A 47,047-nucleotide genomic window follows, 5' to 3' on the forward strand; every position below is an offset into this window, starting at 1 on the left:
GCCCACGAGCATGAGCACGCCCGAGATGGTGCACTTCCTCGTTTCCGGGGTCACCTTTCCTGCGCTGATCGCCGTGTGTTTCGCGTTCGGCCGGCGGTTCGCGGCGGCCGAACGCCGCGGCTGGGCTGCCTTCAGTATGGTGACCGGCGCGCTCTTCCTGGTGGCCTGGATCTCGATCTTCGCGATGCAGGGGTCCCAGGTGGCTGATGTCGCCTTCGCCCTCGCCATCGCGCTCGTCCTGGCCTGGACACACCCGACTACCCTGTTCTGTCCCATGAGGCCGGGTACGCGGCCGGCGGGTGAGGGGCCGCCGAGTGCGATGTGTGCTCGGTGCTGATGCCCAGGCTGGTGAAGTGGGTGTGGGCGCGGTGCCAGAAGGCGGCGGTCTGTTCGATCCCGTCGAGCAGGATTTCGGTGCAGGCCAGGCGGCGTGGATATTCGGCGAGTTTGTCCGATCTCCAGGTGTGCCACACAGGCGATCTACAGCCTTGAAGGCTGACTTGTCAGATAGGGAAGGTTTTGTCGGAATGCGCACTTTGCGAGCGACCCTTCTTATTCTCACTGCGGTCCTGACCTGCGCATGCGGGCCGAAGGGTCAGCCGGTGCGCGGTACCCCGTCGGCCGCGGCTTCCAGTGCTCCATCCTCGGCGCCGCCCTCCACCCCAGCCGCGACAGGGGGGAGATATGTGAGCGAGGGCATGGCCGGTTTCTACATCGCCACCCCCTTCAGAATCGAGGTGCAGGCCATCGATCGGCACGCCAAGCTGACCGTGTTACGCATGGAGATCATGACCACGGCGACCACCAACACCGCTGGCGACTTCGGCTACGGCACTCTGCCGACCTCCTTCGCCAGGTTCAGGTTGTTCGACCCGATCGGCAAGAAGACATACTTCACCCTGCGCGAGAACGACAGCAACGGCGACGCCTTCGGCACCAGGAACCGCAAAGCCGCTTTCGACTATCCCGAGGACTTCGTGCCAGGCGTGCGCTACCCGGTCGAGGTCTACTTCCCGCCGCTTCCCGCCACCGCCAAGACGATGTCGATCGTGCCCGACCTGCCGATGGGCCCGATGACCGGCATCCCGGTCACCGACGGCGACGCTGAGCCGACCGCCCGTGAGCGCAGCTCCTCTGACCTGCCGAAGACCGGCGACTCGTTCCAGTGGCCCGTCGTCGTGCCGAACGGGGAGATCTGGTCAAGCGTTTCCGACCTGAACGAACTGGTGGAGACACCGGTGATGACCACCACGCAGGCGGGCGACACGGAGACGATCGGCCTGCGCACCGACGTACTGTTCGCCTTCGACAAAGCGCGTCTGAGCACGAAGGCGGCGGCCGTACTCGATGACGTGGTCGAGGAGACCAGACGACGGGCCGACCCCGCCAAACCGCCCATCACGATCACCGGTCACACTGACAACAAGGGCGACGACGGTTACAACCAGACGCTGTCGGTCAAGCGGGCCGAGGCGGTGCAGAAGTATCTGGCCGCCAGGCTCGGCAGCGACTACCAGTACAGACCGGAAGGCAGGGGTGAGAGCGACCCGATCGCCAAGAACGAGAAGCAGGACGGCAGCGACGATCCCGCAGGGCGGGCCAGGAACCGCCGCGTAGAGATTTCCTATTCCATCAAGCAACAGGGCCCGGACGTGACCATCACCACGAGCCCCTCCGCCGGCCAAGTACGCGGCTCCACCGTGGCGCCGGCCCCCTTCCGTGCCGATCCAGGAGCGCGGGTGGCCGGTTTCACCTGGTCGCTCCGCAGCCGGCTGGACCAGCTCAAGGTGGACGTGCTGCCGCTCTATCGTGACGGCGCCTACGTGGTGGCCTCCTTCGACATAACCAAGGCCAACGACGGCACGTTCGTCCCGTTCCCCGCCCCCTTCTCCGGGTGGGACCACCCGTTCTCCGCCGGCTCCGATTTCGGCGCGTTCATCCTCGTCGATCCGGCCACCAAGGCGCGCTACCACCCGCTCAAGATGTACACGGAGTTCGTCGAGAACTTTGTGCCCGCCCTGGATGCAGGCGAGACCAGCAGGGCCTACGTCTACTATCCCGCCCCGCCCGACGACCGCACGAGCATCACGCTGGAGGTGGCCAACGGAGGCGTCTACCCGGGAGTCCCCATCGAACGCTGACCGGCCGACAGCTCACCAGGACGCTTCCGGACACGGCGGCACAGACGCCAGTTCACGCTGTTGAAGGTGATCAGCATGACAGGAAACGCTCGGACGGATCGGGCGTATCCGTGGCGCGGGCCGGACGACGCCTCAGCTCCAGCAGCAGCCGATCGTCATACTCCACCGGGTCATAAACCCCGTCGGTATCGGCCGGCAGAGCGCCCGACAGCGCGCACAACTCCAGCAGCTGATACCAGTCTCTCCCCGATCGCGCCAGGCGCGACATGTCGATGCCCAGCACCAGCCCGACGTGCCCCAAGGTGATCTCGGCTACCAGCCGCTGAAACCCCGCACGGCCTACCGCGCTCGCTGCGGACTCGCCCAGATCATCGTCGATCACCATCACCCGATAGGCCCGCCCACCCGCTCGACTACCTCGGCCGGCCGCAACAGCCCTTCACGGCCGATCATCGGTGTCGAGCCGGACTCGACCATCGGGCACCCCCGCCGAGGATGGACGCCATCCGGTAGGCGGCGTAGGAGTCCGGTTTGCGGCGGCCGCGGTTGTAGCGCTGGGTGGTGCCGGAGAAGCCGCGGTCGATGTAGATCCGGTCCGGCTTCGACGCCAAGGGCGCACAGTTGCTCGGTCTGCACGATGACGTCCTGCCCGTTGGTGGAGCAGCGGGCGTAGCCGACCCGTCGTTGGCCGTCCATGGCCGGTGATTGTCCCGCATGGCCCTCCGTCACCGGGACGGCGCCCGGAACACCACTGAAAGTTGCTGTGAGCTAGATCACGGTTGAGGTTGACCTTGGGTCAGGGTGGAAGCTCGTCGCAGCGGCACGACGCCGACCGGACATAACAGATTCGAAGGAGCAAACCACCATGTCCATCACCCTTTCCGACCAGGACAAGAGCACCCTGCGGACCGCCGCATACGGCGCGGTCTCGTTGGTTGCCGCTGCCGGTGCCGCCGGCGGCATGCCGCAAAAGATCGCCACCGACGGCAGCATTGCCCTGGCGTCGGCGACCGGCCTGATCGGGCACGTGCTCGGCGACAGGTCAAAGAGCATCAAACTGGACAGCAAGTCCGTCGCCGCACTCGCCGACCAGGTGCTACCGACCCTGACCGCAGCGGTGACCCTGCTCGAGAAACAGGCTCCGGCAGAGGCCGACAACTTCCGCAGCATCGTCCTGCTCGCCATCGAACCCGCCCAGATCCGTCATGGCCACCCCAGCCCCGCCATGGCCGAGATGGCCCGCAAGATCACCGCCGCCCTCGATGCCGCCGGGGTGGCCACCGCGGACAGCGGGGCTGTGCCGGCGGCTGCTGCCAGGCAGGATCGCCCGGAGCTGCAGAAGGCGCTCGAGGAGATCGTCGATGACGGTTTCGTCGGGGTGTCGCTGCGCGTGCACGATGCGCGGGGCGAGTGGGTCGGCAGCGCCGGGGCGGCCGAGCTGGGTGGGGCCGCGAAGCCGCCGACGAACGGGCATGTCCGGATCGGCAGCAACACCAAGACCTTCACCTCGACCCTGGTGCTGCAACTGGTGGCCGAGGGCAAGGTCGAGCTGGACACCCCGGCGGCGGACTACCTGCCCGAGTTCGGGCTGGACGAGCGGATCACGGTGCGAATGCTGTTGCAGCACACCAGCGGGGTGTTCAACTTCAGCGGCGAGGTCTACGACGACGGGACGGTCGTGCTGGGGATCCCCATGCCCTACGGCCCCGCGGGCGCAGAGTGGCTGGACAACCGGTTGAAGACCTACCGGCCGCAGGAGCTGGTGGAGCTGGCGTTGTCCAAGCCGGCGCGGTTCGAGCCGGGGACGGGCTGGAGCTATTCCAACACCAACTACGTGCTGGCCCGGCTGCTGATCGAGAAGGTCACCGGCCGCACCTACGCCGAGGAGATGCGGCGGCTGATCCTGGGGCCGCTCGGGCTGTCGGGCACTGTGGTGCCGGACGCCTCGCCGGAGATCCCCGAACCGCACGCCCACGCCTACTATCGCCACGAGGACGGCGGGGAGCAGAAGACGATCGACATCACCCGCCAGAACCCCTCCTGGATCTCCAGCGGCGGTGACATGATCTCGACCACTCAGGACCTTCACACCTTCCTCTCCGCGCTGCTGGGCGGCAAGCTCCTGCCGGCCTCGCTGCTGGCCGAGATGTGCACCCCGCACCCGACGGGCATCCCGAACATGGACTACGGCCTGGGAGTGTTCGTGCTGACCACGGACGGCGGCGGCACCCTCATCTCCCACAACGGAGCCGCCGTGGGCCACGCGGCGCTGATGTACAGCACACCCGACGGCAGCAAGACCCTGACCGCCGCGCTGAACTGCGTGGACGACGCCGACTTGTCCATCGCAGCAGCGTTCCAGAGGGCCCAGCAAAGGCTCCTTGACGAGGTGTTCTGCGGCGGGCAGGCCGATCCGGCTCAGCCGACGGACTGAGCACCTGTGACCCGCACGCTTCGAGGGGCGGCCCCCTTCCGGTCGTGCATCAGGGAGAACGCGAACCGGGGCCACGCCGAGCTGGGCGAACTCGGCCTGGCCCGTCCATGCGCTCGGCTATGGTCTGCCTGGTCGCCAGGTTCGAGCACAAGGCAGGATTGTGCAGATGAACGGAGTCACGATCGGGCAGGCGGCGGCATTCGTCGGCGTCACGGTGAAGACGGTGCGGCATTACCACAAGCTTGGCCTGGTGAAGGAGCCGGAACGCGACAGCTCCGGCTACCGGCGGTACGGATCGGCCGATCTGCTGCGGCTGGTGCAAGTCCGGACGCTGGCCGCCGCCGGGGTGCCGCTGGCCGAGATCGGACCCTTGCTCGACGCCGATGCCGTGCTGTTCGCCGCCGCGCTCGCCGACGTCGAGCGGCAGCTCACCGAACGGATCGAGGAGTTGATCGCGCGGCGTGACACGCTGCACCGGCTCGCTGACGGCGACCGGGCTCTGCTGGGCGACCGCGCTGTGGCGCTGCTGGAGCGGATGTCCGGCCTCGGATTCCCCGCAGAGGAGGTGGCGGCCACCAGAGAGGGCTGGGTGCTGGCCAGAGCCCTGGTCCCCGAGGGCTTCGACGACTACCTCACCCATATCGAGCACGCCCTCGAAGACACCCGGTTCGTCGCCTTGATCAAGCGCGCAACCGAAGCCGCGTCCTGGGAACCGGACGACCCCCGCATCGCCGAGCTCGCCACCGCCATGGCCAACCACTTCCTCGCCAACCCCGAACAGCTGAAGATCGTGACCGGTCTGCAAGCCCGCACCGAGGCCGCGACCCGATACACGCTGATCGCCCTCCACGGCGAAGAGCAGGGATCGGCCGCGGCCCGGGGGGTCACGCTCGTCGAGACCAAGCTCCGCGCCGCCGGCATCCATATCCCCAGACCAGACACCCGCTGACCGCGCCGTGCCCCGGTCCATCGGGGGCCCGGTAGCAACCGGCCCTCCTGGCGTTCTCCCGTCATGACTACGGCTTTTCGACGAGCGTGGTGTTCGTGGTTCGAGCCCGTCTGCGGGGCCGACCCCCCAAACGCGGCCGAGCCGGTGAGCTCTTGCGGCGGAAGGAGGCCCCGTGGATCGCTGGGGTCGCGAACGTTGACTTTGTCGCAACCAATGACGCATCCTATTGCTACAAAGCTTGCGACAAAGGAGGCGCTGTGACCCGCGAACCGCTACCGGACACCGGCCCGCCGACGCGCACGACCGATCTGCGCATGGCGGGCGAGTGGCTGGCCCGGCACGACCTGGCCGACACCCACCCGACCCCGCTGCTCGCCAGCCGGCTGGCGGTCCGCAGACGCGCCCGCCTGGCCACTTACGTCATCCTGGCCGCGCTGATCATCGTGAGCGCCCTCGCCGCCACTTCCGCTTTCGGCGGCCTCCAGTCGCGTCGCCCGCTGCCGCTGCTGGCCCTGGCCGCGTCGGTGGCCGGGCTGCTGCTGGCACAGTCGCTGCTCGACCGGTGGGTGCGACGCGTCGACCAGCGGGCGGGCGCGACGCTGTCGCGCAGGGCCGCCCATACGATCCAGCCCGGCTGGCAGGCCGTGCTCGGCCGGCCGTACGCCGTTTTCGCCGTCGCCACGTTCGCCGGTGCGCTGGTGCTGGCCGCAAGCGCCCTGGCCGTTCCCGACCCCACCGTGCGGCAACCGGCCGTCGTCGTGCTGATCGGCCTGCTCGGCGCGACGGCCATCACCGCCCTGCAGCTGCGCCACCCGCTCAGTTTCCCAGTCGTGGCGGAGGACGAGGAATCGCTGGCCGCCGACGTCATCATGCGCGTCGAGGACGCCCGCGAGCTCACCACGCCGAACGTGCAGTGGTCGCTGCCGGTGGTGCTGGTCGGCACCGCGCCCGGCTGGTGGAATGCCGCCGCGGTCGCCTACCTGCTCCTGAGCCTGGCCGCGTGCGTCGCGCTCCATGCCAGGACGCCGTCGTGCGCGACGGTGGCCCGGCGGGCCATGAGCGTCCGATGATCGTCATCGATGCGGCCTCGCCGGTACCGCCGTTCGAGCAGCTGCGGGCCCAGCTCGCCCGGCAGATCCAGGACCGCACGCTGGCCGTGGGCGCCCGGCTGCCGACCATCCGCCACCTGGCGGCCGACCTCGGCCTGGCCGTCAACACGGTCGGCCGGGCCTACCGGGAGCTGGAGGAGGCGGGGCTGATCGAGACGCGCGGGCGGGCGGGCTCGTTCGTGTCGGCCGCCGGCCAGGAAGGCCGGGAGCGGGCCCGCCGGGCCGCCGCCGACTACGCCGCCGTGATCGCCAGCGTCGGCCTCGACGCGGCCGAAGCGCTCCGCATCGTGCAGGCGGCTCTGGCGGCCGGCGCGGCGGCACCGGCCTCGCCATGACCGCGACCCGGCCGCGGGGACCAGGCCTTCCCGGGAGTTCCTCGTGTCCGTGTGAACGGAGGCGTATGTACACGCGAGAAGGGTCTGCCGCGGCAACAGCAGACCCCTCGCAACCCTTGATCCGTGCCTGGTCAGGACAGAAGCGACATCAAAGGGGCTCACCAAAGCGAGCGCTCGACAAGCTTCCCCACGCGTGTGGGGATGCCTTGCTTGGACGTAAGCATGCAGGCTCGCCGGCCCTCGGTGAAGCCACCTGACGGCCGTTTGAGCATCTTTGAACTGCCCTGAACTTCTTCGAACAGCACCGAACACCTGTGAACGCCACCGAACGACGACGGACGGTGAAGGGCACGTGGAGGGCGGGCGGGCCGGATTTATGGCTATTCGTCTGAATTCAGACTTCGATCTCAAGGGGGGACCGTTGCGCCATCATTGCTCTATGGGGTCCCGGCAGCAATGGCGGAAAATCCAACGAAACTGGCATTGACCTGTGGTTTCTTCGCAGCAGGCCGGACGGCCCAAGCTGAATCATCTTCCTGTACACGCAGGTCAGGCCCTACTTCGTTGGATTCACGGCCGAAACTACGAGGACCCCTCCCGGGGGCTGGAACGCGTTTTCCGGCCCTCGGCCCGTGCGCCCGTCGAGAGCGTTATACACGCCATACGTCCGAAATATGGGGATTTGCAGGGTTCCCCGCCCCTCATGTCGATGTCACCGTTGGGGCAGCCCTGGCCGGCCACGGCTCCTTGCGCTTGCGGACAAGGAGTCATCGCGTATGAACCTCAAAACCACGCTGGGAGCGTTCGCTCTCATGACGGTCGTCGCCATGGGCGCGACGGCGCCGGCGAGCGGCGCGGAGACCACGAGCACGGTGCCCCGGCTCGCCACGGCACACAGTACGGGCACGGACGGGAGCCTCTCCTCCGGCCAGGTGCTCCTGGGCTCAGGCAACAGTCACTTCAACGGCAACCCGGTGACCATCCAGACCACGAACTCCGGGAGCCTGTACTCCCTGAACGACCCCACCCGCCCCGGTCTGAGCTGCGGCCCTCTCAACGGCCCCGTCTTCACCAAGACGACCGACACCTGGGGCAACGGAACCGGCACCAGCCTGGAGACCGCCTGCGTCGACGTCATGTTCGCCGCGCAGAAACACTGGGACATGCTGCGCGACTGGCTGGGACGCAACGGCGTCGACGGAGCCGGCCGCTTCTACCCGGCGTCCGTCGGCCTGAACAACGTCAACGCCTACTGGGACGGCACCCGCGCCGTCTTCGGCCACAACAGCGCCCACACCAAGCAGCTCACCTCACTCGACGTGGTCGGCTATCAGTACGGCCTCGCCGTCTATGAGATGTCCGGTTCCGATGACGGGAACGGCGCGGAGGCGCGGGATCTCAACAAGTCGGCGGCCGACATCTTCGGCACCCTGACCGAGCACTACGTCAACCACCCCCTCGCCCTGGACGAGCCCGACTATCTGATCGGCGAGGAGGTGAACACGGTGGGCACGGGACCGCTCATCCACATGTACAACCCCTCGCTGACGGGGCAGCAGAACTGCTACGGCTCTCTCCTGCCGCCCTACTACGGGGGACCGCAGGACCACTGGTTCTACCTGCTCGCGGAGGGCACCAACCCGCCGGGCAAACCCGCCAGCCCGGTCTGCGCCGGCCCGTCTTCGCTGACCGGCATCGGCATCCAGAAAGCCGCCCGGATCTTCTATCTGGGGCTCCAGCGCAAGTCCCTTGGCTGGTCATACGGCAGGGCACGCGTGGCCACCATGCAGGCCGCCAAAAACCTCTACGGCTGTCCCGAGATGAACGCGACCAAGGCCGCGTGGACTGCCATCCGCGTCCCCGGCCAGGTCGGCGAGCCGACCTGCTCGATGCCCACTCCCACTCCTTCCGGCGCTCCCAGTCCTACCAGCCCTTCCGGTCCGTCCTCCTCTCCCAGCGGGATCACGGTCGACCCGCCCTCGGCCAGGGTCGGCCCCGGTGGATCCACCACCGTCCAGATCAAGCTGTCGCCCGGCACACCCCGGCAGGTGCCCCTGTCCGCCAGCGGCAGCCCTGCGGGGACGGCCGTCAGCATCATCCGGGACGATCAATCCACCACGGCGATCATCAACGTCTCGGCCGGCACCCCCCAGGGCACCTATACCATCACCTTCGTCGCGACCTCCGAAGACTCCGCCAAGACGACCCATTTCACCCTCATAGTCGCGGGGGACGACGACTAGCCGTCTTTTCGAGCCGGGTGCCCGAACACCAGACGCTTCCACACGCCCGTCACCACGTCGGCATCGACGAACCGCATCGGCAGCAGCGTCGCTGAATGATCTTTCGGCTTGTGGGCCAGGGCCTTCGGCAGCGCCTGCATCGCGGCCAGGATCTTCTCGCCCTCGAGGTTGGCGCCGAACTCGATCACCTCGGTCAGCACCTTCACGAATCCCGAGACCGTCGGGTACCGCGAGGCCATCTCCGCGCGCCAGCCGCCATCATCGTCGGCGCCCGGCGGCGGCACCAGCTCGTTCACGGTCTCCACCGCCTCGCGCAGCTCCCGGCGCGGGATCCGGGCTTCGATCATCGCCCACACCTCGAACAGAGCGACCTCGTCCCCGATCTCGGCCGCCTCCAGCAACACCTCGACCGCCAGGGCCAGCCGGGCCGAGGCCTTGGCCAACTTCGGGTGCCGCCTGACCTTTTGCTTGTCGGCCTCCCGCTGCGCCTTGCCCAGCAACTCGGTTACCATCAGCAGATCCAGCGCGTCGTCGATCGTCTTGGTCTCCAACCGCCGCACCGATGCCACCAGCGTGGCGATCTGCCGCTGCTGCGGGTGTCGCTTCAGCTGCGCCGACCGCGCGCCCAGCTCGTACTTGGCCAAGTCCAGCAGCCGCCGCTGTGGCACCGACGGATCAAGCTCCAACCGGCCCAGTCCTGAGGCGAGGATTTCTTCCACCAGCGACAACGCCTTCACCAGGCCAGGTCCGGACGCCTTGGACGGGCCGGTCCGCCACCGCCACCGCCACCGCTCCCACTCCGACACCTTCTTGCCCGGTGGGACCTCCAGCAGATTCTCCATGCCGACGACCTGCTCGGCCGTCGGCCCCGCGGCCAGGGTGTCGTACAGACGCTGCGTCCCCGCGTCACCAAGCGCGTCAACGTCGTCACCCCCGGCAGCAGCACGTCGTTCTCCCGCAGCCAGCGCACCGACCACTGGAACAGCGCCGTCGGACCATCCCCGGAGTTCCACGCGTGCGCCGCCAACGACGCCACGAACTCGTCCTCGCAGTCCGCGAAGTCCTTCAACCCGAAGGGCTTTTGGATCTGGCCTGCGTGCTCGCGATGCGTCTCCTCCCGCTGCGCGTACCTCTTCAGGCAGGACGCGTCCTGAATCCCCAGCTGCTCAGCCAGGCAGTCGATCACCTCGGTCGGCACTCCATCCAGTTGAACGGCATAGCCGAGCCGGTTGTGTGGACCCCGGCACCTCTTGACCAGCCTGCGATCCGCGTCATCGAGGAAGAACACCTTCTCCAGCTCCGCCCGCGACGGCGGCCCACAAAACCGCCCATACCGCGCCGCTTCGCCGTCGCTCAAGAAGTCCACAGGCATATACGGAAAGTAGAACCCATCCGGACATATCGTTAACAAAGTGATCGAACACTTACAAGACGATCGCGCAAGGTTCGCAGAGACAGTCCCGCGCAGTCCATCCCGCCGAGTGCGGCGGAACGGAAACGTACGCCAGAACCGCTTCGCCGCCCGCGTTGAACCATCACTGCTGACCTGGGGAATGGGCTTAGCGTACGTTTTCGTTCCGCCACACTCTGACCCCCGACGCTGACCAGCGATCCGGCCTACGAGCCCGGGTGGATCCGCTACCGGTTGGCCTGCTGGCGCAGCGAGGACGGAACCTCGGCGCCGTCGCTCGCCCACGGCCGCACCGAGCGCCGGGCCGCCGAGGCCGCCGCCCTGGCCGCCACCCGCACCGAGCGCGAGCAGGCCGTGGTCACCCGCGCCGATGCCGCCACCGCCGCCGAGGCCGCCCGCGCCCACCTCGCCGCCGCCAGCCCGAAGGCGTGCGAGGCGATGCGCCGCCAGCACCTGCAGCAGCAGGCCCGCCGCCGCTCCACCGCCGTGTTCCAGAACGCCGAGGAGGTCCCGCTGACCCCTGCGACCGAACCGCAGGACGTCTTCGAGCGCGAGGTCCTGGCCCGCCACACCCTGCCCGCCACGACCTGGTCGAGCGAGCCCAAGGCCGACTACGGCAGCGATGACGCGGCCGCCCTCGCCGCCGAGCGCGCCTGGCTGGTGCAGATGATGACCACCGATCCCAAGAGGAACCGATGACCCCACCCACCAGCGCCATAGCGCCCCCGGCGCGTTTCGTCGCCCGAGCTCGGCGCGTGGCCACCACGACGCAACTTCGACCGGTTGCGTCGTGCGCCAGCGCCCGCCGTGGTGGGCGACGAAACGGTGGTGGCGGGCGATGAGCGAGGCCTCCGTCTGCCCGGTGTGCTCAGCGCCGATCGCCGCGGCCCGCACCGGCCGACCCGCCCGCTACTGCGGAACGCCGTGCCGTCAGGCCGCGCACCGGGCCTGCCTGATCGGCTATGGAGCCGTGACCAGAAGCTTCTATTTCGCCCTCGAAGGAACACTCGAAGGAACATCGGTACAGGGGTGCCGCTCAGAAGCCGTGATGGACGATCCCGGCTTTGGTGACGGCGCCGTGCTCCAGGCCCTGAGCAGCGAGGATGTCTCCGTACTCACCGCTGGCGATCAGCTTGTCGAGGGCCTTCATGAGTGCGTCGCGCAGAGCGGTATCCGAGCTGTCCACGGCCATGCCGAGGGGGATGTCATCGGTCAGGTCGACATTCGGCAGGTGGAGCTCGCCGTCGGAGTCTCGCGCTTCCCTGACGGCGAACGGGAGCTCGGTGATGCGCCCATGCAGTGTGTCCGTGCGGAGAGCCTCGTCGATCGGGTGTGGCCCGCACAGCTCGGTGGAGGTCTTCTTGACCGCCTCCTCGACGAAGCCGTGGTTCAGGAAAGAGAAGTTCTTGCCGCAGAGGTCGGCCTTCGACCGGATGTCCTGGGCTGTCTCCCACGGGGCGACGACGGCGTACCCGACGTCGAAGTAGTGGATGAGGGCCAAGTCCTGCTCGCCCCCGTCGAAGGCGTCCGGGAGGCCCGGCATGGCCACGTCAAACGTTTCGGCGGGAGGACCCGGGTCCTCCCGGTTCAAGAGGCCGTCGATCATGGCACTGGGGCCTTCGACGGCGAAGAGCTCCACTTTCAAGCCGAGTTGATCACCGAGTGCGCGGGCCAGATCGGGGCCGATGGTGGGGGTGTCGCCGTCAGACGGGGATACCGTGCCGTCGTTCACCGCGACCTTGAGGGTTCCCGGTTCCCACAGGCCGAGTTTGTTCGTTCGGGCGCTGCTGCGGCTCGGGTTCGCCGACCCTTCCGCGTCATCGAACGGGCCTTTGAAGAGGTAGACCGTCGTTGCCGTCAGCGCCACGGCCAGCGCCGCCGACCCCACGGTCAGCCAGGTCCGCCGGCGTCGGGACGAGGGGGAGGGCGACGAAGAGGGCGGTGCGGCAGACGGGGGGTCGGGTTCGGCCGCCGGGGCAGTGGTCCTGGCGGTCGGGGCGGGCGGGCCGGCATTCGGGAGCCGCACGGTCGGCCCCGTGCCTTCCGCGACGGCGGTCAGCATCGCGTCGAGCCGTTCGGCCGAGGGCCGTTGCGCCGGATCGACGACGAGGAGTTCCGTCAACACGGGGGCCAGAGCCCCGGCCCGGACAGGCGGTGGTACCTCGCCGTCAAGGACGGCGGCCATGGTGGCAAGCGCGGTCGGCCGTCGCATGGGGCTGTGGCCCTCGATGGAGACATACAGCATGATGCCCAGCGACCAGAGGTCCGAGGCGGGGTCGTCGTCCTTGCCCCTGATGCGCTCGGGTGCGATGTACTCGGGCGTGCCGATAAGCTCACCGGTCGCGGTCAGCGTCGTGGATGCGCCCGTGGCGAGGGCCGGGTCGGTCCGCTGGAGGGCGGCGATGCCGAAGTCGGTGAGCACCGCGTTGCCGTCCGGGCGCAGCAGCACGTTGGCGGGTTTCACATCGCGGTGGCAGATGCCAGCGGCGTGTGCGGTGCGCAGTGCGGCCAGTACCTGCCGACCGATGCGAGCGCCCTCCCGCGGCTCCAGCTGCGTCCCTTGGTCCAGGAGATCCGCCAGGCTGCCACCCGGCACCAACTCCATCACGAGCCAGGGGAAGGAGCCCTCGGTGCCTTCCACGACATGATGGATCGTCACCACGTGCGGGTTGCTGATCCGAGCCAGGGCACGGGCCTCACGCAGTACGCGTTCGCGCAGCACGCCGGTGGCCCCGGCGTGCTCGGGAGCGAGATCCGGAGCCGGTGGGGTGACCTGCTTGACGGCGACCTCGCGGTGCAGTACCAGATCACGCGCCCGCCACACGGTGCCCATCCCGCCGCTGCCCAGCCGCTCCACCAACTCGAAGCGCCCGTCTAGGACTTCACCGCTCCGGCCCTCGATCATGTGTGCAGCGTAGCGGGCCGTCCGTGCCCCGGCCCCACATCGGCCACACGTACCGCAAAGCGTCTCAGATCAGCTTAGTGATCCACACCACGAGTGAGCCGTGCCCTCGACGCTCCGACTGCCCGGACAGGACGACCCCCAAGGCCCGACGCTTGGGTAGCTGCGATGAGCCCCAAGGTAGCGCTGAGTAACGCGGTTGCGGCGTCCTCCTCCCGAGCGTGGCCCCAGCCGCCAGGTAGTCCCGACCACTCAGAATCCCTGTTCTGTCCGATTCCTGGAATGGCTTAGCCGCAGGTCAGCGCGTCAGAGATGCTCTCGATGCGGATTCGGGCGCATCCCAGCGCCACCCTCCGGTGCCGAAACCTCGGCCTTCGCGCTATCCGGCGCGGACCCCCACGCGACCTGTAACGATCGGTCTACTTGACGGTGGGGGCCCACGCTCGGGAGGAGGACGCCGATTCGGGATGCTCGACAGCCGACGTGCGGGACTTGGTCGTCAGCTGTCGAGTTTGGCCGCCTGCATGGCGCCGAGCCGCCGCACGAACTGGGCGGTGACGATCGCCGTCGGTACGACCAACACGTGCAGGACCAGGCTGGCCCAGGCGCCTGGCGTGAACTCGTACCTCAGGCTATGGGTGCTGTAGTCGTAGTCTGTGGTGAGGAGTGTCGTCCACTCGATCCAGAAGAGGGGCCAGGTCAGGAAAGTGACCAGCCACAGGGCCCACCATGTGTGCAGGAGACCGGCCGGGGCTGTCGTGCCGCCGCGTCCAGGGGGGCTGGAGGCGTGCCAGATGTCGTCGGCGATCTGCTTGGGCAGCCATAGGTTGCCGATCGGGATGAACCAGCCGTATACGGCCATGGAGGGGCGGTAGCGCAGCCGGCCGGGCGCGAGCCGTTCGGCGACGACTCGTACCCGGAAGAACCAGAGCAGCCAGCACGCCGTCAGTCCCAGGCCGGAGACGATCTGGGCCACCAACATGATTTTGCTGGCCGCCTCATCGAAATTGGGGAGGCCGTCGTAGCTCCCTGTCTGGTACCACCGTCCTGCATCGTTGGCAACATTGAGCTGGTGAATCACTGTGCTCACGGAGACCAGGGTGAAGAGGGCAAGCAGCACAGAGCCGGCGATCTCGTAGCCGGTGGCAGAGTGCAGCAGGTCACGGCCGCGCATATGGCGGCGTTCGTTGACCAGCAAGGGCTGGGGGGCCCGCGACGGATTTGCGTGGCCGGACGGTGGCGGTGCCATCGTTCGGGGGCCGCCACCGTCGGTCGCGGTGGCCGGGTCGTGAAGGGCGGTCAGCGCCAGGGTCCGGCGGTCGGCGATGACCTGGGTGAGCGCCTCAGGAAGCCACCGCCCCTGGTCGGGCGAAGCGAGCGCGGTGAGCTGGTTCAGCACCTGCTCCAGGCTTGGCCGGGCGGCGGGGTCCTTGGCCAGGCAGGCCGCCACCAGAGCGGCCAGGGGGGCGGGCACTTCCTGAAGATCAGGGTCGGCGTGCACCACACGGAAGACGACCGCGTGAACGGGCCCCGTCCCAAAGGGGCTGCGGCCGGTCACGGTGAAGGCGAGCAGGCAGCCGAGCGAGAACACGTCCGAGGGCGGCCCGACCTTCTGGGCCATGGCCTGTTCGGGGGACATGAACGCGGCGGTGCCCAGCACGGTGGAGGTCTGGGTGTGGCTGGTGGCATCCAGGGCGCGGGCGATGCCGAAGTCGATCAGACGAGGCCCGTCCTCAGCAAGGATGACGTTGCCGGGTTTGAGGTCGCGGTGCACCATCCCACAGGCGTGCACGGCGGCGAGTCCTTCGGCCAGCCCTGCGCCGAGCACCGCGGCCGACTCCAGAGGGAGCGGCCCGTGCTCGTCGACGGCTTGGTGCAGGGAGCGGCCGGGGATGTAGGCGGTGGCCAGCCACGGCCGGACGGCGTCGGTGTCGGCGTCCACGACCTGGGCGGTATAGAACCCGCCGACCTTGCGGGCGGCGTCCACCTCGGAAGCGAAGCGGCGCCGGAAGTCGCTGTTGCCGGCCAGCTCCGGGCGCACCACTTTGACGGCGACCAGGCGCCCGCCCGGAGAGCGGCCCAGGAACACCTCCCCCATCCCGCCCCCGCCAAGCCTTGCGTGTAGCCGGTAGGAGCCGATGTGAGCCGGGTCGCCGTCGCGTAGGGGGTCGGTCATGGTGACTCATCCTCGTCGAGATCTTCGCCGGCCGGTGTCGATGATTCCAAAAGAGATGTCACCGGAATATGGCAGAAATGGGCCGAGCCGGGGCGCTGACCGGACAGAACCTCAACTCTGTGCGGCCTCCGGAATCGCATCACCGCAGGTCACCACTCTCACGTCGGTTCCCGGGCCTGCGACAGCGCTCTACTTTGGGGCTCACCGCACGGACCCGAGCGGAGAGCCCACAACACCGAGGTGATCGAGCGCCTCGCCGCCCGCGTCGAGGAGACCAGAGCCCGGCGTGAGCAACGGGAAGTCCAGCAGAGGCAAGCAGCGGCCGAGGCCCCGGCCTGATTCGTCGTCCACCACGGCAGCCGCCGACGAACGACGGAACCTGGGCCGGGGTTGCGTCGCGGCGGCCGCGGGCCAAGCTCCGGCGACGAAAGACGGCGCGGGATCGCCGCCGAGGTTGCTGGGGACGGCGAGCGCCTGGACGTCGTCGGCGGCCCTGAGTATGGCCGTCGCTCCCCGGCCCCCAAGGCCGCATCCTTCGCTGCGCTCGGCTGCGCCTTGACCGCCGGATTCGACGACGGCCCCCAGGGCCCTTACGACGACGCCCGGTCGCGTCGGCACCCGAGCGGAAGTGTCCGTTCCGACGGAACTCTGCCGGCAGCCAGTACGTCAAGCGGCAGGAAGCAGAGTAGGTCTGAACAACGGCGGACGAAATCGTTCGGACTCACCCTGCCGCTTCGGCGCGTAGGATCTGCGGCCCCGGCTGCGGCCGTAGCTGGCCAACGCCGAGCACCGGGAGAATGCCGGCGGCCAGCCGAACGCGCCCACCTGATACCTTCCTGGCTCATACTCGTGCGCACGGCCGTTGCCCAGATCCCGATCTCCTGGAACATCCCCGGCAACCTGAGCGAGATCACGCGAGTGGTCGAAGCCTGCGCCGATAACGACCTGATGGTCTTCCCCGAAGGAGCCCTGTCCGGCTACGGCGCCGACCTGACTCCGCTTTCCCGGCTGAATCCGGCCGAGTTGGAGGCGGCCATCACCGAACTCGCCGAGGTGGCCGCGCGAACCGGTGTCCACGTGATCTGCGGATCACTGATCCCCGACGCCGGGCAGTGGTGGAACGCTTCCCTCGTCTTCGCCCCCGAAGGTGAGCGACACACCTATCGGAAGATCAACCTGGCGATGAACGAGCGCGGTGTGCTGGCCGCTGGCTCCGCCCTTCCCGTGCACCGGCTCGCGCTTCCCGCGGGAGAGGTCACCGTCGGGACGCAGATCTGCCGGGAGATCCGCTTCCCCGAGCAGTGGCAGCACCTCGCCCGCTGCGGCGCGCAGATGCTCATGTATCTGACGAATGCCGCCAACCCCGCCGAGCCGTATGGGGTATGGCGCAGCCACCTGATCAGCCGGGCGGCCGAGAACCAGCGATGGGTGCTGTCGGCCAACGTCGCCGATCCGGCCACCCACTGCCCGACGATGATCGTCTCCCCGAGAGGCGAGGTCGTCGCCGAGACGGCCGGCGGGGAACCCGCCGTGCTGCGCGCGGTGATCGATACCGGCGGCGCCGGTGACTGGTATCTCGGCCAGCGCCGCCACGACGTCATCGACGCCCGTTACCTCGGTTCGGTCTGACAAGCCGCGTCCAGGCACGGGCTGCGCTGCTTCCCTTTGCATTCCGGTGATGCACCACAGTCACGTTGGCAGGGTGCATGCGAACGTGGCAGGCGTGTTGGCAACCTGGTTCCGGAATCGGCAGTGTTCACCCGAACAGGACAAGAGGAACCCCGGTCTCCGGCGCGGGGGCCGGTTTCAGCATCAGCAAGATATATGGTCCGGCGCCGGATCGGTTTGCAGGCTTTCGCCCTGTTGATCTTCTCTCCTATCGTCGGAGAGGAGATGTCCCGCCAGGGGGCGGGTTGCTTCGCTGAGGGAACCTCATTGTCGGCTGTGGCCGGGAATGCGGCATGATCGACTTGGATGAGGTATTCGGTGGTGATCGGGTCTTTCGGTTGGCAGGCTTGAGCCATGAACTCTCAGATCACTGACGTGCCGAGCCCTCGTGGCTCGGTGCTCCGATCGATTCCCGCTTCCTGTTCGCGCCTGAGCAGGCCGCGCTGATGGCCACGTTGCGCGGCCTGGCGCCCGCCGACTGGGACCAGGAGGCGGTGCCGGGGCTGGACGGTGCGGGATCTCGCCGCGCACGTCCTGGGCGACTTCTACGGGCGCCTGGCCCGGGACCGCGACGGCCACCGGGACGGGCCTGGCTTCGCGCCGGGCGAGAGCTTGGAGGCGTTCATCCACCGCATCAACCAGGAATGGGTCGAGGCCCACCGCCGGGTGAGCCCGGCCGCGCTCAGCGACACGCTCGATGTGGTGGGCGGACAGGTCGTCCGGTTCTTCGAGGCCACCGACCCCAACAGCCTGTCGCTGGGGGTGTCCTGGGCCGGTATTGATCCGGCGCCGATGTGGCTGGACAGCGCCCGCGACTTCACCGAGTTCTGGACCCACCGCCAGCAGATCCGCCACGCAGCAGGCCAGGACACCGACCCCGATCCGCGATTCCTGTCCGTGGTCCTGGACACCTTCATGCGGGCCCTGCCGCACACCCTGCGCGAGGTCGCCGCGCCGTCCGGCACACAGATCCAGGTGCGGATCGACGGCCCGGCCGGGGGCACCTGGACCGTGACGGCCACCGGACCCCGCTGATCCCTCGCCCAACCGGACTCCGCACGCCCTGCCGCGGCCGTCCGCCTGGACACGGAGACCGCCTGGCGGCTGTGCACCCGTGGCATCCAGCCGGACACCGCCCTGGCCCGTGTCCGCATCGACGGCGACCGTGAACTGGGCGAAGCCGCCTGTCAGATCGTGTCGATCGTCTACTGACCGCAGCCGCGACACGCCAGGCCGGGCCATGGCATCCGGTAATCGTCATCCGCGCAGTTACAGGGGGTCTCCGTAGCAACGGCGCAGGAAACAACGGACATGTAGGTCAGCGGCCTATCTTCCTACCGATGGATGCGGCGGCGCCAACGCCGGAAGCGGGCCCGGCAGGCGTCCGAGCAGCACACCGCATCCGCCCGCCGCCCCTCCAGCAGCCGACGGCATGTCAGGCAGCGGCGCCGCTCGTCCCCCACCCTTCGAGCATCGCACCGGGCGGCCCGATGCGTCCATGTGGGTCGACGCTGACCTACAGCGACGCAGCAAGATAGGCGATCAGGGCACCTGATCGCCTATCGCGCCGACAGCGCGTGTGCGATGACGAGCTCGTCCTGGTGCTCGCCGTCGACCACATCACTGCGCCGTCACGGCCGGCTCGGCTCGCCCGACTGACCGGGAGGGGGATCGGATCACTGTGGGGTGGGGTGACGAACGCGCAGGGGGAGCCCACGGGGAGCGTGACAGGTTTTCGACTCCGTTTTCCCTGCGCGGCTGCACCCCTCACGTCGCGTCCAGCGGCCTGACGTCCTCCCGGAGGTGAACTGGGCACAGTGGGCGTTCTCGCAGGTCGGGGCGTTTTTGATCAGGGAATGGGAGACCCCGCGCAGCCGCTCCCGTTTTCTACTACCGGGACCCTAATCCCGACACCCGCGTGAGGCGCGCCGCGACAAGATCAAGACGTGCTTTGGGCTGGGGCCAGCTTCGGGAGCAGAAGGCCGCTTGGGTGGGTTCAGGCTTTGCTGGAACTGCACGCCTACCCAAGATCCACAAGTGGGGCCAGAATGCGCGCGCATGGGGCCAGTTGTCGCTGGTCAGATCACCCTGACCATAGGTCGTGGCGGTCCCTCGCTTGCGGTGCGGCCGGGGCTTGGTGAGTCCCGGCCGCTGTGCTGTGGTCGTTGGCGGGTCAGGTGGTCCGCTGGGGGTTGGTCAGCAGGTGGCGAGGATGATGGAGATGACGTGGCAGGTCTTGGTGGCGGTGTCGTTGGCGGTGTTGGGGTCGGTGGGGGCGCTGGTGGCGCGGACGGCGGTGACGGTCACGTGGCCGAGGGAGAGCAGGTGGAGGGGGACGCGAAAAGTCTTGCCGGTGCTGGCTCCGTTGGCGATGGTGCCGTAGGTGCAGGTCAAGGTGGTGGCGGCGGTGGTGCAGCCGGCGGCGAGGTTGGTGGCGGTCGCGCCAGGCGGGAGGGTGGCGGTGAGGGTGGCCGAGGTGACGGCATCGGGGCCGGTGTTGTGGGCGGTGAGGGTGTAGGACAGGTAGGGGACGAGGATGCCGAGGTGCGGCTGGGCGGTCAGGTCGACGTCGATGTCGGCTTCGGGTTCGGGGAGGTAGGTGTACTGGTCGGCGTTGCCGGTGGCGCTGGTGCCGGCCTGGGTGGTGACCGTGACGTGCACGGTGCCTGGGGGGTGGGCCGGGGCGGTCGCGGTGATGGTGGTGGCGTTGACCACGGTCACGTTGGTGGCCGGGGTGCCGCCGAACTTCACCGCGCTGGTGCTGTAAAGGTGGCTGCCGGTGATCGTGACGGTGTTGCCGCCGGCGGCGGGTCCGCTGCCGGGGCTGAGGCCGGTCACGATGGGCCGGGCGGGTGAGACGTCGACGTTGTACGGGGTGTCGCCGACGCCGATGGTGGCGGTGACGGCGTTGGTGGTCAGGTCGATGACCGAGACGTCGTCGGTGGCGGTGTTGGTGACGTAGGCGGTGCCGTCGGCGGGGTTGACGCGGATGCCCGCGGGCTGGATTCCCACCGGGATGGTGGTGGTGACGGCGCTGGTGGCGGTGTCGATGACCGCGACGGCGTTGGCGCTGGCGGTGGTCACGTAGAGGTGGGCGCCGTCCGGGCTGATCGACACGTCCTGCGGACCGGAGGCGACGGGGACGGTGCCCGTGATCGTGTTGGTGGCCAGATCGATGACGGAGACGTTGTTGCTGTTGTAGTTGGCCGTGTAGGCGTGTGTCCCGTCGGGGCTGATCACCACGCCGGCCGGGGTCTGGGCGCTGGGACTGGTGATGGTCGCGGTGACGGTGTTGGTGGCGGTGTCGATGACCGAGACCGTGCTGCCGACGAAGCCGGCGACGATCGCCTTGCCGCCGTCGGGGGTCACCGCGATATCGAAGGGCTGGCCGGTGACGGTGACGGTTGCGGTGACCGTGTGGGTGGCGGTGTCGATGACCCTGACTCCCTGAGCTCCTCCGCCGAGGCTGACGCCCACGTAGGCGTGCGCGCCGTCCGGCGCGAACGCCACGGGATTGGGGAACTGGGAGGCCGGGATGGTCGCCGACACCGTGTTCGTGGCGGCGTCGATCACCGAGATGTTGTTGGAACCCTGGTTGGTGACGTAGACCTCGGCTCCGTCCGGAGAGACGGCCACCCCGGACGGGAAGGTGCCGACCGGAACGGTCGCGGTCACCGTGCCGGTCGTGGCGTCGATGACCGAGACCGAGTTGCCTCGCAGGTTCGTGACGTAGGCCGTGGTGCCAGGTGCCGCCGCGTGCGCGGGAGTAGACAGTGCCGTCAGGCCGGTGGCGGCCAGGGCGAACGCGGCGACCAGGGCGGTGAGACGTTTGCGCGGTCCGCGGCGGGGACGGGTGGTGGGGGGCAAGGGGAGAGCTCCTCTCGGCTTGCGTACCGCCTCCGGTGGGCTCCGATCGGGCCCATGGCAACCGTGGGCGGTGCGGTCGATCCCGGACGTGCGAGGCCGCCGGCGCGATGAAGACGAGGGCCGGTTACTCGGGCAGCACGTTCTGTGCGAAGGCGCCTTGGAGATTGCCGCGCTCTTCGAAGACGAACACGATGTAGGTCTCGAAGTACTCGCCGCTTTGCCCGGCGGCGCGGGCGATGCCGACCTTGGTGCTGGCCTTCCACACCAGCTGAGTGAAGTGGCCGGTCTCCGAGGAGTACTGGGCGGCGGCGAAGTCGTAGGCGGAGATCTCCTAGTACCAGTTGTTGACCGCTATCGAGCCGGGCAGGGCCTCGGAGCCGGCGCCCCAGAAGATGTTCTCGCCGGTCTGCGCGTGCAGGCCCTCGTGCCCGGCCTCCAGCTCTTCCTGCTCCGATCGGGAGGTCGCCCGCTCCTGGGCGTAGGCGTTGAGCTCGGCGTCCAAGACCAGCGGCGGCGCGTGGTGCCTGGCCCGCAGGGCATTGGCTTCGGCGAGCGCCTCGGCCTGGAATTCGGGGGTGGTGGCGTTGGGCAGAGCGGGGCGCGTTCCGGCCATGACAGATCCTTGTCCAACCTGAATGGGGTCCCTGCCGGATGCTGCTCACCGCATCCCCTGACCCGGCGGGAGGCGGCTGAGTGCCGCTTACCGCTCATCTTCCGTTATTTGCTGACATGCGCCAGACCTACATACTGTCCGGAAGCGGACACTCGGCGTAGTGGCCAGGGTGTGCCGTGGAGGGGTCCCAGTAGCAACGAAGAAATTTCCAACGGATATGCAGGTCGAAGTCCCCGTAGGACCCTTCAAGCACCACCTGACGACGGACGCTGACCTGCATATCCGTCGCTTCCTGCGCCATTACTACCGGGACCCCATCACAGCTACTGCTGCGTTCCTCAAAGCAGGTAGACGAACTTGTGGCGCAGGGCTCGGGGCTGCGGGGGTGTTCGCCCCCAGATCCAGGGATGGGCATGGGTGTTGAGCTGGGTGGTGGCGATGGCGACCGCGTAGGCGATCTCGGTGGCGTCGGCGAAGGTCTGCCCGGCGAACGCGGCCTTGCGCAGCAGCCGCCACCAGCCCTCGGCCAGGTTCAGCCAGCAGGCCTTGACCGGGATGAACACCTGACGGATCCGCGGATGACGCAGCAGCCACTGGCGGACCTTCCAGCTGGAATGGCTGGAGAGGTTGTCGGTGATGACCACGATCGGGCCGCGCCGGTTGGACCTGGCGATCTGCTGAAGCAGCCCGATCCAGCCGTCACTGTTGCGCGCGGGCGCGCAGAAAGTGAGCTCGATGCCGTCGCGGATGCGCAGGCCACCGTACACCCAGGTCTTATCCAGGCCGCGAGAATACTCCAACGGTGCTTTGATCCGGTGTCCGTCGACCGACCAGCCGGGCGCCGGCGGGAAGGTGCGCGGGGTCACCGGCCCCAGCTCGTCGGCGCAGATCACCGTGGTACCCGGCGGCGGGTCGGTGTAGAGGCCGACGACCTCGGCCCTTTTGGGGCGAAGTCCGGATCGGTCGAGGTGGTCCAGGAACGGGCGTGCCGCCAGGGGACCTTTTCTTTGAGCAGGATCCGGCGGACCTGGCTGCGCGCGATGACGATCCCCTGCGCGCGGGCGGCGGCGGTCAGGCTGTCCAGCGTCCACTCGGCGGGGCCGGCCTCCTCCTCTGCGACCAGGTCCCCGGCCTCGTCGTGGACCGGTCGCCCGGGCGGAGTCGAGCGCGCCAGCGCGATGAGCCGCCCGCGTTCGAGCTCGGTGATGCGTGGTTTGCGGCCTGCCCCGGGCCGGTCGCCCAGTCCGGCCAGGCCCTCGGCGTTGAAGCGCTCGATCCGCTCGCGCACGGTCTGCATGTGACAGCCCAGCTTGGCCGCGATGGCGCTGGTGCGCAGCCCTTGCCAGCTGAACGCGATGATCTGCGCTCTCATGATCCAGTCGGCCGGGGCATGACGAGCCCCGGCCAGCTTGCGGATCTGTCGTTTCTCTTCGGCGTCCATCGGTGGACGCGCATGCAGCAGTTTAGGCATGACAATCCCCCTGAGACCATCATCGCCCCAGGTCAGCAGGGATGCACGCCTCTATTCAGGAACGCAGCACTAGTACGGCGCGACCCCGACGACCCCGCCGCGGTCGGCCTGGTGGAGGCTCCCGTCGTGCTCATCGAGTACGCCGACTTCACCTGCAAGTACTGCGCCGCCTTCGCCGAGCAGACCCTGCCCGCCCTCCTGGCGCAGTACGTCGAGCAGGGCAAACTCCGCATCGAATGGCGGGATGCGCCCGTGCTCAGCCAGCACCCGGTCAACACCGCGATCGCCGCCCGCGCGGCCGCCCGGCAGAACCTGTTCTGGCAGTACTACGAGGCCCTGTATGCGCGCACCTTCGCCGGAAACTCCGACTGGAGCCGCAAGGAGCTCATCGACATCGCCGCCTCCATCGACAAGCTGGACGTGCCCGCGTTCACCAAGGCGCTCGACGACCCCGCCATCGTGCAGTTCGTGCAGAAGGAGGCGCGAACCTCCGCCGCGCTCGGTGTGACCGGCACTCCCATGTTCGTGCTCGGGGAGGAAGTCGTCAACGGCGCGCAGCCTATCGAGGTGTTCCGCCAACTCATCGACGCCCAACTGGCCGAGGCAGGGAAGGGCTGAGATGGACATCGGCTACCTCGGCGCGTTTCTCGGCGGCCTGCTGAGCCTGCTGTCACCGTGCTCGGCCATGCTGCTGCCGGCCTTCTTCGCCTACGCCTTCTCCCGGCCCGCGCTCCTGGTGGCCCGCACCGGCGTGTTCTACCTCGGGCTCGTCACCACGCTCGTGCCGCTCGGCGTGTCCGCCGCGACCGCGGGGGCGTTCCTGTCCCAGCAACGCGGCACCCTGCTCACCGCCGTCGCCATCGTGGTGATCGTCTTCGGCCTCGTCCAGGTGCTCAGCATGCCTGTGCCCGCGTTCGGCCGCACGGGGCAGCGCGAGCCCGGCACCGCCTGGACGGTGTTCCTGCCCGGCGCCGCCTACGGCGTCGCCGGCGTGTGCACCGGCCCGATCCTCGGATCCGTGCTGATGATCGCAGCCGCCGGCGCCAACCCCGTCTACGGAGCCATCCTGCTGGCCATCTACGCCGCCGGGATGGCGCTGCCGCTGCTACTGCTCGCCCTGGCCTGGAAACGCTGGTCCGGCTCCCTGCGGACCTGGCTCCGGCATCGCATGCTCCGCCTCGGCCGCTGGACGAACAGCTGGCACGCCATCATCTCCGGGACACTGTCACTCGTACTCGGCGCTCTCCTGCTCATCACCGCACACGATCCCGAAGCGACCGGGCTGCTGCCCATCGGCACCCAATACGCCCTCGAAACCGGCATCGCCCGGCTCGGCGCCGACATCTCCAACGTCGCCGTCGTCATCGCCGCCGTGCTCATCGCGCTCGCCGGCACTTTCTGGCTGCTACGCCGTCACCGCTCCCGCACCGGTCCCACCGCCGGGACCGACGCCCCCGCCGTGGATTCACCCGCCACCCCGCCGCAGCGCACCGGGCAGCCATAACGTCGCATCACCTTCGGCAGACGCCTCACCTGAGGTGAGGTGAGGTCTTCCTCCGGCCGTTCCCTCATGGGGCGCGGCCGGTCTCGCCTCGTCATGGACTTCCCTCGGCGACACACTCCGTCGACGGAGCCGAGTGCACGGCCGAAGCCTGGACGGTCCGCGCCGGTGGGGCCTGGTAGGCGGCACTGATGGTCTCGGCGCCGTCGACCAGGGCGGTGGTCTCCTCCATGGCACCGGCCGGGGACGGTCCGGGGACAGGCATCACGTGCCCTCGCCAAGTCAGGCTCTGAGGTCGGTGCCTGCCCACAACATGCGATTAACCGCCAGGTAGCTGATCGCAGGTCCTCGGTCGTTGCCAGTCACTCTGATTCCGGGGACGTCGTGGGAGTGGAGGTCCTTGGCTTGGTTAGGGGTGGAGCTGCCGGGGCTTCTTGTTATCGGGGGTGGAGCCGTAGCCCGTCGAGGATGATGTGGGCGATGTGTGCGGAGCGTTCGCGGTTGGTGTCCGCGTCGGCATGTCGGATCGCGGCGAAGGCGCCGGCGACGATTGCCATCACCTCGTCGACTGTCACGTCATGGCGTACGACGCCGGCTCGATGGGCGCGATCGAGCAGGTGTGCGACCTGGTGCGTCAGGTCGGCAGCGGCGTCCGGAGCGGCGTTGCGCAGGTCGAACTCGGCGGCCGTGAGCGCGCTCTTCACCGCTGCGTTCTCCGCGCCTGAGGCCATCATCCGGGACAGCAGCGTGAACAGGGCGGCTGGATCGTCGGTACCGGTGAGCGCTTCTCCCTCGGCGACCAACTGCCTGATTTGGTCGATCGCGACGGCGAGGTACAGCGCTTCCTTGGTGGGGAAGTGCCGGTGGACGGTGCCGGGACCGACACCCGCGCGGCGGGCGATCTCGTCGAGCGAGATGCCGAGGCCTCGTGAGGCGAACAACTGCTGCGCGGTCCGCAGTACCTGCTCACGATTGCGGCGCGCGTCAGCCCGTAGCTCCCGGTCGTTCACGGGAGCCGTCGGTGGCTCGGCTGGAGTGTGTTTAGGCGTTCGACTGGACATCTCACGCCTAGCTTAACCGGGGCGTCGCCCCGTATGCTGCCCGCATATAACCGGGGCTTCGCCCCGGTTATATGCGGTTGCGTCGTTTCGCCATGGGGCAGGCCCCACCGAACACGAGGAGGTCCCTTCGATGACCACACGCGAGGAAGCCGGCGCCCTGGTGCTGCGGATGCAGGAATGCTTCAACACCCGGCAGTTCGACCAGGCCGCCGATCTGTTCGCCCCCGACTTCCTTAACCACCCGCTTGGCGCCACCGGGTTCGAAGCGGGCAAGGAGGCCTGGGTCCAGGTCGTTGCCCAGTTCCCGGCCATGCGCGTTGTCGCCGACGACATCTTGATCGACGGCGACAAGGTCGCCGTCCGCTCATCGGTTGAAGGGATGGCGGCCCCGGGTAGCGACGTCCGGCCCGTGCTCATCGAGATCTTCCGTATTGACAACGGCCGACTCGCGGAGACCTGGAGCGTCACCGAGGGCCCGGACCCACGTCACTGAGGCCCCGCAGTCTCGCAATTTCCTCCGGCAGATCAGCCCCGCCACACTGACGCCACCCACATCAGAGTGGCCAGGCGGCGACAGGACGAGCGCCCCAGGCCCCGTGCCGGGAACTGGGGCCCTCATGTGTTCAGTGTCGGGATTAGCCAGTTTCCCGACGCCCCGCCCCATCTGGACCGTTCGGCGGTCGACGCGCCTATCCCGGACAGCGGACTGGATACCCGTCGCCGGGAACCGTGCTCAGATGGTTCCCATGTTCACTGTGGTTCGCTCGGCGAAGGAGGAGCCCGGCTGTGTCCCAGCGGCATCGCCATGGGTCGCCGCAGACCTTCCCCATGGCCTCCCATGGCCGCAGCTCTAAACGTCCACAGGAGTTCCCCGGCCGCCTGACAGCGGTGGGTGCGCACCGCGCCCGGCCCGTATCCACCAAGTTTGAGCCGGTCCACGTGTTGAAGGACTTAACATCGCCGGTTCCTCGCGTACTCCTTTCCGCCACGCTCGCCGGACCCGCGCCATCTGGTAGTACTGGCACGTCCCGGCTTTGCCAGGGCTGCTCCCACCCTCCTCGGCGTCACCCGGATCAGGCTGCCCTCAGCTTCCCCAACCTGCTGCGACAGGCTGGAGGCGAAGGTCTCTCACCTCCACTCGAACCAACAGCGCCTCATGGCGCAAAAAGGCACTCGTGAACCCCCCGAGACCAGATCCTTCCGTTACCTGGTGCCGCATCAAGCAACGTTCGCCCGGGCGGCTTGCCGGTGAGGGCAGGCGCGCTATGTACGGGTGGCCTCGAAGGTCCACACGTCGTCTGCGGCTGTTGGCGCGGTACCTGCCCGGTAGCCGCCGTGGACGCTGACGTTTGCGAAGCCCGCCTGGTGCAGCATGGCTGTGAACTCGGCCAGCCCGAACCACAGCAGGGAGAAAATCTGGAGCTCGGTGCGTGTCAGGGTGCCGTCCTTCCAGGCTTCGTAGCGGAGCCAGCGGGTGGTGCGCTGGGCCACCGGGTCCACATGCGTGCGCCAGGTGGTGAGGGTGACGAGACCGCCGCCACTCCACTGGTGGGGGACCGGTCCGTTGTCGGGGGCTGTGCCCGCGGACGGCGGTTCGATGTCGACGATCAGCCGGCCTGCTGGAGCCAGGTTGTCGTGCATGACGGTGAGTGCGGTCTGCGCGCTTTCACGGTCGGGAAGCAGGGCGAAGGACCCGGTGGGAATCACGATCGCTTCGAAGGCGCCGGGGTCGCGGTGCGTGGTCATGTCACCCTCGAAGACATCGGCCTTCACACCTCGCTGCGCACAGTTGACGCGGCACTGTTCCAGCATGGAGACCGAGGTGTCGTAGCCGCGCACGGTCAGTCCCTGTTCGAGCAGGGGGATCAGGATTCGGCCGGTGCCCACGGCGGGTTCGAGGATGGGGCCGGACACGTTCCGCAGGCGGTCGGCGTAGAACTCGACGTCTCCGAACGAGGTGCCGATCGGCTTGTCGAGTTCGTAGAACAGGGTCGCCAGCGGCCCGTAGCGCCAGGCGGTGTTGTCGAAGCCGGTGTCCATGTGTTCCTTCGGTGACGCTTCAGGCAGATAAGAGTGCTCTGTTCAGTATCTTGTGGGCATACTGCCATAACGCCGTCCTGGGCTTGAATGGGTGGAACTCCCTCGCCCCGCCGCCGGCGCCCGGACGTCCGGGCATGCGAAGATCGGCTACGCCCGGGCCTCCACGGTGCGCCAGTTGCTGCAGACCCAGCTCGACTCCCTCAAGGCCGCCGGGGCCACCCGGGTCTTCTCCGAGAAGATCTCCACCCGCGCCGCGCGGCGCCCCGAACTCGAGCGGGCCGTCGCCCTGGCCCGGGAGATGCGCGCCTCCGGTGTCGCGGTCACCCTGGTCGTCCACGAGCACAAACGGCTCGGCCGCGGCCTGGCTCTGGCCGAACTCGCCGAACAACTGCGCGCCTGCGACGTTGGCCTGGAATTCCTCACCGGCGAGCTAAAGGGCAGCCACGATCCGTCCGGGGTGGTGTTCACCGTGCTTGCAGCCCTGTCCGGAATGGAACGCGAATACATCCGCGACCGCACCCTGGAAGGCCACGAATCCGCCCGCAGGAACGGCAAGGCCATCGGCGGCGCCACCATCATCGATGAGGCCATGCTGTCCATGGCCCTGCACCTGCGCGACCAAGACCTCAGCCTGCGCGAGATCGCCTCCCACCTGATCATCACCCAGGGCGCCAAGAGAGGCCGGCACCCCTCCCCGGCCACCGTCATGCGCATGCTCCGCGACCACGACACCAGCATCACCGAGCTGAGCACCGGAACCGACAATCCGAAGCAACGGCGGTAATCCCTGGCCGTTGCCCGGGCAACGGACTGTCCTTCACCATGATCCGGCATCGTGATCAAAGCGAGATGCCAATCGGAGGTAGTTGCGTTATCGCAGCTCAGGCGCTACTTCGTTGGAAATTTCTTCATTGCTACTGGGACCCCGATATTGGCCGGTGCCGAGCCGCGTGGGCGCGGGCACCTCACCGTTGCCGCTGAACGAACGTTCCCGGTCCACGACCGGGGCGGCCGGATCGCCGGTCACGCCGGCGTACGCCGCCGGGGTCGTGCCGTCCCGGTGCAGGCCCGCGCCGTCCACGTACGGCGTGACCTGGACGTATCCGGTGCCGGACGCGAACACCGAGCCCTCCAGCGTCACCCGGTAGCGCCCTGTGCCCTCACGCGTGACGCGGTTGACGCCCCCGTCGGAGTTCACCGTGCCGGCGTTGAACACCGGGTTCACCGAGCCCGTGCCGCCGGCACCGTCGTCGTACCTGACCGTGGCGTAGGGGGCGGTGCCGGGCCCCGGCGCGGCGAAGAAGATCGTGAACCACCAGTCCACCGGCGCGCCTGCCTCGTTGAAGCAGCGCACCTTGACCACCTGGTCGGGGCCGGCGGGCGCGTACCCGGTGACCCCGCAGGTACGGCCCCGGTAGGCGGTCCGGTACGGGGTCGCGTGCGCGATCCCGGCCGCCGACGCGACCCCGGGCAGGCGGACCTCGTACGTGCCCGTCCCGGTGTGGACCACGGTGGCGCGCCGGCCGGCGGTGGCCGGGTCGAGCCGGCCGGTGCTCCACTGCCAGGACGGGGTGAGCGGGACGGTCGCGCCGATCGGCGCCTCGGCGGTGGTGGCCCGATCCATGTACGCGTACGCCCAGCGCGGCCGGGACGCCGGTCGCGGGCTGCCGGCCGCGACCAGGGCGTCTACCAGGCGGGCCCGGTGGCCGGTCATCTCGTCGGTGGTCGGTTCGAGTGCCACGTCGGGCGCGGGGCCGCCGCCCTCGTCCCCGGCGGCGCGGTCGAACCTGAGGTGCTCCCAGTCGTCGAAGCCCGTCAGCTCGTCGGCATAGCGGTTCGGATGCTCGTCATGCCCCGAACCTTGAGTGGTTCGACAGACCATCAACCAGGGTTGATATCCCGTTGCCACTGGTCGGCCTGGCCGAGCACGCGCATGCCGGCAGCCTCGTAGACACCCGTGGCGTTCGTGTCGTTCGCGCTGTCGACATCGACACCGACCATGTGATGGCCACGTGCCTTCAGCTCGGCGAACGCGGTAAGCAGAAGGCAGCGGGCCAATCCCCGCCCTCGGTAACGCTGCTCGGTGCCCAGCCAGGCGATCCAGCCACGGTCCGGTTGCGAGCGGGCGATCAGCACGGCCGCCGGGGTTTTCTCGACCTCGGCGATCCACCACAGGCTGGGATCGTGACCGTCTCGCTGTCGCTGATCGGCCCAGAACTCCTCGAACGCTCGGCGGCGGTGGTTCCAGTGTCCGCTCAGCGCTTCCTCCAGCACCGCGTGCAGGCGGCGCCGATCGTCGTCACAAGCCGCGATCCGAATCTCGGTTCCGGCCCGCGATCGCGGGAGGGAGGGCCGTTCGCCGCTCACGTCGATGATCAGACGGCTGTAACGACGGGCAACGTACCAGCCGTGATCATGGAGGGCGGGCGTGGCGAGAGCTTGAGGCATCTGGAAAAGCGTGACGCTCTCACGCTCTCGGCCTGCTGTCGAGGTCTGTCCGTGCGCCCATTCCTCGATCTGCCGCAGTAGCGCAGCGGTCAGGGAGTCCGGGGCGACGGGTGACACTCCAAGGTGCGCGCGCAGCCGGTCTGCATGCGGAGCAGGGTGGAGTGCGGCGAAGCCGAGGATGTCACCGTCCTTCTCATACACGCGGCTACGTCGCTCCAGGTCCAGCTCCGGCGTGAGCAGGATCTGCCGGATGTCGGCCTCGGTGGTCCCTGCTCGCCCGATCTCGGCCAGCTCGATCGCCTGGAACAGCTCCGTCAGGGCCATCAGGTCGTTCGTCATCGCAGCGCGTATCCGCATGCGGGGACTGTCCCAAGGCAAGCAGCGCGCGGCAACGTCTTTTCCGGATGCGGGCCTGTCGTTCACAGCGCGGAATACATGCCCACCTCCACGATTTCCCCCAATCGCCCTCCTGGCCGGCACACGTCCCCACTGCTCAAACTTCGGTGGCACGAGACAGTCGGCTGCTGGGTGATCGTGTGCTCCGTGGTCTCGGGGCTGCCGCCCCCGCCCCCCTGCACCACGCGAGGGCATCGCCTGCCGGCCGCGCTCGGGATGTACGACGGAACCGCCACCCGCGGGGGTGGTCCGCTGCTCATCGCTCTTTGCGGATCAAGGCGATGCGGTAGGGATCAGAATCCCCATTCACCTTAAGCGATCATGTCGTCACTGATAGACACATGGGGGTGAGTGCGGCTCCGAGGGAAGAGCCGACCTCACATCTATGGCCTGGGCGGTGGCGGTGTCAGGGAAAAGCCAGCGGAGGACCTCCGGCCGGCGAAGACGGCTCGACGGCGGCCGGTGCTCCGATCAAGCCGATCGGCATCACGCCGTTCGCCTTGTCGAGAGGATCGCTGATCTGTGCCCAGCTGCTGGTGATCTTCCCGGCCGTCCGAAAGTAGCCGCCGGGATCCGCGCTGCTGGACGACGACCACATCGTGGCCGCGTGCTCTTCGTCTTTCCGCTGCTGGATCAGGGCAAGCTGGTAGGCGGCCGCCGCATGCCCGTGGTCGCCGGCCAGCCGGTAGAAGAACATCGCGACGCCGATCCGTTCGGCGCGTTCGTAGTCCCGGCCGTAGCGGCAGGCCAGCTCGGCGGCCGCCATGAGCATCGAGGGACGGTGGAACATCCCTGCCGCGTCTCCGGCCCGGTACAGCCACAGGTACGCCGACGTGGGCTGGTCCCTCAGCAGAGCGACGACCGCCATCCGCATGCAGGCCTGAGGATCCTCGGCGTCGGTCTCTGCGAGCAGCCGGGCCCCGATCCGGCCGTAGACCTCGCGATCACGCTGCCCTTCCTCCCAAAGCGCCGAGGCGCCGGCGACGTCGATCCCCGCTGTCTCCCCGGCCACGGGGGGCGAGGGCGCCGTGTCGCCCGACTGGAGGCCCGGCGTGGACGCAAGCGGCGCAGGAACGGCATCCGGCAGGGGGTCCTCGGCGCTCTGCCGGGCGGCGCGGGCGGTCATCCATCGGGCATTCCAGTCCTCGAGGCTGCCCAGAGGTTCGACGGCCAAGCGCTTTTCCACGGCCACCGCATGACAGGCGGACACGAACAAGGCCACCCACGACCAGGTCGGAAGCCCCTTTCGCCTGCCGTTCAAGATGTCGTGCGTGGTGCTTCTCGCGAGCTTCTCGCGCTTGCCCTCCTTCGCGCTGACACATGCCGACAGCTTGTGTATCTCGGAAAGCGTTGGGCCACCTACCCGCTCGCGCAGCTCATTGAGCTGATCGAGGAAGGCGCGGTGCGCCGCAACGCGATGTTGGTCTGCCATCGCGCTCTTAGTCCGATTCCGTGATCAACGATCAACAGCAGGTAACGAGAGTCATGTTCGCATTAACGGCAGGTCAAACCGGGCTAGATCGCACATCCCATCTCATCCGGAACATGCGCCCCTCGGCTGCGCCGACACCCAGAGGCATCAGCCAACGCTCCGGATGACTCCGGACGGTCCTGGATGAGACCGGACGCGGATTCCGGATAAGACCGGACGGCACCGAACAGCTGCCCGGACCGCTCCGAACGACACCGGACACTGCCTGGCGTCCGGCGCCGCGGAGGGATTGCCCGCCAGGAAAGCGCCGTCTTGTCCGGGGTTATCCGAGGGTGTTTGAAGCGGTGGCGGCCGCGTCAGCGCCCCCGCATCGTTGATCTCGCATCCCCCACTGCCGACGACGGAGGCGAGAGCTTCATGCCTTGTGCCACTGCTACCGCTCACGCCTTCCTCCGCGTCACCGGCGACCGGCCGAGCCGTTCGTCCCCGCTCCAGGTCAGCGACGACGACCAGCTGCTCATCTTGCTGGTCACGACCTGGGCATTGGCCACCGGACGGATCCCCCCCAACCGCCCAGCCGACCAGCTCACTCCCGAAGAGCTGATCACGTTCTGGGCCGACGAACACACCGCCGGCAAGGCGCCGGCATCACCGCAGGAGTGAAACCGCATGTTCTCCATGCCCGTCCTCGTCGTGCTCACCGCCACCGCCCTGGTGGCGGCCGTCGCCTGCGCCCTCACCCTGGCGGCCGGCGCCCCGTGGCCCACCGCCCTGCTCAGCGGCGGGGCAGCGGGCGGCATCACCTTGGGCCTGCTGCCCCGCCTCCTGGACGACCGCCACGACCACGACTAGAAGGCCCCGAGAGGCGGACACGACAAGCGCCACAGGGGCAAGTCGCAGGTCAGGGCCTTGATCGAGCGCGGAGTCTCACGCCCGCGAAGAGCTGGCGCGAAAACGTCCGCCGAGAATGCATCAGCGCAGGTCAAAGGTGTATCTGAGCAAAGCTTCCTCGGCACTGCCGGGACCCCGGACGGCGCCCGCCCACCGGCGGAGATACCTGATGGAGGAGACCGGCTCGCCGCCAGGCGTACACGAGGCGCTGGAGGCGATCGCCGCCTCGGCACGGCCGCCTATAAAAAGAGAGACGAGGCGATGCCGCCGAGAAGGAACGCCTGTGCCGGAAGGACATTTTGATGAGATCCGCTGAGCGGCTCTATGACCTGCTCCACTCCTACGCGCGGTTCTACGGCGACGAGGACGACCCTCTCGCGGAGTTCTGTGCCGCCTGGTGTGAGGGAATCGGGGTCGAGGAGACCGCACGGCGACTCGGAGCGGATCTGGACTCCCGCACCGACTGCGACCTCAGGAACATCGCGGACGCGGCGGGTGACAACGTCATCCTGGTGGGCGCGTGCGGATTCTGGACGTTGGTCTTCCAGATCGGCGGTTTCGACTGCGCGAGGCTGCAGGCACTGTCCGCCCTGTCTCGAGACTCGGGCCGGGCGCTGAGCATCGACTGGAACTTCAGCGGGAACGAAACCCTTGGTTACGCGATCGACGGGCAGATGATCACGAGTCTCACCATCACCTACCCCGCGCTCCGCGACGGAGCCGACCCCCATGCGCTGGACCCGTACATGGAAGGACTGCGTTTCGAACTCGGCAGCGGTCGGGAGGGCCCCTTGATTGAGGAGGTCATCAGCTCCGCGCTGACTCTGATCGGCCGCATCACCGGCCGCGAGATCGACCGGGAGTGGCTGGACGGCACGCACGCGCTGTATGTGATGCCATCTCGGAGCTGACGGACCCGGCCTGAAAACCGCTCCATGGGTGAATCCGACAGAGAGCCATGGAGACGGAGCGAGGGTGTCCGCCCGGGTCTGTTTCGACCGGGGCGGACACCCTCGCAACCGCACAACGCATGAAAGCCGACGGAAGACCGCGGTGCGCGGCGCGGACAGCGAGATCGCCCTCGCGGTGGGGCCGATCGAGCTGAAGTTCGCAACTGAAGGCCCTCCACTCGGGTCCGTGCCACCCGGGGCAGAGCAGCTCTCGGTAAACCGCTCGCTTCGTTTGTCGCGACTGCGTCGGAAGACCACAGGTCGCAGGTGGCGAACATCGAGAACTCGGGTCGAGAACCAACGTCGACAGACAGCTCGGCGAAGGAACTCGACAGATGCTTCCGCGGCGCTTGACCTAGGGAAACGGGTCTACCTTGCGCCTCATCGCGTCAGCCCGAGCGGAGGACATGATTCAGGAGACTCACTCCATTAGTTGAAACAGTCCTGCTTGTTAAGCGCGATGCCGTACTCGGTGACCTTGCCGTGCGTGACGCCGAAGGTGTAGTACGCCTTCTTGTTGCCGGGGACCGTGATCACATAAAAGCCGTGGACGTCTTTCTTGATGTGCGGGTAGGCCGCCTTCACCTGCTTGGCGGTGGAGCCGATCATGATGCCTTCCGGGGTTTTCATGCCCTTCGCGGCGAAGATGGCGGCCAGTCCCACGTTCGGCGAGATGTAGATGCCGACCGAGTCCTTGGGGGTCGGGAACTTCTTCAGGTCCCAGCCGGAACAGCCGCCGTTGCCCGGCATCTTCTTGACGACGTCTCTCGTCGACTGGGCCTGCTTGGCGGTCATGCCGAACTTGACGGCGCCATAACCGTAGGGACCCAGCGTCGGCTTCGTCTGGGCGGTGGCCGCGGTGGCGCCGGAGACCAGCAGCGAGCCGGCGAGGAGCGAGGCCCCGATCATCGTCTTCATCATGCTCTGCTTTGACTGCGAAGCGCCGGTAAAAGTTCTGAGTGGAGCTACTTTTCCCTTGGTGACGCCGGCCCGAGCGGGGCCTTCGAGGCCGACTTCCATCCGTGCTCGTTCGGGTTCCGGCCCAAGCGCGCGGCACATGATGCGATATCGATGAGCTTCAGCAGCGCTTGGTGGCGTTCTCGGCGTTGCCGAGCGAGCCGTTCGTGTGGGCGATGGCAACGGGGTTGAGTCGTTCGCATGGCTGCCGTAGCTTGACGATCATGGCGATTCGTGCAGTGGTGTTCGACATCGGCGGCGTACTGGAGATCACAACGGACCTCGGCGTCGCCGAGCAGTGGGAGAATCGCCTCGGTTTGCCCGTTGGCGAGCTCGACACTCGGTCTCCGCCGTCCGCAGCCGCAACGCCGTCGCATACTTGATCATCTGGTCGTAGCGGCGGGCGATGAGATCCCAGTCGATCGGCACCGTCTCGGCCGCGGCACTGTGCCGCCGGCCCGGATCGACGCTTGCCTTTGAACCGGTCGAGCAGGTGGGTGCGCAGTTCGGCGGCGTCACGCGGTGCCACGGATGTCACCTGGAAATCCTGAGCGTCACGCCGGCGGTCGGGCGAGTTTGGCGGCCACGGCGTCGAGGACCCAGTCCAGGCCGGTCGCGAAGGACACCTCGGCGTCCACCTCCGTGCCGTCGTGCACGGCCTTGGCCAGCGCCGGGAAGCGGCCCGTGGCCAGCATCCTCCTCAGATGCGGACCGGAGGCGCGCTGCCAGTCGCGCTCGGACAGGCCCGTGGCGCGCTCGGCCCGCAGGTCCGCGATCTCGTGTCTGATCGCGCCGGTGAAGTAGGCGCCGACGGTCTCCACGGCGCGCATGACGGTGTCGAGGTCGGCGAGGCCGTCGAGAGCGGCCAGCGTGGCCTCAGTCACGGCGAGGGCGTTCGGGCCCAGGGTCGGACGGCCGCCGAGCAGGTCGGCCAGCCATTCGTGACGGAGGGTGGCCTGCCTGGTGCGGTGGGCGCGGATGCGCAGCACCTCCCGCCAGTCGCCGGGCCGCTCCTCGGGGAGGATCTCGGCGTAGACCTCGTCCACCATGAGGTCGAACAACTCCTCCTTGGTGGAGATGTATCCGTACAGCCGCATCGGGCCGGCGTCCAGCCGGGCGGCGACCTTGCGCAACGACACCGCCTCCAGCCCGCCCTCGTCGGCCAGCGCGATGGCGGCGGCAACGATCCGCTCCCGGTCGAGCGGCACGGGGCGAGTCGGCGGCTCCGGCCGATCCCACACAGTCATGGTTGCATCGTACTGTTGCGATACGCCGTAATAGTAAAATACAGTGTATCGACATGAGACATCGTATCGCGGTGATCGGGGGCGGTCCCGCCGGCCTCACCTTCGCCCGCGTCCTGCACCGCCACGATCACCCCGTCACCGTCCTCGAAGGCGATCCAGCCCCCGACGCCCGCCCCCCGGGCGGCACGCTGGACCTGCACGAAAGGATGGGCCAGCTCGCGCTGGACAGGGCGGGGCTGCTGGCGGAGTTCCAGGCGCTGTCCCGTCCCGAGGGGCAGGCCATGCGCATCCTGGACGCCGACGGGACCGTCCTGCGCGACTGGCAACCCCGTCCGGGTGACCTGGCCAATCCCGAGATCGACCGCGGGCAGCTCCGCGACCTGCTGCTCGGCCCCCTGGACGTTCGGTGGGGGCGGGGCGTGACGGAGGTGGTGCCGGGAACCCGGGATGGCGTGCTGGTCCGTTTCGCGGACGGGCGACAGGAGACGTTCGACCTCGTGGTCGGCGCGGACGGCGCCTGGTCCCGGGTCCGCCCGGCGCTCTCGTCCGCAACGCCGCACTACACCGGCATCACCATGGTCGAGACCTCCCTGGACGACGTCGACACCCGCCACCCCGACCTCGCCCGGCTGATCGGCGACGGTTCCATGGCTGTGTACGGCGTGAACCGCAACCTCGTCGCCCAGCGCAACAGCGGCGGCCACGTCAAGGTGTACGCCCAGTTCCGCGCGCCGCTGGACTGGCACACGAACCTGGACCGGCGCGCGGGCCTGGACCTGGACGACGCCGAGGCCGTGCGATCAAGCCTGCTGGCTCTGTTCGACGGCTGGGCCGCTCCCGTCCTCGACCTCCTCCGCCACGGCACCGCTTTCGTCCACCGTCCCCTCTACGTCCTGCCCGTGCCCCACACCTGGACCCACGTCCCCGGGGTGACGCTACTGGGCGACGCCGCCCACCTGATGCCCCCATTGGGGGTGGGCGCGAACCTCGCGATGCTGGAAGGCGCCGAACTCGCCGAGTCCGTCGCCGCCGCCCCCGGCCCTGCCGATCTGGACGAGGCCGTCCGCGCCTTCGAGGAACAGATGTGCGCACGGGCCGGCAGGTGGGCGAAGATCACGACGGCCGGACTGGAACGCCTCGTGAGCCCGGACCCCACCCAAGCCCTCGCCCTCTTCGACGAAGTCCAGCCGTCCTGACTGTCAAGCGCGAGAGCACCGGTGCAGAGAGGTGCTTCCCCTCTGGTGACATCGACCCGAGCGGTGGGCCTACGTACGGGGCGGACGGCTCACCGCGAGCGAGTCCCTGGCGGCGAACCGGGAGAAACCCCGGATCACGCTGAGTGACCCGGGGTTTCTCCGCTCGGTGTGCTCGTGCGGTTATCCGGCGGAGTGGCCGCGGAGGTTGAAGGCGCCGACGGTGGTCTGCTTGATGGTGTTGCCCGCCTTGTCCCAGGCCTCGACCTTGAGGGTCACGGCCCCCTTGGTCTGCTGGAGGGCGGGGTAGCGGGTGGTGGCGGTGTAGGTCCCGTCCTTGCCGCGCTTGACGGAGACGGGGGTGTAGGTGGCGCCGTCGTCGGTGCTGGCCCACAGCTTCAGGCCGGCGATGTCAGGCATCTTCGAGGCGGACGGGGAGTGGTAGGGGGAGACGGTGAAGGTGTGCGTACGGCCGGCGCGGACGGAATTGCCGCTGTCCAGGGTGTCGCCGAGGTCGTAGCTGACGAACACGACCGGGGCGGGCTCGCAGGACTCCGCCGTGCCGTACAGCGCTTCGAGGGAGCAGAAGGATCCGGGCAGTCGCTCGGCCTTGACCGGGGTGGTGAAGGTCCATTCGACGTCGTGCCGGTCGTTCTTGGCGGTCAGCCGGTAGCTGCCGGGGCTTTGCGACAGGGGGAAGACCGGCAGGATGGTGGTGCCGCCGACCTGGGTGCGCGGGATCTCCTTGCCGTCCTGCCAGAGGCGGACGTCGAAGCCCGGCTTGGTCAGGTCGTCCGTCGGCCAGTAGCCGCCGTTGTACTTCCTGGTGCCCGGCGAGCCGTAGCTGGGCTCGAACTCCGCCCACAGGCGGTCGCCCTGGACACAGAGCATGCACCGGAAGAACCAGCCGAGGTTCGCGCCCGGCTTGGCGAGCTTGTAGACCTTGTCGGAGCCGGTCGCGGCGCCGGGCGTGAACGGGGTGGTCAGCCAGGACTGCTGGGTGCGGACCGGCGTGTCGAACACCTCCAGGGCCCACTGCGGAATCCGGGCATCAGCCGGTGTGCCGCGCATCTCCTCCATGCCGTGCGACCAGAGCACCCCGGAGTCGACCGGTCCGACCCAGTCGCGGCGTTCCCGCAGGGTGAGCCGGGGGCCGCCCCACCCGGAGACGGAGGTCGACAGCGGCACGGCGTCGTCGGACTTCTGCGCGTACCGCCAGTCGTTGTAGCGCGCGGGGGCGACGGTGTGGGTGTCCACGTCGATCCGGGCCAGGTCGCGCTCGGTGAAGGTGTAGTGCAGCGAGCGGGGCACCCGGCCCTCTTCGTAGGGGGCGAAGGTATAGGTGTAGGGCGACTCCTCGGTGCCGGTCACCCGGAGGGTCACCGGCTTGCCGCCGGCGAGCCGGTCACGCAGGCCAAGCCCCTCGCGGGAGGGCAGGGACACGGTGGGGACCCCGATGGGCTTGGCCTCGCCGCTGAACGGGGTCTGCGTGATGCTCAGCGGGATCGCGCAACCGGTCCCGGGCTGCGGGAAGTACGCGATCGCGGCCGCGCCGGCGTCGCGGATCGGGCCGATCCGCTCGATCTGGACTCCGCACATGGGGCCGGACAGGCCCGCTGACATCGGCGCTTCCATGAGGACGAGCTTGCCGCGCAGGTCGCGGCCCGCGATGTCCTCGGGCCTGCCCTCGCCGACGTCGACGACCTCCAGGTCGCGGGTGCCGGTGAACGGCCGGAAGTCGGGGAAGCCGTCGTACTGCTCGTGCACCCCGTAGGTGTTGATGCCGTGCAGCGCGGAGACCGGGTGCAGGGTGAGCCCGCCCCGCCCGCGCATGCTCATCTCGACCTCGGGCCTGCCGAGGGTGAAGCGGGTGTGGAAGCGGAAGGCGCCCTTGGTGACCTTCTCCGTGGGCAGGGCCCACAGCCGGGACCAGGTGCGGCCGGGCCAGGTGAATCCCATGTAGGCGCCGCCGTTGACCACGGTCCGCTGGTAGGCCACGTAGGGAACGTTGCTCAACGGCTCGGCCGGCTGCGGGGTGGTGAAACGGACCTCGGTCAGCTTGCGGGCGTCGAGCGTGATCTCGGTGTCCCCGGTGACGGTGAGCTCGGGTACGGACAGGAACGCCAGGTTCTCCCGTTCGTCGTCGCCGACCCAGCTCAGCACCTGCGTCACGCTGATGACACCCTGCGGGACGCGGGTGACCGTGGTCCCTTCGGCGGTCAGGGCGACACCGCCGAGGACGCCCTTGTCGCCTGACACGTCGATGGTGTCCTGAGCCAAAGGACTGCGCGGCTTGCCGTCGCGGCCCAGGGTGTGGATGGTGAGCGTGGCCTTGGGCACCTCACGCACCACGCCCACCGGGGTGCGCAGCTGGACGCCGTCGGCGGTCGCGGTGACGGCGCCGGTGTAGGTGTCCAGGTCGGCCAGGGTCTTGGGGTCGACGGTGACGGTGGCGGTGGCGGTGCCTCCGGCCGGCACGGTGAGCGTCGTCTCCGCGATGCTCAGCCCGCCCTCGACCGCGCTGCCGTCCGACTTGCGCAGGTCGGGGGAGAGGGTCAGGGTGACCGGCTGGCCGCCCAGGTTGGTGTAGGTCAGCTCCCGGCTCGCGGGGGCGGCGTCGCTCTCGACGGCGCCGAAGTCGGCCCCGGGGGTGATGGCGAAGACCTGCTGGGTGTACGCCCTGGCCACGTCGACCCGGCCGGCGCCCTGCTTGTACACGCTGAGCGCGTCGTCCTTGGCGGTCGACATGAGCGCGGCCTTGATCTGCGGGCCCGTCCAGTCCGGGTGCCGCTGCGCCATGATGGCGGCGGCGCCGGCGACGTGCGGGGTGGCCATCGAGGTGCCGTTCGCGGCCGTGTAGTGCTCGTCGAGCGGGGTGCCCATGGTCGTGCCGGCGGCGCGCGCCGCGGCGATGGCCACACCAGGAGCGGCGATGTCCGGCTTGAGGCCACCGCCGACACGCGGTCCCTGGCTGGAGAAGGCGGCCCACGCGTCGCTCTTGTCGACGGCGGCCACGGTCAGCGCGGCGTCGGCCGTGCCGGGGGTGGCGACGGTCTCGGCGCCCGACGCGCCGGCGTTGCCCGCGGCGATCACGAACAGCGCGCCGGTGGAGGCGCTGAGCGTGTTGACCGCCTGGCTCATCGGGTCGGTCCCGTCGGTGGCGTCGCCGCCGAGGCTCATGCTGATCACCTTGGCGCCGGAGGCCGCGGCCCACTCCATGCCCTCGATGATCTGGGAGTCACTGCCGGAGCCCTCGTTGGACAGCACCTTGCCGACGATCAGCTGGGCGCCGGGCGCGACGCCCTTGTGCCTGCCGCCGCCCGCCGCGCCGGAGCCGGCGACGGTGGAGGCGACGTGGGTGCCGTGGCCATGGCCGTCCTGCACCTCCTGGCCGGGGATGAAGGACCTGCTGTCGGCGATCCGGTCGGCCAGGTCGGGGTGCTTGGGGTCGACGCCGGTGTCCAGGACGGCGACCTTCACGCCGGCGCCGTCGTGGCCGCCGGACCACGCCTGCGGCGCGCCGATCATCGGGACGCTCTCGGCGAGGTCGGCCTTCACCTTGCCGTCCAGCCACACCTTGGCGATCTCGCCGCGCAGCGTGTCCGGCACGTTGGCCGGCCCGGCGAACCCGTTCGCGCCCTTCTTGTCCGGTACGGCCCGCACCGCGCTCCAGAACGCGCCCGCCTCGGCCTTGGTGACCTGGAGCGCCGAGGCGTTGACGCTCTCCAGGGTGAGTACGGGCTCGCCGGCCGGGATGGCCTTGGCGGCCGAGGCGACGGCCTTGTCCGTGTGCTGCGGCGGGTACTGCACGATGACGGGCAGCTGCTTGGTCTTGTCGTCGGTGTAGCCGTTCTCGGCCAGGTAGGTGACGTTGAACAGCTCCCGGTCCAGCCGACCGGCGTTGACGGCGGGTACGGCGTCGCTGGGGGTGACGTACACGCCCTTCGGGGTGGCCAGCGTGGACAGGTGGGCGCTGGTGCCGTCGGGGCGGACGCTCGGCTCGGGCCGCACGGCGTACTTGCCGCCGCCGGTGTCGCTCAACCTCACCTTGTCCCCGGTGATCAGGGTGACCGTGCGGTCACCCTGGCCCAGTCCGGTCAGCGCGATCGGGTCGGTGACCGGTCCCGTCCCCGGGGCGGCCGGTGCGGGCTCCTGTTCCTGGGCGAGGGCGGCCGTGCCCGGCGCCATCAGGGTGCCCAGCACCAGGGCCGAGGCCGCCAGGAGCGATCCTCCGCGCGTCATCTTCCCTCTCGTGCCGGTGCGGGCAGGGGGAGGGCCGGGGTCGTCGCCCGGCGGGGGCTGGTCAGGGGCTCTGTGTGCAGACATGCGGAACTGCCCTTTCCGGGGCTGGGGGGTGGGGGAGAGGTAAGGGGAGGTCAGAGGGGCTCGAACCCCTCAGGGGTGTCGTCGGGGAGCTCGGCGGCGGCCATATCCGGCGGGGCGGCGGGGGATACCCGCCCTTCCTGGTCTGCGACGGCCTCCGGGGCGGCGTCGACCGGGCGGCCATCCGTGGGGTCGGTTTCGGACATGCCGTTAGCGTCGCCTGCGCGGCACGCCGGGACTATGGGTAGGGCCCCCCATTCGGAGGGCCCCAATCGGGTGGGGTACTACGGGGGTAGGCGGTGCCGTACGGATCTGCCCGGTTCAGAGGCCGTCGCGGTCGACGCCCAGGTGCATCCCGAGGGCGGCGCGGGAGCGGAGCCCGAGCTTGCGCAGCACGGCGCCCAGATGCTTCTCCACCGTTCTGGGCGATACGAAAAGCCGCTGGCCGATCTCCCGGTTGGTCAGCCCGGCGGCGGCCATTTCGGCGATCTCCCGCTCCCGGGGAGACAGCCCGCCGCCGTACCCCTGCGGGCCACCGGGATATCGCCCCCTCACCGCCACCCCGTACTTGCGGGCCAGCTGCGCGGCGCGGTCCAGATCCCATCGGGCGCCCAACGCCTGAAATGTCGTGATCGCCGCGCGTAGCGGCTCCTCGGCCCGTGCGTCCGCGGCGGCGAACAGGCAGCCGGCCGCCTGTTCGCGGGCCTGGGCCGCCTCGTACGGGGCGCCCAGCCGGTCGTAGGCGGACCCGGCCGCCAGGAACTGCTCCGCGGCGGCCGTACGGCCGGCCGCCAGATGCCCGCGCGCGTGCGCCAGCGCGGCCGGAGCCAGCGGAGCGTCCAGGCCGTCGAGCAGCGCCGAGAGCCGGGCGATCAGATCGGCGGCCTCGTCGTGCCGACCGACGCCGGCCATCGCCTCGGCCAGCGCGGGCACCGCCCGTACCGCCAGCGGCCAGAGCCCCTTGGTCTCCCACACGGCGACCGCCGCGCCGGTCACCGCGAGCGCCGCCTCGGCCTCGCCGCGTGCGCTGGACAGCCGGAGGAATCCGGTCACCGACAGCGGCAGCAGCTCGTAGCCGCCCAGGGCGACGGTGCGCTGGACGACATCGTGCAGGTCGCGCCGGGCGACGTCGAGGTCGCCGTGCGCGAGCGCCAGGCAGGCGGCGACCGTCTCGGCGGTGATCCGGTCGGCTGGGCGCCCGCCGTACTCGTCGAGAAGCAGTGCGGTCTCCTGGTCCAGCCCGTCCCATGTGCCCCGGCAGTAGGCCAGCAGCAGCGCGACCAACCGGCAGCGGGCCAGCGGTTCCCGGGAGGATTCCTCACCGGCCGCCCCCTGCGACGCGGCGGCCAGCAGCTGATCGGCGAGCTCGAAATGCCCGGCGCAACACACGTTCTCCGCGATGGACCGGTAGGCGTTCACCTCCTGGCGATGCCGCGGCCGGCCGCCGGTCCGACGGCGGATATCGTCGGTCAGCGCGGCCCAGCGCGGATCGCCGAATCCGCTCAGCGAGGTCGCGATCTTGCCGAGCACGAAGATCTCCTCCACCGGATCGCCTATGGCGGGCACCGCCTCCAAGGCCCGGTCCAGCCACATGGTGTGCTCGGCCAGCGTCACGGCCGCGTCCATCGGCCTGCCGAGCGCCGCCATCACCCACGCCGTGAGCTCGGGCTGGTCGCCGAGGTCGTCGACCGCCGCGACGAAGGCGCTGCGCTGCGCCCCGGGGTCGTCGCCGAGCCGCTCCTGCAGCAGGCCGATCAGGAAGTGCAGTTGCCCGCGCGACGGCCCCGGCTGCTCGGACTCCAGAGCCTCCGACAGCAGGTCGATCACCTCCGGGGGACGCAGCACCTGGCCGGCGGCCCAGCCCAGCCGCACCGCCAGGCGGCCCCGGCGTTCGGGCTCCAGCGGCGCGTTCCGCAGCACGTCCTCCAGAATCCGCACGGCCTCGGCGTCGTCGCCCAGCTCCGACGCCTGGCCGGCGGCCTGCTCGGCGGCGTCCACCCACTCCCTCAGCAGACCGGCATGGCGCAGATGGTGAGCCTCCTGCCCCAGCGGCACCGGCTTCACCGAACGTACGGCGGCCGCCGCCCGCGTGTGCAGGTCCTGCCGCCGCCCCAGGGGGATCCCTCCGTACACCGCCTGTGCGGCCAGCACATGCCGGAAGACCACCGTCCCGTCCTGCTCGGCCAGCAGTCCCGAGACCAGCAGCTCATCCAGCCCGGCCACGGTCTCGGCCCGGGACAGCCCGCCCACCTGGGCCAGCACCGCCACCCGCGCCGGCACCTGCAGCACCGCCGCCGCCTCGGCCACCCCGCGCGCCGCCGCGGACAGCCGGCCCACCCGTTCGCGCACCGAGTCACGGACCCCCGGCGGCACGTCCAGCTCGGCCAGCGCCTTACGCGCCCATCGCCCGCTGCGCAGCTGGATCAGCGCACCTCGTTCCCGCAGCAACGCCAGCAGTTCCTGCACCGCCAGCGGCAGACCCGACGACAGTTCATGCAGGTGCGCCCCGAAGTCGGAGGTGACGTCCTTCGCGTCCAGGATCGAAGCCGCGAGCACGCCGGTCTGTTCGGCGTTCAGGGCCTCCAGCACGACATGGTCATGGAAGACCGAGTCCGGGAGACGGCCCGTCGTCTCCCGGATGCCGGCTCCGACCTCCTCGCCCCGGTAGACGAGCACCACCGACATCCGGACAGGCAGGGCCGCCAGCAGGTAGGCGAGGAACTCGACCGTCTGCTCGTCGGCCCAGTGCAGGTCCTCCATCACCAGCACCACCGGCCCCAGCGCGTCCAGCACCTCCACCAGGCCGCGGAACAGCCGGTGGCGTTCGGCCGCCCGGTCGTCCAGCGGTTCCAGGGGAGGCGGCAGCACCTCCGCGAGCTCGGGCAGCAACCCCCGTAACGCGCCCGCGACCGGTGACAGCTCGGCCCGCGCCAGCGGTTCACCCAGGCCGCGCAGCGCCTCCACCACCGGTCCCAGGGGGAACGGCTCCCGGATCCGCCGGGCGCCCCCGACGAGGAACAGGCGGCCCGCCGCATCCGGGTGGGCCGCCATCTCCGTCACCAGCCGGGTCTTGCCGATGCCGGCCTCTCCCTCCAGCACCGCCACGGCGGGCGGACGGCTCACCGCGGTCACCAGACGCCGTAACTGGTCCTCACGCCCCACCAGGACTGGAGAAACCACTCGTCCCGCGGCCGTACCGTCGTCCATCGCCATCCGGCACGTCTCCACTCACCCGGCCCAGCTCCACAACGGCCACTCGGACTCCAAGCCCTGAACCGTTACGATCCGGATTATTCAAACAGCAAGCCCCCGCCGCCACTACCGCCCCTCCCGGAACCGGCCGCTCTCCGGTGACCCCCGTGCCGCCGTCCGGGTCCACGGGGGTGAGGTGACGGATACCGCTGGTAGTCCGCGCGGCGTCGCGGTCGCCGGTGCTCGGCGCTGGAGGCCGGCGATGACCGGGCCGGACTACGCGGTGGCCCGGTAGCGAGGGTGAAATCGAGATCCGGTCGGTGGTGCTCGAGCTCGCCGAGTACGCCGTGCCGCGTCCGGGACGCGAGGACTACCTGCGGACGCAGATCGCGCACCGATGAGGTTTCCGCGCCGCGCCCGTCTGTATGTGTGAGATCGACTCACGAGAGGCTGGCACGATGCGGAAACTGATATTCGGCATGAACGTGACCCTGGACGGCTACATCGCCGCGCCCGGCGACGACATCGGCTGGAGTGGAGGGGAGGGACCGGACTCGTCATCGAGCGCCGAGCTGTTCCAGTGGTGGTCCGACCGGGTGGACGCGACGGACCTGGCGCTGTACGGGCGCAAACTGTGGGAGACGATGAGCTCCCACTGGCCGACCGCCGACAAGCAGCCGGGTGCCACACCGGCGGAGATCGAGTTCGCCGGCCGCTGGCGGGACATGCCGAAGGTGGTGTTCTCCGCTACGACCAGCACGGTCGACTGGAACACCCGCCTGGTCACCGGCGACGCGGTCACCGAGATCACCAGGCTCAAGGCCGACGACGGCGGCCCGATGGACATCGGCGGCGCGACGCTCGCCGGGGCGGCCATGCGGGCCGGGCTGATCGACGAGTACGTGCTGGTCACCCATCCGGTCCTGGTGGGCGGCGGCACGCCGTTCTTTACGGCCCTGGACAGCTGGGTGAACCTGAACCTGGTCGATACGCGGACGTTTCCCGGCGGCGTGGTGCTGACCCGATACGAGACGAGGCGATGAGCACGGGCCAGATGCTCGGCTCGTGAGGCCAGGTCGAAATCCTTCCTGGCGTGCTCACCGTGACCCTCGGCTATGAGGGAACCTTCCCCGGGCCCTTCCTTGCGTTCCGAGTGAGCTGTTGACCGACTTGCTGGAGATGAGGGCGACGGCGTCGTTGATTGTGACGATGTTCTTCGGGCATGAAGATGCCCCGCCGGCAACGCCGGCGGGGCGGTGGTGTTCGCGTTGTCGCGTTGGTGTTCAGCTGGTCGGGGTGCTCATTCCGCGGTGACTTCGGTGATGGCGGCCCGTGCGCTGGACTCGTCGACGATGGGGCTTTTGTCTGATGACAGTGTCGGGGGCAGGCTCAGCCATGGTTTGTCGGTGGCGTCGAATCCGGTGAGCTCTGCGATCTTCCCGTCGACGATATGCAGGACCGCGATGGTAAATAGCCGGTATTCCGGGTCGTCGGGGGTGCGGAGGTACAGCACGGCGGCAGGCATGCGGTTGACCGTCGTGGCGAGGCAGCGCCAGTCGTCGTAGCCGCGCTGGAAGAGCCCACCGGAGACCCAGCCGTCCACCGCGTCCTTGGCCGTGATGACCGAGGTTCCCGGCTCGGGCAGCATCGCGAAGCGCAGGTCGTCGCGGAGCAGGGCCATCAGCCCGTTGAGGTCGTTGCGCTCATGGGCGTCCATATACGACTTCACCACGCCGCGCTCGTCATCCGACAGCTCGTGCCTGGCAGGGCTCCGCCAGTCGAGGCGGCGGTCGGGCAGCTGCTCGCGCATCGTCACACGCGCCCGCTGCAGTGCGCTGGTCACCGATGCGACGGTCAGCTCGAGGGCGTCGGCGGCCTTCGACGCCGGCCAGCCGAGGACGTCGCGCAAGATGAACACCGCCCGCTGCCGCGGCGGCAGGTGCTGGACGGCGACGATGAACGCCAGCTCGATCGTCTCCCGCGCCACCACCGATTCCTGCGGGTCCTCCGGGAGCATCCGGTCCGGGTAGGGCTGCAGGTAGCGCACCTCCGAACCCGCGCCCGGCAACTCGGCAGGCACGGGTGTGCGGTCGTTGC

The 47,047-nt window shown here is 69.2% G+C and carries 41 protein-coding genes and 1 pseudogene (1 of these 42 cut by a window edge); 20 read left to right on the plus strand and 22 right to left on the minus strand.

Annotated features, from left to right (window positions below):
* Positions 1-337, plus strand: partial view of a DUF998 domain-containing protein gene (locus BM085_RS33995; RefSeq protein ID WP_177245412.1) — the 3' portion only. It extends 143 nt beyond the left edge of the window; 337 of the gene's 480 nt are visible here — the last part of the coding sequence; its start codon lies beyond the left edge, outside the window; it ends in the stop codon at positions 335-337.
* 349 nt (positions 338-686) lie between these two features.
* Positions 687-2,141 carry an OmpA family protein gene (locus tag BM085_RS34000; RefSeq protein ID WP_177245413.1) on the plus strand — a complete coding sequence of 485 codons (1,455 nt, stop codon included), beginning with the start codon at positions 687-689 and terminating at the stop codon, positions 2,139-2,141.
* A gap of 70 nt (positions 2,142-2,211) precedes the next feature.
* On the opposite strand, the gene BM085_RS34005 is transcribed toward BM085_RS34000, so the two are convergent.
* Positions 2,212-2,529, minus strand: coding sequence for a recombinase family protein (locus tag BM085_RS34005; protein ID WP_342742919.1), 318 nt, complete (start codon positions 2,527-2,529; stop codon positions 2,212-2,214).
* A gap of 61 nt (positions 2,530-2,590) precedes the next feature.
* On the minus strand, positions 2,591-2,752 hold the full coding sequence (locus BM085_RS44850; RefSeq protein WP_177245414.1) for a hypothetical protein: 162 nt from the start codon (positions 2,750-2,752) through the stop codon (positions 2,591-2,593).
* Between the two features lie 254 nt (positions 2,753-3,006).
* On the opposite strand from BM085_RS44850, the gene BM085_RS34010 reads away from it, so the two are divergent.
* From BM085_RS34010 to BM085_RS34030, 5 genes are all read left to right on the plus strand, one after another.
* On the plus strand, positions 3,007-4,575 hold the full coding sequence (locus tag BM085_RS34010) for a serine hydrolase domain-containing protein (RefSeq protein WP_245789858.1): 1,569 nt from the start codon (positions 3,007-3,009) through the stop codon (positions 4,573-4,575).
* Positions 4,576-4,741: 166 nt separating this feature from the next.
* The gene (locus BM085_RS34015) at positions 4,742-5,524 is read left to right on the plus strand and encodes a MerR family transcriptional regulator (RefSeq protein WP_093890902.1); all 783 of its coding nucleotides are present in this window, start codon (positions 4,742-4,744) and stop codon (positions 5,522-5,524) included.
* Between the two features lie 257 nt (positions 5,525-5,781).
* Positions 5,782-6,594, plus strand: coding sequence for a hypothetical protein (locus tag BM085_RS34020; RefSeq protein ID WP_093890903.1), 813 nt, complete (start codon positions 5,782-5,784; stop codon positions 6,592-6,594).
* Positions 6,591-6,968 (plus strand): GntR family transcriptional regulator, encoded by a 378-nt coding sequence (locus BM085_RS34025; RefSeq protein WP_093890904.1) that lies wholly within the window; start codon positions 6,591-6,593, stop codon positions 6,966-6,968. Before BM085_RS34020 ends, BM085_RS34025 begins: the two co-directional genes overlap by 4 nt.
* 776 nt (positions 6,969-7,744) lie before the next feature.
* Positions 7,745-9,211 carry a M4 family metallopeptidase gene (locus tag BM085_RS34030; RefSeq protein ID WP_177245415.1) on the plus strand — a complete coding sequence of 489 codons (1,467 nt, stop codon included), beginning with the start codon at positions 7,745-7,747 and terminating at the stop codon, positions 9,209-9,211.
* Here BM085_RS34030 and BM085_RS34035 read toward each other — a convergent pair.
* Together BM085_RS34035 and BM085_RS47590 are read right to left on the minus strand one after the other, a co-directional pair.
* Positions 9,208-9,948 (minus strand): hypothetical protein, encoded by a 741-nt coding sequence (locus BM085_RS34035; protein WP_143121182.1) that lies wholly within the window; start codon positions 9,946-9,948, stop codon positions 9,208-9,210. The genes BM085_RS34030 and BM085_RS34035 overlap by 4 nt on opposite strands.
* A complete protein-coding gene (locus BM085_RS47590) occupies positions 9,945-10,583 on the minus strand; it encodes a DUF4158 domain-containing protein (protein WP_093890907.1) in 639 nt (212 codons plus the stop codon). The genes BM085_RS34035 and BM085_RS47590 overlap by 4 nt, the downstream gene beginning before the upstream one ends.
* A 273-nt stretch (positions 10,584-10,856) precedes the next feature.
* Here BM085_RS47590 and BM085_RS34045 point away from each other — a divergent pair, with 273 nt between their 5' ends.
* Positions 10,857-11,321 carry a hypothetical protein gene (locus BM085_RS34045; protein ID WP_093890908.1) on the plus strand — a complete coding sequence of 155 codons (465 nt, stop codon included), beginning with the start codon at positions 10,857-10,859 and terminating at the stop codon, positions 11,319-11,321.
* 337 nt (positions 11,322-11,658) lie between these two features.
* Here BM085_RS34045 and BM085_RS34050 read toward each other — a convergent pair whose 3' ends face one another.
* Together BM085_RS34050 and BM085_RS34055 are read right to left on the minus strand one after the other, a co-directional pair.
* Positions 11,659-13,479 carry a serine/threonine-protein kinase gene (locus BM085_RS34050; protein WP_245789860.1) on the minus strand — a complete coding sequence of 607 codons (1,821 nt, stop codon included), beginning with the start codon at positions 13,477-13,479 and terminating at the stop codon, positions 11,659-11,661.
* A gap of 544 nt (positions 13,480-14,023) precedes the next feature.
* Positions 14,024-15,700: a protein kinase domain-containing protein gene (locus tag BM085_RS34055; protein WP_093890910.1), complete on the minus strand. Its 1,677-nt coding sequence runs from the start codon at positions 15,698-15,700 to the stop codon at positions 14,024-14,026.
* A gap of 849 nt (positions 15,701-16,549) precedes the next feature.
* On the opposite strand from BM085_RS34055, the gene BM085_RS34060 reads away from it, so the two are divergent.
* Together BM085_RS34060 and BM085_RS34065 are read left to right on the plus strand one after the other, a co-directional pair.
* Positions 16,550-17,329 carry a carbon-nitrogen hydrolase family protein gene (locus BM085_RS34060; protein ID WP_218158910.1) on the plus strand — a complete coding sequence of 260 codons (780 nt, stop codon included), beginning with the start codon at positions 16,550-16,552 and terminating at the stop codon, positions 17,327-17,329.
* 549 nt (positions 17,330-17,878) lie between these two features.
* Complete coding sequence (locus BM085_RS34065; protein WP_245789861.1) at positions 17,879-18,403, plus strand: maleylpyruvate isomerase family mycothiol-dependent enzyme; 525 nt, start codon at positions 17,879-17,881, stop codon at positions 18,401-18,403.
* 1,161 nt (positions 18,404-19,564) lie between these two features.
* Here BM085_RS34065 and BM085_RS47035 read toward each other — a convergent pair.
* The 4 genes and pseudogenes from BM085_RS47035 to BM085_RS45490 all read right to left on the minus strand — a co-directional run bounded on the left by BM085_RS47035 (position 19,565) and on the right by BM085_RS45490 (position 23,289).
* On the minus strand, positions 19,565-21,235 hold the full coding sequence (locus BM085_RS47035; protein ID WP_218158911.1) for a YVTN family beta-propeller repeat protein: 1,671 nt from the start codon (positions 21,233-21,235) through the stop codon (positions 19,565-19,567).
* A gap of 124 nt (positions 21,236-21,359) precedes the next feature.
* Positions 21,360-21,848, minus strand: a pseudogene (locus BM085_RS46415) (CAP domain-containing protein).
* 338 nt (positions 21,849-22,186) lie between these two features.
* Complete coding sequence (locus BM085_RS45485; protein WP_093890913.1) at positions 22,187-22,741, minus strand: transposase; 555 nt, start codon at positions 22,739-22,741, stop codon at positions 22,187-22,189.
* Entirely contained in the window at positions 22,738-23,289 is a 552-nt protein-coding gene (locus tag BM085_RS45490; protein WP_245789862.1) for a helix-turn-helix domain-containing protein, read from the minus strand. Before BM085_RS45490 ends, BM085_RS45485 begins: the two co-directional genes overlap by 4 nt.
* Before the next feature lie 12 nt (positions 23,290-23,301).
* On the opposite strand from BM085_RS45490, the gene BM085_RS34095 reads away from it, so the two are divergent.
* Together BM085_RS34095 and BM085_RS34100 are read left to right on the plus strand one after the other, a co-directional pair.
* Positions 23,302-23,937, plus strand: coding sequence for a DsbA family protein (locus tag BM085_RS34095; protein ID WP_177245416.1), 636 nt, complete (start codon positions 23,302-23,304; stop codon positions 23,935-23,937).
* Between the two features lies 1 nt (position 23,938).
* A complete protein-coding gene (locus BM085_RS34100; RefSeq protein ID WP_093890916.1) occupies positions 23,939-24,823 on the plus strand; it encodes a cytochrome c biogenesis CcdA family protein in 885 nt (294 codons plus the stop codon).
* 434 nt (positions 24,824-25,257) lie between these two features.
* On the opposite strand, the gene BM085_RS34105 is transcribed toward BM085_RS34100, so the two are convergent.
* Positions 25,258-25,830, minus strand: a complete 573-nt coding sequence (locus BM085_RS34105; RefSeq protein ID WP_218158912.1) for a TetR/AcrR family transcriptional regulator — start codon at positions 25,828-25,830, stop codon at positions 25,258-25,260.
* 181 nt (positions 25,831-26,011) lie between these two features.
* Here BM085_RS34105 and BM085_RS34110 point away from each other — a divergent pair, with 181 nt between their 5' ends.
* The gene (locus BM085_RS34110) at positions 26,012-26,374 is read left to right on the plus strand and encodes an ester cyclase (RefSeq protein ID WP_093890918.1); all 363 of its coding nucleotides are present in this window, start codon (positions 26,012-26,014) and stop codon (positions 26,372-26,374) included.
* 770 nt (positions 26,375-27,144) lie between these two features.
* Here the strand turns inward: BM085_RS34110 and BM085_RS34115 are convergent.
* A complete protein-coding gene (locus BM085_RS34115) occupies positions 27,145-27,921 on the minus strand; it encodes a class I SAM-dependent methyltransferase (RefSeq protein ID WP_093890919.1) in 777 nt (258 codons plus the stop codon).
* Between the two features lie 91 nt (positions 27,922-28,012).
* On the opposite strand from BM085_RS34115, the gene BM085_RS34120 reads away from it, so the two are divergent.
* Positions 28,013-28,705, plus strand: a complete 693-nt coding sequence (locus BM085_RS34120; protein ID WP_093890920.1) for a recombinase family protein — start codon at positions 28,013-28,015, stop codon at positions 28,703-28,705.
* An 87-nt stretch (positions 28,706-28,792) separates the two neighbouring features.
* Here the strand turns inward: BM085_RS34120 and BM085_RS34125 are convergent, their stop codons facing one another.
* From BM085_RS34125 to BM085_RS34135, 3 genes are all read right to left on the minus strand, one after another.
* Positions 28,793-29,803, minus strand: a complete 1,011-nt coding sequence (locus BM085_RS34125) for a hypothetical protein (protein ID WP_093890921.1) — start codon at positions 29,801-29,803, stop codon at positions 28,793-28,795.
* Positions 29,803-30,708, minus strand: a complete 906-nt coding sequence (locus BM085_RS34130) for a GNAT family N-acetyltransferase (RefSeq protein WP_177245417.1) — start codon at positions 30,706-30,708, stop codon at positions 29,803-29,805. The genes BM085_RS34125 and BM085_RS34130 overlap by 1 nt, the downstream gene beginning before the upstream one ends.
* Positions 30,709-31,171: 463 nt before the next feature.
* Positions 31,172-32,197, minus strand: coding sequence for a hypothetical protein (locus BM085_RS34135; protein WP_143121184.1), 1,026 nt, complete (start codon positions 32,195-32,197; stop codon positions 31,172-31,174).
* Between the two features lie 417 nt (positions 32,198-32,614).
* On the opposite strand from BM085_RS34135, the gene BM085_RS34140 reads away from it, so the two are divergent.
* The 3 genes from BM085_RS34140 (at position 32,615) to BM085_RS34150 (ending at position 33,999) form a co-directional block, all read left to right on the plus strand.
* A complete protein-coding gene (locus BM085_RS34140) occupies positions 32,615-32,860 on the plus strand; it encodes a hypothetical protein (RefSeq protein WP_093890924.1) in 246 nt (81 codons plus the stop codon).
* Between the two features lie 6 nt (positions 32,861-32,866).
* Positions 32,867-33,049 carry a hypothetical protein gene (locus BM085_RS34145; protein ID WP_093890925.1) on the plus strand — a complete coding sequence of 61 codons (183 nt, stop codon included), beginning with the start codon at positions 32,867-32,869 and terminating at the stop codon, positions 33,047-33,049.
* 341 nt (positions 33,050-33,390) lie between these two features.
* Positions 33,391-33,999: a DUF6461 domain-containing protein gene (locus BM085_RS34150; RefSeq protein WP_093890926.1), complete on the plus strand. Its 609-nt coding sequence runs from the start codon at positions 33,391-33,393 to the stop codon at positions 33,997-33,999.
* Between the two features lie 468 nt (positions 34,000-34,467).
* On the opposite strand, the gene BM085_RS34155 is transcribed toward BM085_RS34150, so the two are convergent.
* Both BM085_RS34155 and BM085_RS47595 read right to left on the minus strand, forming a co-directional pair.
* Positions 34,468-34,956, minus strand: a complete 489-nt coding sequence (locus tag BM085_RS34155; protein ID WP_245789863.1) for a hypothetical protein — start codon at positions 34,954-34,956, stop codon at positions 34,468-34,470.
* A gap of 160 nt (positions 34,957-35,116) precedes the next feature.
* Positions 35,117-35,248 (minus strand): hypothetical protein, encoded by a 132-nt coding sequence (locus tag BM085_RS47595; protein ID WP_425443291.1) that lies wholly within the window; start codon positions 35,246-35,248, stop codon positions 35,117-35,119.
* Between BM085_RS47595 and BM085_RS44855 the strand changes: the two genes are divergently transcribed.
* Positions 35,220-35,378, plus strand: coding sequence for an HAD family hydrolase (locus tag BM085_RS44855; protein WP_177245418.1), 159 nt, complete (start codon positions 35,220-35,222; stop codon positions 35,376-35,378). The two genes, BM085_RS47595 and BM085_RS44855, sit on opposite strands and share 29 nt — an antisense overlap.
* A 171-nt stretch (positions 35,379-35,549) precedes the next feature.
* On the opposite strand, the gene BM085_RS34165 is transcribed toward BM085_RS44855, so the two are convergent.
* Positions 35,550-36,242, minus strand: a complete 693-nt coding sequence (locus BM085_RS34165; RefSeq protein WP_093890929.1) for a TetR/AcrR family transcriptional regulator — start codon at positions 36,240-36,242, stop codon at positions 35,550-35,552.
* A 53-nt stretch (positions 36,243-36,295) separates the two neighbouring features.
* Between BM085_RS34165 and BM085_RS34170 the strand changes: the two genes are divergently transcribed.
* Complete coding sequence (locus BM085_RS34170; RefSeq protein WP_093890930.1) at positions 36,296-37,438, plus strand: FAD-dependent oxidoreductase; 1,143 nt, start codon at positions 36,296-36,298, stop codon at positions 37,436-37,438.
* Positions 37,439-37,618: 180 nt separating this feature from the next.
* Here BM085_RS34170 and BM085_RS34175 read toward each other — a convergent pair whose 3' ends face one another.
* From BM085_RS34175 to BM085_RS34180, 3 genes are all read right to left on the minus strand, one after another.
* Positions 37,619-41,677 carry a S8 family serine peptidase gene (locus BM085_RS34175; RefSeq protein WP_177245419.1) on the minus strand — a complete coding sequence of 1,353 codons (4,059 nt, stop codon included), beginning with the start codon at positions 41,675-41,677 and terminating at the stop codon, positions 37,619-37,621.
* A 134-nt stretch (positions 41,678-41,811) separates the two neighbouring features.
* On the minus strand, positions 41,812-41,964 hold the full coding sequence (locus BM085_RS44860; protein WP_177245420.1) for a hypothetical protein: 153 nt from the start codon (positions 41,962-41,964) through the stop codon (positions 41,812-41,814).
* A gap of 115 nt (positions 41,965-42,079) precedes the next feature.
* Positions 42,080-44,971 (minus strand): ATP-binding protein, encoded by a 2,892-nt coding sequence (locus tag BM085_RS34180; RefSeq protein WP_093890931.1) that lies wholly within the window; start codon positions 44,969-44,971, stop codon positions 42,080-42,082.
* A 437-nt stretch (positions 44,972-45,408) separates the two neighbouring features.
* Here BM085_RS34180 and BM085_RS34185 point away from each other — a divergent pair, with 437 nt between their 5' ends.
* Positions 45,409-45,993, plus strand: coding sequence for a dihydrofolate reductase family protein (locus tag BM085_RS34185; protein WP_093890932.1), 585 nt, complete (start codon positions 45,409-45,411; stop codon positions 45,991-45,993).
* Positions 45,994-46,250: 257 nt separating this feature from the next.
* Here BM085_RS34185 and BM085_RS34190 read toward each other — a convergent pair.
* The coding region (locus tag BM085_RS34190) for a sigma factor-like helix-turn-helix DNA-binding protein (protein ID WP_218158913.1) at positions 46,251-47,047 on the minus strand (797 nt) is incomplete at its 5' end.

Origin of the sequence: Streptosporangium canum (assembly GCF_900113865.1) — a bacterium.
Classification (GTDB): Bacteria; Actinomycetota; Actinomycetes; order Streptosporangiales; family Streptosporangiaceae; genus Streptosporangium; species Streptosporangium canum.

What these genes read in the sequence shown, in the direction of transcription:
- BM085_RS34010 (WP_245789858.1), top strand. Translation starts at nt 3,007, where the DNA reads ATGTCCATCACCCTTTCCGACCAGGACAAGAGCACCCTGCGGACCGCC.
- BM085_RS34015 (WP_093890902.1), top strand. Translation starts at nt 4,742, where the DNA reads ATGAACGGAGTCACGATCGGGCAGGCGGCGGCATTCGTCGGCGTCACG.
- BM085_RS34025 (WP_093890904.1), top strand. Translation starts at nt 6,591, where the DNA reads ATGATCGTCATCGATGCGGCCTCGCCGGTACCGCCGTTCGAGCAGCTG.
- BM085_RS34030 (WP_177245415.1), top strand. Translation starts at nt 7,745, where the DNA reads ATGAACCTCAAAACCACGCTGGGAGCGTTCGCTCTCATGACGGTCGTC.
- BM085_RS47590 (WP_093890907.1), bottom strand. Translation starts at nt 10,583, where the DNA reads ATGCCTGTGGACTTCTTGAGCGACGGCGAAGCGGCGCGGTATGGGCGG.
- BM085_RS34055 (WP_093890910.1), bottom strand. Translation starts at nt 15,700, where the DNA reads ATGACCGACCCCCTACGCGACGGCGACCCGGCTCACATCGGCTCCTAC.
- BM085_RS45490 (WP_245789862.1), bottom strand. Translation starts at nt 23,289, where the DNA reads ATGGACGCCGAAGAGAAACGACAGATCCGCAAGCTGGCCGGGGCTCGT.
- BM085_RS34095 (WP_177245416.1), top strand. Translation starts at nt 23,302, where the DNA reads ATGCAGCAGTTTAGGCATGACAATCCCCCTGAGACCATCATCGCCCCA.
- BM085_RS34100 (WP_093890916.1), top strand. Translation starts at nt 23,939, where the DNA reads ATGGACATCGGCTACCTCGGCGCGTTTCTCGGCGGCCTGCTGAGCCTG.
- BM085_RS34110 (WP_093890918.1), top strand. Translation starts at nt 26,012, where the DNA reads ATGACCACACGCGAGGAAGCCGGCGCCCTGGTGCTGCGGATGCAGGAA.
- BM085_RS34115 (WP_093890919.1), bottom strand. Translation starts at nt 27,921, where the DNA reads ATGGACACCGGCTTCGACAACACCGCCTGGCGCTACGGGCCGCTGGCG.
- BM085_RS34125 (WP_093890921.1), bottom strand. Translation starts at nt 29,803, where the DNA reads ATGGTCTGTCGAACCACTCAAGGTTCGGGGCATGACGAGCATCCGAAC.
- BM085_RS34130 (WP_177245417.1), bottom strand. Translation starts at nt 30,708, where the DNA reads ATGACGAACGACCTGATGGCCCTGACGGAGCTGTTCCAGGCGATCGAG.
- BM085_RS34135 (WP_143121184.1), bottom strand. Translation starts at nt 32,197, where the DNA reads ATGGCAGACCAACATCGCGTTGCGGCGCACCGCGCCTTCCTCGATCAG.
- BM085_RS34140 (WP_093890924.1), top strand. Translation starts at nt 32,615, where the DNA reads ATGCCTTGTGCCACTGCTACCGCTCACGCCTTCCTCCGCGTCACCGGC.
- BM085_RS34145 (WP_093890925.1), top strand. Translation starts at nt 32,867, where the DNA reads ATGTTCTCCATGCCCGTCCTCGTCGTGCTCACCGCCACCGCCCTGGTG.
- BM085_RS34150 (WP_093890926.1), top strand. Translation starts at nt 33,391, where the DNA reads ATGAGATCCGCTGAGCGGCTCTATGACCTGCTCCACTCCTACGCGCGG.
- BM085_RS34155 (WP_245789863.1), bottom strand. Translation starts at nt 34,956, where the DNA reads ATGAAGACGATGATCGGGGCCTCGCTCCTCGCCGGCTCGCTGCTGGTC.
- BM085_RS44855 (WP_177245418.1), top strand. Translation starts at nt 35,220, where the DNA reads ATGGCGATTCGTGCAGTGGTGTTCGACATCGGCGGCGTACTGGAGATC.
- BM085_RS47595 (WP_425443291.1), bottom strand. Translation starts at nt 35,248, where the DNA reads ATGTCGAACACCACTGCACGAATCGCCATGATCGTCAAGCTACGGCAG.
- BM085_RS34165 (WP_093890929.1), bottom strand. Translation starts at nt 36,242, where the DNA reads ATGACTGTGTGGGATCGGCCGGAGCCGCCGACTCGCCCCGTGCCGCTC.
- BM085_RS34170 (WP_093890930.1), top strand. Translation starts at nt 36,296, where the DNA reads ATGAGACATCGTATCGCGGTGATCGGGGGCGGTCCCGCCGGCCTCACC.
- BM085_RS34175 (WP_177245419.1), bottom strand. Translation starts at nt 41,677, where the DNA reads ATGACGCGCGGAGGATCGCTCCTGGCGGCCTCGGCCCTGGTGCTGGGC.
- BM085_RS44860 (WP_177245420.1), bottom strand. Translation starts at nt 41,964, where the DNA reads ATGTCCGAAACCGACCCCACGGATGGCCGCCCGGTCGACGCCGCCCCG.
- BM085_RS34180 (WP_093890931.1), bottom strand. Translation starts at nt 44,971, where the DNA reads ATGGCGATGGACGACGGTACGGCCGCGGGACGAGTGGTTTCTCCAGTC.
- BM085_RS34185 (WP_093890932.1), top strand. Translation starts at nt 45,409, where the DNA reads ATGCGGAAACTGATATTCGGCATGAACGTGACCCTGGACGGCTACATC.